Genomic DNA, 56449 nt, shown 5'->3' with positions numbered 1-56449 from the left:
CGGGGCGGCCGGGCGGGCTCGTCGGTCTCGGCGAACACGGCCGGGTCGCGCGGCGAGGACCCGTACACCGCCGCCGACGACCGCACGACGAGCCGCCGCATCGACTCCGCGCGCTGGCACGCGGCGAGGAGCTGCATCGTGCCGATGACGTTCAGTTCCTTGATCGTCGCGCGCGGGCCGGACGGCGCGGTCACGAGGTTCAGGTGGACGACGGTGTCCACCCGCGCCGCCGCGATGATCCCGGCGATCGCCGGGGTGCGCAGGTCGACGCGCACGAACTCCGTGCGGCCGAGCGTCACCGGCGGCGCGACGGTGTCCACGCCGATGACCCGCTCGATGCCCGGATCGGCCTGGAGTGCGGTCGCGACCCGTGCGCCGAGCGAACGCGCGACGCCCGTGACGAGGACGACGCGGGCGGAGGGCCTGGCCTGCACCGTGCGCCCCCTTCGCGGCATGTCGCCTTGCGGGCCTGTCCTACTTCTTGTTGCGACGCTGAATGCGCGTCTTCTTCAGCAGCTTGCGGTGCTTCTTCTTCGCCATCCGCTTACGACGCTTCTTGATGACAGAGCCCACGAGACCTCGCTCGGCAAATCGGGGTGAGAAACGAACAACGGCATGCGGCGGCCGAGGCCGAAAAACCTCAGCGCACATGGTCCGAGGGACAAGGGTACCGCTGACGCGACACGAGTCAGGACGGCGGTGTTCCGCGCACCGTCCCGCCGGTCGTGCGGACGCCGGTCGGTCAGGGTGGTACCGGCCCGCGTTCCGCCGCCCGGGGTCCGGGGGCTGCCCCCCGGGAGAACACTGCGGACGGCGCGAGCCGACCGCAGGCCGGCGCCGTCCCGGGCGGAACCGGTCCGGCGGGGCGCGCCGCCGGGCCTGTTCCGCGTCCGTCGTCGTTCGTCGCTGCGTTGTCTGTCCTGCGGTGTCCGTTCCGCGGTGCCGTCGACCGCCCGTGCGGTCCGTCCGGCTCCGGGGCCGCGTCCGTCAGCCCGCCTCGATGTACGCGTCGCGCAGGTACTCGTGGACGGCCTGTTCGGGGACCCGGAACGAACGGCCCACACGGATCGCGGGCAGTTCGCCGGAGTGGACGAGTCGGTAGACGGTCATCTTGGACACCCGCATCACCGCCGCCACTTCGGCGACGGTCAGGAACCTGACCTCACTCAGAGGCCGCTCGCCTGAGCTCATCGGACGCCCTCTTCCACACGTGCCGCGCACCGGCCCTCCGGGTGACTTTGATCACGCACGTGTACTCCCTCAGCGTAAATCGTGCATCGACAGTCGCAAGAGGGGAGTTCCACCCATTTCCGTCTCCGGACCTGGCGAATCGGTCACAATGCCCTTGCGCCGCCGCACGGCAGGGACGTGACGGAGCGTCACTCATCCCCCGGCCGCGCCATCCGAACCGTCGATGACCTGGGCTTCCATCATGCACAGGCGGACTCGCCCGGGGCGAGCGCATCGGCCGGGTGATCTCGTCACGGACGGTGATGAAACGCCCTCCGCGAGGTGAGGGACGCGCGTCAGGCGCGGGCGGCGCGCTCCAGCAGGTACGCGGTCATCGGCTCGTAGTGCTGCGGGGACACGCCGTCGTCCAGCGGAACGACCACGTCGATCTTGCCCTCGGCCGCGCCGGTGAACAGCGCCGGGTCGTTACAGTCCGCGAACCCGACGGTGTCGATCCCGGCCTGTCCGGCGGCGCCCGCGAAACCGTGGTCGGCGATGGCCAGATCCGGCCAAACACTTCCGTCCGGGCCCGAAACCCCGTTCGCGGACAGCTCGGCGAGCATCGCCTCCATCGCGTCCGGGTCGTGCGAGTGCTGCACGGCGCCCCGCTCGTCCACGAGCATCGCGACGCCGGCGAGCGCGTAGACGAGCCGGCGCGGCTGCCAGGCGCCCCGCCAGTCCTGCACGTCGTAGGTCCAGCCCTCGGCGGGACGCAGCACGCGGCACCCCGACTCGGCCAGGAACCGCGCGATCTCCTCGTACACCGGCGTCAGCGTCGCGGGATGCCCGGTCGCGAGCAGCACGGTCTCGCGCCGCCGCGCAGCCGCCCCGATGCGGTCGCCCATCGCCTCCAGCGCGTCGATCGTGATCTCGGGGTCGATCGTGTCGTCGCCGTACAGGTGCAGCGGGTCCGCGACGACGCCGCAGCGCTCGACCATGACGTCCAGGACGTCGCGTTCGGTCCACGTCCGGTCGAACTTCAGGCCGAGCTGGTAGTACGGGTCGCCGTTGGCGAGGCGGCGGTAGTGCAGCAGGTTGTTCTGCCGCGGCGTCGCGACGTCGCCCGCGATCAGCGTCGCGACCAGGTGCGCGCGCAGCTCCGCGCGGTCGGGGGCCATTCAGATCTCCAGGGGGTCGAGGCCCAGGTCCGGGAAGACGGCGCGGCGCGTCGCGAGGATCGCCTGGTCCACCGGGTTGGCCGGGTCGTAGCCGGAATCGAACGAGCGGAACTCCACCGTCCGGCCGTCGGTCATGCGGCGGGGCGCGATCTCGTCGGTGCGGCCCCGGACCAGCGCGCGCCAGTCGTCCGGGGTGTCGGTCTCGGGCGCGACGGGACGGCCGGACGCCTCCGCGAGCAGGTGCGTCCACGCCCGGGGCACCACCTGCACCAGCTCGTAGCCGCCGCCGCCTGTCGCGATCCAACGTCCGTCCGCGAGTTCGTGGGCGAGGCGGTGCAGCGCGGCGTGGGTGGCGCGCTGACCGTCCACGGTGAGGAGCAGGTGCGCGAGCGGGTCGAGGGCGTGCGCGTCCGCGCCGTGCTGGGTCACGAGGACCTGCGGGCGGAACGCGCGCAGCGCCTGCGGGACGACCGCGTCGAACGCCCGCAGCCACGGGCCGTCGGCGGTGCCCGGCGGAAGCGCGATGTTGACGGCCGTGCCGATCGCGTCCGGTCCACCGGTCTCGGTGGGAAAGCCGGTGCCCGGGAACAGGGAGCGCGGTGACTCGTGGAGGCTGATGGTGAGGACGCGGGGGTCGTTGTAGAACGCGTCCTGTACACCGTCGCCGTGGTGGACGTCGATGTCCACGTACGCAACGCGCTCGGCCCCGTTCTCCAGCAGCCACGCTATGGCGATGGCCGGGTCGTTGTAGACGCAGAACCCGCTGGCGGATCCGGCCAGTGCGTGGTGGAGGCCGCCGGAGACGTTCACCGCGTGCTGTGACTCGCCCGTCCAGACCGCGCGGGCCGCCGCCGCCGACGCGCCCGCGACCAGCGCGGACGCCTCGTGCATCCCGAGGAACACCGGGTTGTCGTCGGTGCCGAGCCCGTACCGCTCCTCGGCGAGCCCGGTCGCGCCCGCGTGCCGGACGGCCGCGATGTACGCCTCGTCGTGGACGAGCCGCAGCAGCGCGTCGTCGGCCGCGTCGAAACCCGTGACGGTCACGTTCCGGGCGTCCAGCACGCCGAGCGCGCGGGCCAGCGCGACCGTCAGCTCCACCCGGACGGGGTTCATGGGGTGGCCGGGGCCGAAGTCGTAGGACGTGAGCCGGTCGTCCCAGAGGACCCGCAGCCCGCACCCCTCGGGGGACGGCTCGGGCGGCAGGCTGCTCATGCCCACACGGTAGCGCCCGGGCCGACCGGGCGGTCAGGTGAGGTGGGTCACCCGTCCGACCTCGGCGGACACACCCGGAAGATCGTTAAACGGAGGACATCGGTAACAAAGATGTGACGTGAGCCACCGGACGGAAACGGGAAGGAAACAATCACGACCGAAATCCACCCCCGAGGAAGGCCGATGGAGACCTTGACCGGGCGTTCCACCGGGGTGACTCCGCTGCCGACGACCGCCGCGGCGAAGCCAGCCCCCTACGAACGCCGTCCGACCCGCCGCAGCCGTCTCATCCACCGCGCGCTGCGCCTCGGCGTCTACCCGGTGATGCACCGCGTCCCGGGCCACGCCGGAAGCCTGCGCACCGCGCGCTCCACGGTGGAGGCGGCGGCGCTGCTGCTGCCCGGCGACGGCCGCGTCCGCGTGCGTCCACTGCGGGACCCCGGCGTCGAGAGCGGCGGCGCGCCGCTGGAGGGCGAGTGGGTCGTCGCGCGGTCCGCGCCCGACGGCCCGGCGCGCGGCGCGATCCTCTACCTGCACGGCGGCGGCTACGTGGTGTGCTCCCCGCGCACGCACCGGCCCATCACGGCGCGGCTCGCGCACGACACCGGGCTGCCCGTGCTCGTCCCCCGCTACCGCCTCGCGCCCGAGCACCCGTTCCCCGCGCCGCTGGAGGACGCCCTCGCCGCCTACCGGTGGCTGCTGGAGCGGGGCGTGCCCGCGTCCGGGATCGTCGTCGCCGGGGACTCGGCGGGCGGGCACCTGGCCGCCGCGCTGACCGCCGAGATCGTCCGGACGGGCCTGCCCAACCCCGCCGGGACCGTCCTGTTCTCCCCCTGGGTCGACCTGAGCTGCGAGCTGTCGGTGCGCGCGCAGCTCGACGCGCGCGATCCCTACATCAGCGCGACCGCGGCCCGCCGCGTCGCGCGCCTGGTCGTGGGGTCCGCCGGCTTCGACGACCCGCGGCTGGCCCTGCTCGCCGCCCCCTGGACCGGCGCCCCGCCGGTGCTGATCCAGGTGGGCGGCGCCGAGGTGCTGCGGCCCGAGGCCGAGGCGCTCGCCGCCGCGATCACCCGCGCCGGCGGACGCTGCGACCTGCAGATCTGGAACGGGCAGATGCACGTCTTCCAGATGCTCAACCGCGTGACGCGCGAGGCGAGCACGGCGATGCGCGAGACGGCGCGCTTCGTCCGCGAGGTCACCGCCGCCCCGCCCCGCCCGAAGACGGCGAAATCCAGGAAGAAGACCACCGCCGTCGCCTGACCCGGACCTGAGGCGTCCCCGCGCGGCTCCGCGACCCCCTGCGCCGGCCCCCCGCGGGGACGCCTCGCCACCTCAGGTCAGGATGACGAGCTGCTGGGTGGCGCGGGTCATGGCCACGTAGCGGTCCACGGCTCCTTCGATGCCTTCGCCGAACGTGTCGGGGTCGATGAGGACGACGAGGTCGAATTCGAGGCCCTTGGAGAGTTCGGGCGTCAGGGAGCGGACGCGGGGGCGCTCGGCGAAGCCCGGGTCGCCGATGACGCATGCGATGCCGTCGGCGTGCTCGTCCAGCCAGGCGTCCAGGATCTCGTCCAGGTCGGACGTGGTGCCGTGGGTGACGGGACGGCCGCCGGTGCGGATGGACGTCGGCACGTTGGCGTCCGGGAGCGCCGCGCGGATGACGGGCTCGGCGGCCGTCATGATCTCCTCGGGCGTCCGGTAGTTGATCGTCAGGGACGACTCCTCGATGCGGTCGAAGCCGACCCGTTCGAGGCGTTCCCGCCACGACTCGGTGAAGCCGTGCCGGGCCTGGGCGCGGTCGCCGACGATCGTGAAGCTGCGGGACGGGCACCGCTGGAGCAGCATCTGCCACTCGGCGTCGGTCAGCTCCTGCGCCTCGTCCACGACGATGTGCGCGAACGGGCCGGCGAGCGGGTCCGGTTCGGTGCCCGGCGGTTCGGTCCTGTCCATCAGGTTCTCTTGCAGGTCCTCGCCGCGCAGCATCGTGATCGCGCCCTCGCCGTCGTCGTCGGCCGCGATCAGGTCCGCCGCGATCTCGGCGCGGTAGGCGCGCTCCTCGGCGGCCGTCGCCTCCCGTTCGCGGTTGCGCCGGGTCGCCTTCGGGTCGCCGAGCCGCTGCCGGGCCGCGTCGAGGATCGGCAGGTCGGCGGTCGTCCAGGCGTGCGGTTCTGGACGCTGCAGGACGCCGATCTCGTCCGGGCTCAGCCAGGGCGCGCACAGCCGCAGGTAGGCGGGCACCGACCACAGGTCGCCGACGAGGTCGTCCGGCTCGATCACCGGCCAGGCGCGGTTGAGGGCCGTGCGCAGCTCGCGGTCCCGGTCCAGGGACGCGCGGATCAGGTCGAGCGGGGCGTCCTCGTCGTGCTTGTCGAGCAGGATGTCGACCAGTTCGTCCCAGATCACGTCCAGCGCCTCGTTGTGCGGGACCGACGGCCCGGCCGCCGCGAACGCCTCCGCCCAGTCGTCCGGCGTCACGCGGACCTCGGACCAGTCGGTGGTCACCTTCATGGCCTTGGCGGGCGGACGCTCGTAGAACCGGACGGCCTTCTCCACCGCCCGCACCATCCCGGCGGACGCCTTCAGCCGGGCCGCCTCGGGGTCCTTCTCGGCCTTCGCCGTCGCGCCCTCCGGGACGAGGTCGCGCAGCGTGCAGGTCTGGACGCCCTCCTCGCCGAGGCTGGGCAGGACGTCGGAGACGTACGCCAGGTACGGCTGGTGCGGGCCGACGAACAGCACGCCGCCGCGCCGGTGCCCCAGCCGGGGGTCGGCGTAGAGCAGGTACGCGGTCCGGTGCAGGGCGACGACGGTCTTGCCGGTGCCGGGGCCGCCGTCCACGACGAGCGCGCCCCGCGAGCCCGCGCGGATGATGGCGTCCTGGTCGGCCTGGATCGTGCCGAGGACGTCGCGCATCCGGGGCGACCGGGTGCCGCCGAGGCTGGCGATGAACGCGGACTGGTCGTCCAGCGCGGCGTGGTCCTCGAAGCCGTCGGCGGTGAAGACCTCGTCCCAGTAGTCGGCGACCCGGCCGTCGGTCCAGCGGTAGCGGCGGCGGCTCGCGAGGCCCATCGGGTTGGCGTGGGTCGCGCCGAAGAACGGCTCGGCCGCCGGGGAGCGCCAGTCGAGCAGCAGGCGGCGGCCGGTGGCGTCGGTGAGCCCGAGACGTCCGACGTAGACGGGTTCGGACTCGTCCGCGCCGACCATGCGGCCGAGGCACAGGTCCAGCCCGAACCGGCGCAGCGTGCGAAGCCGCGCCGTCAGCCGGTGGACTTCGAGGTCCCGTTCCAGCGCCCGCTGGCCCTTGCCGCCGGTCGCCTTGCGCTCGGCGTCCAGCCGGGCGGACAGGTCGGCGATCTGCTGCGCGAGCGTGTCGGCGATGGCGGCGAAGTGCCGCTCGTCGGCGGCGATGAGCTTGGGGTCGGCTTTGGCGGCGAGCCGGTCGGGCAGGGCGAACGCACGGGTGGTCATCTGGCCTCCGGGGTGATCGCGTCGAGCAGGAGCTTGGCGGCGCGGTCCGCGCCGTCGGTGCTGATGGCCGGGGCGACCTCGCGCGCCCGGGCGCGGGCCGCGAGCGCGGTGGCCAGCGCGGACGCCAGGGACGCCGGCGTCATCACCGGCGCGTCGTGGAGCGCTCCGATCCCGAGCGCGGCGACCCGGCCGCCCCAGTACGGCTGGTCCACGACCTGCGGCACGACGACCTGGGGCGCGCCCGCGCGGGCGGCGGCCGTCGTCGTGCCCGCGCCGCCGTGGTGGACGACCGCCGCGACCCGGCCGAACAGTTGCTGCTGGTTGACCTCGCCGATCGCGAGGCAGTCGGCCGCGTCGTCCGGGGCGAGGTCGGCCCAGCCGCGCGCGACGATCACGCGGCGGCCCACGGCGCGTGCTGCCTCGACGGCGGTCCGGGCGACGTCCGGGGCGCCGTGCATCGGCATGCTGCCGAAGCCCACGTAGACCGGGGGCGGTCCGGCCGCGAGGAACGCCTCGACCTCGGGCGGGAGCGGACGGTCGTCCGGCCGGATCCACGCGCCGGTCTGGACGACGTCGAGGTCCGCGGGCTCCTGCCACGGGGCGAGCAGCGGGTCGGCCGCCAGCCACGGCCGGTCGGTGAAGACGTGGTCGCGGACGGCGTCCACCGGCGGCAGCCCCGCCGCCGCGCGGTGCCGGTTGAGCGGGGCGCGGAACAGCGCGTCCACGTTCTCGGCGTCCAGCCGCCACAGCTCCCGGTTGTCCGTCACGTCCGGCGGGAACGGCGTCGGCGGACGCCAGGCCGCCGGATGGTGCGGGGACGGCAGCGTCACCGGCTGGAAGCACACGTAGACGTACGGAATGCCCAGCCTCTCCGCCACCGACCGCGCCCCCGCCGGGACCAGGCCCGTCGCGACCAGCGCGGCGCAGCCCTCCGCCGCCGCGGCGACCGGGCCGAAATGGTCGGCGACCCAGGCCGCCGCGCGCGTGAACGCGTCGTCCGTCGTGGGCGGCGCGTCCCCGCCGACCCACGCGCGCAGCGACCGGCCGAACGGGACCACCGGGATCCCGTCGGCCGCGAGCAGGTCCGCGAACTCCGCGTCCGGCGGCGCGCAGACCCGCGCCTCCACGCCGAGGTCCCGCAGCCGCACGGCCAGCGCCGCCATCGGCTCCACATCGCCGCGCGACCCGTACGTCAGCAGCAGCACTCGCAAATTCGTCCCCCGTTTCCGCAGGTGGTGAGCCTCCGGCGGACGATTGTGAAGCACGACGGGGGTCTTGCCGCAAGCCCCCCTGTGCGCTATATGTTGAGACTGGAGGGGAGCGGACGCTCCCTTTTTTCTTGCCCGGGCACGGCGAAGGCCCCGCCCGGGGGAGTCGGGCGGGGCCTGGCCGGTCCCGGGATCAGCCGCCGATCAGCGGCAGGACCTGGCTGCACGTCGGCTTCGCCTGGTGCGCCGGGTCCAGCGCGTTCAGCATCAGCCGCAGCGCGACGTGGTCGAACGCGATCGCCAGGTGCTCGGTGTAATCCTGGTCGCAGACGTCCTGGACGGTGATGTTGGTGACGTCCGGGCCGGTCAGGAAGGCCGACTCGTACGGGGTCACGACCTCGTCGTATCTGGACGCGATGACGGTGTACTTCACGCCCGGCATCGTGTCCCCGCCCGCGTTGAGCTTGGTGAGGACGGCCGAGCCGGGGGCCTGCTGCGCCCACGCCGGGCCGCCCAGCGCGTCCAGCGGCACCTGGAGGAACGGGAAGATCTTCAGCAGGTCCGCGAACCCGCTGACGCTCGCGCCGTGGTTGCTCGGCGCCAGCCCGACGAGCGAGGCGACCTTGGCGGCGCCGCCGTTGAACTTGAGGTAGTAGCGCGGCGTGATGCCGCCGCCCTGCGAGTGCCCGACGAGGTCGACCTTGTCGGCGCCGGTCGCGGCGAGGACCTTGTCGACGAACGTCGCGAGTTCCCCGGCGGACGTGGGGATGTCGCCGACCGCGGTCAGCGCGCCGTACTTGCCGTAGTTCAGGGCGAAGACGCAGTAGCCGTTGTTCTTCAGCAGCGGGGAGATCGCGTTGAAGTTCAGTGCCATCGTCGCGCTCGTCCCCTCGACCAGGACGACCGGACGCGGGTGCGCGGCGGACGGCTTACAGGAGAAGTCGTTGGCGCCCGGCGGGGGCGCCGAGGAGAACACACCCGGCAGCGCGTCCAGCGAGCTGTACTTCACCGGCAGGGCGGTGTCGGCCTGGGCGGCGGCGGGCAGCGACAGCGCCGCGACCGCGGCGACGGCGGGCGCGAAAACCGCGCGGCGCCAGATTCTCCGAGCTGAACCGAACATGGGGTGGGGGCTCCTCTTCCTCACCTGTGACCAGTGCCACAGGCAAGGGGAATGGAATCAGCACCCCCCGGGCCCGGCTACGCACGCGGCTGCTAAACCGCCCACGCAAAAACACCCCCAGATACGCACCCGTCCCGCCCGCCCGCGCAGAGCGCGGCCGAGCGGGACGACCGAACACCCCTGGTCAGCCCGCCCCGGACCCTCTCGCACCGCGCAAGGGTCAGCACTGCGCGGGGGTTCACACCGCACGAGAGTCCCCACCGCGCGAGGATTCACGCCGCGCGGGGCGGGGTCAGCCGGCGGCGAGGGCGCGGGCTCGGTCGCGGGCGGCTTCCAGGGCCTCGATGACGGCGGCGCGGACGCCGTGGCGCTCCAGTTCGCGGATCGCGGCGATCGTCGTCCCGCCGGGGGACGTCACGGCCTCGCGCAGCAGGACCGGGTGCTCGCCGGTGTCGCGGAGCATCGTCGCCGCGCCCACCGCCGACTGGACCACCATCTCCAGCGCGGCGGCGCGGGGCATGCCGAGCAGGATCCCCGCGTCCACCATCGCCTCGACGAGGAAGTAGAAGTAGGCGGGCGCGCTGCCGGACAGCGCGGTCGCCGCGTCCTGCAAGGACTCGGGGATCCGGGTGACCTTGCCGACCGGGCTCAGCAGTTCCTCGGCGAGCTTCAGGTGGTCCTCGCCGGCGTGCGATCCGGCGGACAGGACGCTCATCGCCTCGTCCACCAGCACGGGCGTGTTCGACATGACGCGGACGACCGGGACACCGCCGGCCAGCCGCTCCTCGATGAACGCGCAGGTGATGCCCGCCGCCATCGAGATCACCAGCGTGCCGGGCGCGACGTGCGGCCCGATCTCGGCCAGCAGCGCGCCCATGTCCTGCGGCTTCACGGCGAGGACGAGCGTGCCCGCCTCCCGGGCCGCGGCGGCGTTCTCGGCCGTCCGGACGCCGTGCCGTTCGCGCAGCTGCGCCGCGCGCTCGGGGCGCCGCGCCGTCGCGACGATCTCGCCCGGCCGCCGCCCGGCCCGCAGGACGCCCGACAGCAGCGCCTCACCCATCTTCCCGGCACCGAGAATCGCGATCATCGTTTCCTCTCAAGCGTGGATGCCCTTGTCTTCAGACAGGGGAGCAAATGCGACACTGTGTCGCACGTTACAGTTCGAGCAAACCAGACGGCATTTCTCGAACATGGGGTATTGTGCGAGCCATGAGCCGGACAGCAAAACGGGCATTCAAATACCGTTTCTACCCCACTCCCGAACAAGCGGCGGAATCGTCGCGTACGTTTGGGTGTGTCCGACTCGTTTACAATCGCGCCCTGCACGCACGGACCCTTGCCCGCCAGCAGGAGAAGCGGCGCATCGGTTACGCGGAGACATCGGCGATGCTGACCGCGTGGAAGCGGGACCCGGAACTGGGCTTCCTGCGCGAGGTGTCGTCGGTCCCGCTCCAGCAGGCGCTGCGGCATTTGCAGGCCGGGTTCGTAAACTTTTTCGCGAAACGCGCCCGGTACCCGGTGTTCAAATCGCGGAAGAAGTCTCGCCAGTCCGCGGAGTACACCCGGTCTGCGTTCCGGTACCGGGACGGTGCGCTGACGCTGGCGAAAATGGTCGCGCCGCTGGACATCCGCTGGTCGCGTCCCCTCCCGGAAGGCGCAGTCCCCTCCACGGTGACCGTGTCGCGGGACCCTGCGGGCCGCTGGTTCGTCTCGATCCTGTGCGAGGACACCATCCGCCGTTTGGACCCGGTCCCGGGCCGGGTGGGCGTCGATGCCGGGATCACGTCGCTGGTGACGTTGTCGACCGGGGCGAAGGTCGCCAACCCGCGGCACGAGCGCCGGGACCGGCGACGGCTCGCCAAGGCGCAGCGGAACCTGTCGCGGAAGGCGAAGGGCTCGGCGAACCGCGCGAAAGCGAGGATGAAGGTCGCCCGCGCCAACGCACGGATCAGTGACCGGCGGCGGGATTTTCTGCACAAGCTGTCGACTCGGCTCGTCCATGACAACCAAGTGGTCGTGATCGAGGACCTCAACGTCCGCAACATGGTCGGCAACCACAGTCTCGCCCGCGCGATCTCCGACGCATCCTGGCGGGAACTGCGGTCGATGCTGGAGTACAAGGCCGGCTGGTACGGGCGGGAACTGATCGTGGTGGACCGTTGGTTCCCCTCGTCGAAGCTGTGCTCGGCGTGCGGGCGCAAAGCGGCGATGATGCCGCTGAACGTCCGCGCCTGGGCGTGCCCGTCCTGCGGGACTCTCCACGACCGGGACGTGAACGCCGCGAAGAACATCCTCGCCGCCGGGCTGGCGGAGAGGTGAAACGCCTGCGGAGGACCGGTGAGACCCGACCCGCGCGAGCGGCGACGGCACGGTCCGGTGAAGCAGGAACCCCGACCTGTGAGGGAAGGAATCCCCGCCCTCAACGGCGGCGGAGGAAGTCAATCGACACACCTTGACGTTCGTTCACGGACCCGTCCAGCCTAGAGCCCGGCCCCGCGCGGTCCGTCGCGCGTCAGTCGCGCGTCACCACGGACCGGACGAAGAACGCCAGGTTCGCCGGACGCTCCGCGAGCCGCCGCAGGAAGTAGCCGTACCACTCGGTGCCGTAGGCGACGTAGACGCGCATCCGGGCGCCCGTCTCGGCGATCCGCTTCTGCTCCTGCGGGCGGATCCCGTAGAGCATCTGGTACTCGAAGGTGTCCGTCCCGCGCTCGTTCAGCACGGCCAGCGCCCCCGCGATGTCGATCAGCCGGGGGTCGTGCGTGGCGACCATCGGGTAGCCCTGCCCGGCCATCAGCGCCTTCAGGCACCGCACGTACGACTTGTCGACGTCGTCGCGGCGCGTGAACGCCACCGACTCCGGCGCCCCGTACGCGCCCTTGCACAGCCGCACCCGCGACCCGGCGTAGGCCATCTCGGCGGAGAACTCCTCCGCGCGGCGCAGGTACGCCTGGACGACGAGCCCGGTGTCGGGGAAGTCGCGGCGCAGCTCGCGCACCGAGTCCAGCGTGGACTCGACGGTCGTGTGATCCTCCATGTCGATCGTCACGGACGTGCCCGCCGCGCGGGCCGCCGCGCACACGCGCCGCGCGTTCTCCAGCGCCGTGTCCGGGTCGAGCGCCTGCCCGACGGCGGTGAGCTTCAGCGACACCTCGGCGCGGTCGGCGAGCTTGGCCTCGGCGAGCCGAGCGAGCAGCGCCTCGTAGTAGGCGACGGTGCGCCCGGCCTGCTCGGCGTCGCGGACGTCCTCGCCGAGGACGTCGAGGCTGACGAGCCGACCGCTGCCGACGATCCCCTCGGTCACGTCCAGCGCCTCGTCCATCGTCTCCCCCGCGATGAACCGGTGGACGACGTCACGTGTCAGCGGTGCCCGCTCGACCAGCGCCTGCGCCCTGGGGCTGGTCGAGACGGCCTGCAATGCCTGACGGAGCACGGCCCCTCCCCCTGTCGGCCGGACCCGTCCGGCCTTCTCCCCCGGCATACCCGGACGGAGCGAGAGATCACGAAACCGTGCCGACGCTGTTCCCGCCACCGTACGTCCGGACGTAGTTCGCCATGTCGGCCGTCTTGATCGCCGTGAACAGCGTCCCGGACCGCTTGCGGTCGAGGAGCACCACGCTCTGCTTGCCCCGCGCCGCGCTGCCCTTGTTCGGGACGGTCAGGAACGTGATGTCCGACGCCCGGATCCCGCGCAGGCTGAGGGCCAGGGACCGGAGCTTGCCCGCGCCGACCTTGTCGTCCACGCTGATCGACTTGGTGAACGCCGACAGGAAGCGGTCGAGCTTGAGCGGGTTGGTGATCGTCCCGCCGTCGGCGGCCTTCTTGGCGAGCGCGCCGAGGAACGCCTGCTGGCGCTTGATCCGGTCGAAGTCGCCGTTCGGGAGGTTGTAGCGCTGCCGGACGAACGTCAGCGCCTGCTCGCCGTCCAGCTTGTGCTTCCCGGCGGACCACTCGACGTGCCGCTTGGGGTCGTAGACGTCGTTCCGCACGTTCACGGTGACGCCGCCGAGCGCGTCGGTCATCGACTTGAAGCCGTTGAAGTCGATCGCGCCGAAGTGGTCGACGCGGATGCCGGTCAGGTGCTCGACGGTCTCGATGAGCAGCGGCGGCCCGCCGTAGGAGAACGCCGCGTTGATCTTCTGGTCGCCGTAGCCGGGGACGTCCACCCACGAGTCGCGCGGGAAGGAGACGACGTACGCCTTCTTCCGGTCGGCGGGCAGGTGCAGCAGCATGATCGTGTCCGAGCGCTGCTGGCCGGTCTTCCAGATCGTCCCGCCGGCGCCGGTCGTCCCGGCCTTCGCGCGCGTGTCGGACCCGACGAGCAGCCAGTTCTCGGTGCCGACCGCGCTCGGCCCGGGCCGGTTCGCGTTGTTCGGCATGACGCCGTGCAGCCGGTCGATGTTGCCGTTGTAGGCGCTCTCGCGCTGCCACACCAGCCCGGCGAGGCCCAGCACGACGATCACGAAGAACACGCCGACGCCGATGAGGACGCGCGGCCAGCGGCGCTTGCGCGGACGCGGGCCGTCGTCGCCGGGCAGGACGGCGTCCAGCCCCTCCTTCGCCGCCTCGGACGGGACGGGCTCGGGGCCGGGCGGCGGAGGAGTGGTCATGGCGCCGGAGATTATCAGCACGAAGGACGACAGATCCGGCACTCGACCCGATCTGACGTGGGATGTCCCGCTCCGGACAGCGTGAGACGCCGGAGCCGCACAGGCGGCACGGCTCCGACGTCTCAGGCTTCAGGGGTAGTGGGGAACGGGACGGCTCCCCGCGCCTATCTCCGTCAGAGGCAGAGGAAGACGCTCGCGTAGCTGAAGCAGAGCAGCAGGCTGATGTAGCTGATCTCGCCGCCGCCGCTGCTGTTCTCCACCTCGGCGGTCTGGAGCTCGAGCAGGCCGTTGTTCTCCATGTTCATCCTTTTCGGTCGTGCCCGCCGGAGCGGGCTCCTCCCGGCACCCGGGCGGGTGTCGGGACGTCGGAACGGCGAGGGGCGGAGAGCGGCGGCAGGAACGGCAGGTGGGCCGTCCCGGGCTGGGTTGCGTGGTGCGCCGCGTGGAGGGCGAGCAGACAGCCCGCGGTGCCGGTGGCGAGGTCCATCGACAGCCGCATGAGCTGCTCGCCGGGGAAGGCGACGTGCCCGGCGTAGGGCAGGGCGTGCCAGGTCAGGGCGTCGATCTGGGTCTCCAGGTCGCCGGGCCGGACGGCGGGGGACGCCGTCCGCGCCAGGTGCAGGAGCATCCCGGCCCGGCCGCGCAACAGGCCGGGTTGGGCGTAGAAGCGGGAGGTGGCGGCGCCGTGCGCGGCGTCGCGGGCGGCGGCGAGCACGGGGTCGGGCCGGTGGACGAGGTAGTCGTCCAGGACCATCGCGATCCCGACGCTGCCCGCGCCCACGTACGGCATGGTCCGGTGGGGCTCCTTGACGAGCAGCACGCCGCCGTCGTCGGTGACGCACCGTTCCAGGTCGAGGCGCAGCGCCCGTTCGGCCAGGTCGAGCAGGGCGGGGTCGCCGGTGCGCTCGTGCAGCCGGACGGCGAGCAGGGCCGCGCCGGACGCGCCGCGCATCAGTCCCGCGTCGGCGAGCGGCGCGGCGAGGCGGTCCGCGACGCGCTGCGCTGCCGCGAGGGCCGCGTCCGCGAAGGCGGGGTCGCCGGTGGTCGCGCCGAGGTGGTCCAGGACGAGGCCGATGCCGGCGAGCCCGTCGTGCAGGCTCGGGCCGAGGTCGAGCCACTGCTCCCGCAGGATCAGGTCGGCGAGGTCCACGGCGGCCTGCCGGTGGCCGAGCAGGTCGAGGACGTAGGCGACGCCCGCGAGCCCGTCGTAGAGCCCGGCGGCGCTGCCGCGCGGCGGGGCGGCGGAGTGGTCGAGGAGCCAGCGCTCGCCTTCGTCCCACCGGTCGTGGCCGGTGGCGTGAAGCGCGTAGAGAACGCCGGCGGCGCCGTGGGCGAGGCCGAGGCCGCCGCCGGGGTTGAACTGGGCGATGTCGCCGGGGACGAGCCGGTCGTCGCGGCCGGGGGTGGCCGCCGCGCGGATCGCCGCGCCGAGCGTCCGGGTCGCGTGCTCGCCGTCGTGGAGGGCCTGGTCGCCGTCCCAGAGCGAGCGGCCGGGACGGGAGGTTTCGGTCGAGGGGTCGGGGCCGGGTAATCCGCCGGGTAACGCGCCCCCGGGTAACGCCCCGCCGGGCGCGACCGCGCCGGACGGAGCCGCGCCGGAGGCGACCGCGCCGGACGGGGCCGCGCCGGACGCGGCGCCGGGGGCCGCCGGTAACGCGCCGCCGGGCGGGACGTCGGGGAGGCCGCGGTGGATCTCGGCGACGGCGGCGTCCAGGAAGGCGGCCGGGACGTCCGGGAACTGCGCGGCGATCGCGTCGGCGAGCCCGCCCGCCTTGCGCCGGTCCAGGCTGAGCACGGTCGTGATCGGCAGGAACAGCGCGAGCGCGACGCAGGCCAGCGCGTAACGGTCCACGTCCGGGCCGGTGCGGTCGGCGGGGGCGACGAAGCCGGGATTGGCGACCGCGCGCGCCGAGCGCGGGGCGTCGACGGGCGTGGCGGCCTCGAAGTCGATGAGGGCGACCGAGCGGTCGTCCGGCCGGACCATGATGTTGAACAGGTGCAGGTCGTTGAACACGATCCCGCGCTCGTGGACGGCGGCGACGGCGGCGGCGACGGACGCGTGGACGTCCAGCGCCCACCGGGTGTACGCGGCGACGTCGTCGGGCTTCGGGTCGGGCCCCATCAGCGGGTGCCGCCGGGCGTAGAGCGCGTTGAGGGCGTCCCCGGTGACGAAGTCCATCACGAGGAAGCGGTGGTCGCCCCAGAGGATCCAGTCGCGGACGCGGGGGGCGACGCCGAGGCCGTCCAGCCGGTCCAGCGCGTCGCGTTCGCGCTCCAGCCGGGCGACCGCGTCGCTGCCGTCGGCGGCCAGGCCCGCGTACGGACGGGCCTCCTTCAGCACGACGCGCTCGCCGGTCCGGGTGTCGCGCCCGAGGTAGACGCCGCCGCCGTTGGAGAAGTGCAGCGCCTTCTCGACCGCGTAGTGCCAGTGCGGGGGCTTGGGGTCGGTGGCGCGCTGGGCGGCGAGGAAGCCCGGCAGCGTCACCCAGGACGGGACGCGGAAGGCGGGCGTGCGCGGGTCGGGGACGAGCCGGCCCTGGTCGTCGGGCAGGGCGAGGACCCGCTCGCCGGACGCGTCCAGGCAGTACCGCTCGGCGAACGCCCCGTACCGGACGTGCAGCGGCCCCTTCTCCCAGCGCAGGTCGCTGAGGATGCGCGGCCCGGCCTCGCCCGCCAGCGCGGCGTCGAGGTCGTGCAGGACGCGGCGCAGCTCGTCCTCGTCACGCGGGTAGAGGGTGGCGAACTTTCCGCTGGACGAGCGGTCGGCGTATTTGGAGTTGCGCAGGAAGAGCGCGGCGCGGCTCTCCACGAATTTGAACGCGAGGCCGCGCGGAACGCAATAGTCCCAGGTCACGGCGGCGATGCGGTCGGCATTGGCCGGGCACGCGGAAATGTGGATCTTCCACCCGGCCGCGGGTAAGGCGACGCCGTCGGGCCATAAGTTCCGCCAGCCGGACGAGCGGCGCTCGCGCCAGCCGTCCGGGACGGGCCGACGCGCGGTCGGGAAGCGCGCCTCGTCGCCCATCACCGCGTCGCGCCGGTCGACGGCGTCGTAGAAGAGCGGATCCGCCAGACAGAAGACCTCATATCTCTTGTCCACATCCGCCCCCAGAAGGTTCCGACCGACGCTTGATTACGTGCCGTAACGCTACAACCCCCATTTGTCACGAGTCAAGGGTACGTCGCAGGATTTATGGACAATAAGTGACGCGCCGAAGTCATACTGTTATCCCCTTGGAGGTAAGTGTCGGGAAAATGAAGCATCTACTTCGATAGCTGGAAATAAACCGACGTCACGGAGGTGCGGCGTGGAACCCCGGTCCTACGGCCAGTACTGCCCGGCGGCCCGCGCGCTCGACCTGGTCGGCGAGCGCTGGACGCTGCTGCTCGTGCGCGAGCTGCTGACCGGCCCCAAGCGCTTCGGCGACCTCCAGGCCGCGCTGCGCGGCCTGGGCACGGGCCTGCTGTCGGCGCGCCTCAAGCATCTCGGCCGCGCCGGGATCGTGGAGCGGACCGTCCTGCCGCCGCGCGTCCCCGCCTACGCGCTGACCGGAGCCGGACGCGAGCTGGAGCCCGTCGTGCTCGCCCTCGCCGACTGGGGGCTGCGCCGGGCGATGGACGGCCGCCGCGCCGGCGAGACGGCCCGCGCGGCGTGGGCGGCGCTCGCGCTGCGGGCCTGCTTCGACCCGGACGCGGCGGCGGGCGACCGCGCCGTCTACGAGTTCCGGACGGGCGACGAGATCGTCCACGCCCGCGTCCAGGGCGGGGCGGTCACGGTGGCGGACGGCCCGGCCGCGGACCCGGACGCGACGCTCACGACGTCGGCCGGCGTCCTCGCCGACCTGGCGGCGGGCGGCCTGACCCTCCGCCGCGCCCTCAGCACCGGCCGCGTCACCGCGAGCGGCGACGAGGCCGCGTTAGAACTCCTGGCGCGATTATTCGGGCCGCCCCGCCGCTAGCCGGTGCGGCGGCGCAGCGTCGCGGCGCCGAGCACGAGCGCCAGCAGCGCGCATCCCCCGACGACCAGCACGTCCCGCAGCAGCAGGCCCGAGAACCCCGGCTCGGTGCTGACGCGTTGCATCGCGTCCACCGCGTAGGAGAGCGGCAGGACGTCCGAGACCGCCTCCAGCCACGGCGCCATCCGGCCGCGCGGCACGATCAGCCCGCACAGCAGGAACTGCGGCAGGACGAACGCGGGCAGGAACTGGACGGCCTGGAACTCCGTCCGCGCGAACGCGCTCGCGAACAGCCCGAGCGCCATGCCGAGCAGCGCGTCCAGGACGGCGACGAGCACCAGCGCCGCGTCCGGCCCGCGCAGCCCGAGGTCCAGCCAGGTCAGCGACACCGCGAGGACGGCCGCGACCTGCGCCAGCGCGAGCAGCCCGAACGCCAGCGCGTAGCCGAGCAGCAGGTCCAGCCGGCCGAGCGGCATCGTCATGAGCCGTTCGAGCGTGCCGCCGGTGCGCTCGCGCAGCGTCCCGACGCTCGCGACCACGAACATGATCACGAAGGGGAAGACGCCGAGCAGCAGCGGCCCGACGCGGTCGAACGTCCGGGGCTCGTCGAACACGTACCGCAGCAGGACCATCAGCAGCGTCGGCACGCCGACCAGCAGGACGATCGTCCGCGGGTCGTGGCGGAGCTGGGCGAGGATCCGCCGCGTCGTCGCGAGGGTCACGGTGACGCTCATCGGTCCTCCTCGGCGATGAGGCGGAGGAAGGCGTCCTCCAGGTCGTCGGCGCCGGTGCGGGCGCGCAGCTCGTCCGGCGGAGCGTCGGCGAGCAACGACCCCTCGCGCATCAACAGCAGCCGATCGGTGCGGCTCGCCTCGTCCATGACGTGGGACGACACCAGCAGCGTCGTCCCCTGGCCCGCCAGCGCGCGGAACAGCTCCCACAGCTCGCGGCGCAGGACGGGGTCGAGCCCGACGGTCGGCTCGTCCAGGACCAGCAGCTCCGGCGACCCGAGCAGGGCCGCCGCCAGGTTGACGCGCCCGCGCTGCCCGCCCGACAGCGTCGCCACGCGCCGACCTCGGGCGTCGCCGAGCCCGACCGCGTCGAGCACCCGCTCCACGTCACCGTGCGGTGCGCCGAGGACCGCCGCGAAGTAAGACAGGTTCTCCCCCACCGAAAGGTCGGCGTACACGGCGGGGCTCTGCGTCGCGTACCCGACGCGCCGCCGCAGCGCCGGGGTCCCGGCGGGCGCGCCGAGGACGGTCACCGTCCCGCCCTGGATCTCCTGCACGCCGACCAGGCACCGCAGCAGCGTCGTCTTCCCGCACCCGCTCGGCCCGAGCAGCCCGACGACCGCGCCGCGCGGGACGTCGAACGAGAGCCCGTGCAGCACGTCGCGTCCGCCGCGCGCGACCCGCAGGTCCCGCACGCCCACCGCCGAGTTCATCACGTGATGAATTTAAGCCCGGGCGCCGGGCGCCCGCAATGCCGTCAGCCGAAATAGCTCTGGAGGACCGGGCCGACCAGGGCGACCAGTTCGTCGGCGTCCGCCGACGCCAGCGGCTCCAGACACAGGACGTGCCGCAGCACCATCAGCCCGAGGAGCTGCGCGGCGGCGGCGTCCAGCCGCAGCGCCGGGACGTCGTGCGCCGCCATCACCGGCCCGAACAGCTCGGCGGACAGGAACTCGCGCACCGACGCCGCGACCCGCTCGTTCGTCATCGCCGACCGCAGCATCGCGACCAGCGGCGCGCGGCGCTCGGGGTCGTCCCAGACGCCGAGCAGCAGCCGCGCCACCGACTCCCCGAGGCGCTCGCGCGGCACCTCGGCGATCTGCGGCACCAGCTCGCCGGGGTCCAGCGGGAACCGCATCGCCGCGACGAACACGCCCTCCTTGCTGCCGAAGAAGTGGTGCAGCAGGGCCGGGTCCACGCCCGCCGCGCGGGCGATGCCGCGCAGCGACGCCCCGTCGTAGCCCTTCTCGGCGAACAGGTCGCGCGCGGCGGCGAGGATCGCGGCGCGCGTCTCGGTCGGGCCGGGACGCCGTCCCGGACGCCGTGCGGTCTCGGTCACCGGCCGTCCCGCCGGGTGATCTCACCGCCCGGCGAGACCTCCCAGACGCGTCCGGCCGCCGCCAGGTGCAGCCGCGCGAACGCCAGCGCCTCGGCGAGGTCGTCCACCCGCTGCTCCCGCGACGACGCGCGCCGGGTGTTCACCTCCAGCACGATGTGGCCGTCGAACGCGCCCTCGGCCAGCCGTTCCAGCATCGGCCCGCACGGCTGGGACCCGCGCCCGGGGACCAGGTGCTCGTCCTTGTTCGGCAGCCCGACGCCGTCCGCAAGGTGGATGTGGCGGAGCCGGTCGCTGAGGCGGTCGGCCATGTCCATCGCGTCCGACCCGGACACCGCCGTGTGCGACAGGTCCAGCGTGACGTACGGGTAGTCCTGGTCGACGGGGTTCCAGTCCGGCAGGTACATCCCGGCCTCGCGCTCGCGGGCCTTCAGCGGGAACATGTTCTCCACGCAGAACTTGACGTCCGTCTCGTCCTGCATCCGGGCGAGGCCCTGCACGAACTCGCGGGCGTACTCGCGCTGCCAGCGGAACGGCGGATGGACCACGACGACGTCCGCGCCCAGCTCCTCGGCGGCCTCCTTGGACCGGACGAGCTTGCCCCACGGGTCCCGCCCCCACACACGCTGCGTGAGCAGCAGGCAGGGCGCGTGGATCGACCGGATCGGCACGCCGTGGTAGTCCGACAGGCGGCGCAGCACGGTGAGGTCCTGGGACGAGGCGTCCGTCGAGACCATCACCTCGACGCCGTCGTAGCCGAGCAGCGCCGCGATCTCGAACGCGCTCGGCGCCTTCTCCGGGTAGACCGACGCCGTGGACAGCGTGATCGGAGCGTCCGGGACGCGGAGGACCGGCGCCGCCGGGCCGTCGTGCTGCGGAGTCAAGGCTCCCTCGCCAGAGGTTCGCGGCCGGAGGGCCGCGGGTAGCGGATCATGGCTTCGTCGAAAGCCTATGCTCATCCTGCCCGGAATGAATCCCTTCCGGTGGGTGATCTGAGATTCGCCCCGCCCGCTCCCGGCTACGCTCGGTGCCCGTGCCCGAGATCGCCCCGGGGGCCGTACCGAGCCCCAACATCTGGAACACGCCGCAGGTCTACGAGATCGAGAACCGCGCGGTCGACCCGGACGGGCTGCTGGCAGCGGCGATGCGGGCCAAGCGGCCGTGGACGGACGCGACCGTCCTCGACGTCGGCTGCGGCACCGGCTTCCACCTGCCGTTCTTCGCCCGCGAGGCGGCCCGGGTGATCGGCGTCGAACCGCACGCGCGGCTCGCGGCGGCGGCGCGGCTGCGGGTCGCGGGGCTGCCGTCGGTGGACGTCCGGGTCGGCGCGGCGCAGGCGCTCCCGCTGCCGGACGCGTCGGTGGACGTCGTCCACGCGCGCTGGGCGTACTTCTTCGGGCCGGGCTGCGAACCGGGCCTCGCCGAACTGGACCGGGTCGTCCGGCGCGGCGGCGCGATCTTCGTCATCGACAACGACGCGACGCGGTCCACGTTCGGCGGCTGGTTCCGGCGCTGGCTGACGTCCTACGACCCGGGCAAGGTGGAGCGGTTCTGGACGCGGCGCGGCTTCTCCCGCGACCCGCTGCTGATCCGGTGGTCGTTCGCGTCCCGGGACGACCTCGCCGCCGTCCTGCGCATCGAGTTCCCCGCCGAACTGGCCGACCGCTTCCTCGCCGAGCACGACGGCCTCGACGTGGACTACGCCGTCAACCTGTGGTGGCGGCACACCTGACCCCGGGGTGGTCGATTACTGACTCGCTATACAACAATGGCCGGAATCCGTGCACTCAGGGAAGGTCGGATCATGGGCCGTGCCGCCAGGACCAGCCGCAACATCCTCGCCGCCACCGCGCTCGGCGCGGGCGCCGCGGGAGCCGGGATCGCCGCGCAGCGCCGCGCGGTGCGCAGGCTCCAGCTCCGACCCGACCCGTTCGCGGGCGAGCCGTTCGGGTCGCTGCGCGGCCGTCCGGTGCCCGTCCGCGCCGAGGACGGCACCCGCCTCTACGCCGAGATCGACGGCGAGGACCGCACCGACCTCGCGGTCGTGTTCTCCCACGGCTGGACGCTCACCCAGGACTCCTGGCACTTCCAGCGCAAGGCCCTGCGCGGCCTCGGCCGGCTCGTGTTCTGGGACCAGCGCGGCCACGGCCGGTCCGAGGGCGGCGCGCGCGACGACTACGGGCTGCCGCGCCTGGCCCACGACCTCGCCGCCGTGATCGACCAGACCGTCCCCGCGGGGACGCCGATCGTGCTGGTCGGGCACTCGATGGGCGGCATGACGATCATGCGGTTCTCCGACGAGTACCCCGAGCTGTTCGGCGACCGGATCGTCGCGGCCGGGCTGGTCAACACCTCGTCCGGGGACCTCGGCGCCGTCACGCTCGGGATGCCCGCCGCGCTCGCCCGCGTCACGCACAAGGTGCTGCCGCGCGCGCTGCGGGCCGTGGGCGCCGGGGCGCCGCTGATCGAGAAGGTCCGCCACCTCGGCCGGGACGGCTCGATGGTCATCGAGGACCTGATCGCGTTCGGTCCCGAGGCCAGCCCCGCCGCCGTCGCGTTCGCCGAGCGGATGATGGCCGACACGCGCATGGACGCGCTGGTCGACTTCTTCCACTCGATGATCACCCACGACGTGATCAGCGACTGCTCGGTGCTGGACCGGATCGACACGCTCGTCATCGGCGGCGAGAACGACCTGCTCACGCCGGTCGGGCACAGCCTGAAGATCGCGCGGTGCATCCCGTCCGCGCGGCTGGAGGTGCTGCCCCGGACGGGCCATATGTCGATGCTGGAGAAGCCCGGCGCCGTCTCCGACCACCTCGGCGACCTGGTCGGCCGCGCCCTGATGAAGTCGTCCGCCTGACACGGGGAAGGACCCCCTCGTAACCGGTTCACGCCGAACGAGGGGGTTGCCGTGGGCGGCCACAAGGAACGGATGCTCGCCGGGGAGCCGTTCACGACCGACGATCCGGAACTCGCCGCCGACGCGCTGCGCGCCGCGCGGCTGTGCGAGCGGTTCAACGGCTGGCCCGCCGCCGACCCGCCCGGCCGCCGCGCGATCCTCGCCGACCTGCTCGGCTCCCTCGGCGAGGGCGCCTACGTCGCGCCGCCGCTGCGCGTGGACTACGGGTACCGGGTGACGCTCGGGCACGGCGCGTTCGTCAACTTCGGGGCGGTCCTCCTGGACGCGGCAGGGATCACGATCGGCGCGGACGTGCAGATCGGGCCTTATGTCCAGCTTCTGACGCCGTCCCATCCCGTCGAGTCCGGGCCGCGCCGGAACAAGTGGCAGACGGCCCGTCCCATCGAGATCGGCGACAACGCGTGGCTGGGCGGCGGCGTGATCGTCTGCCCCGGCGTCACGATCGGCCCGGACGCGGTCGTCGGCGCGGGCTCGGTGGTCACCCGGGACGTCCCGCGCGCCGTCGTCGTGGCCGGGAATCCGGCGCGTGTCGTCCGCGAACTGTGAAGTGTCGGTGCGGGGCCGTAGCGTTCCGTTCCATGGCGAAGGCGAAGACCGTGCGGCAGGCGTCCTACCGCTGCTCCGAGTGCGGCTGGCAGACGTCCAAGTGGGTCGGGCGGTGCGGCGAGTGCCAGGCGTGGGGCACCGTGCAGGAGGCCGCCGCCGCGACGCCCGCGCGGGTCGTCGCGGCCGGGGCCGTCAGCGCGCCCGCCCGGCCGATCGGGCAGGTGGACGTCCGGTCCGCGCGGACCCGCCCCACCGGCCTGGACGAGCTGGACCGCGTCCTCGGCGGCGGCATCGTCCCCGGCGCCGTCCTGCTGCTCGCCGGGGAGCCCGGCATCGGCAAGTCCACGCTGCTGCTGGAGGTCGCGGCGCTGGCGTCGGGGGCGGGCGAGGGCGCGGAGGCGCGGCCCGTCCTGTACGTGACGGGCGAGGAGTCCGCCGAGCAGGTCCGGCTGCGCGCCGACCGCATCGGCGCGGTCACCGACACGCTGTACCTGGCCGCCGAGACCGAGCTGTCGGCCGTCCTCGGGCACGTCGACACGGTCGCGCCCGCGCTGCTCGTCGTCGACTCCATCCAGACCATCGGGACGGCCGAGGCCGACGGCGCGCCCGGCGGCGTCACCCAGATCCGCGAGGTCGCCGCCAACCTCATCCGGGTGGCCAAGGAGCGCGGCATCCCCGTCGTGCTCGTCGGGCACGTCACCAAGGAGGGCGCGATCGCCGGGCCGCGCCTGCTGGAGCACCTGGTCGACGTCGTCCTGTACTTCGAGGGCGACCGGCACAGCCGGCTGCGCATGATCCGCGCCGTGAAGAACCGCTACGGCCCGACGGACGAGCTGGGCTGCTTCGACCTGTCCGAGGTCGGGATCGTCGGGGTGGCCGACCCGAGCGGGCTGTTCCTGACGCGGCGCGAGGAGCCCGTCCCCGGCACCTGCGTCACGGTCACGCTGGAGGGACGGCGCCCGCTCGTCGCCGAGGTGCAGGCCCTGGTCGCCAAGTCGCACCTGCCCGCGCCGCGCCGCGCGTCGTCGGGCCTGGAGACGTCCCGGGTCGCGATGGTGCTGGCGGTCCTCGCCCAACGCTGCAAGATCTCCATGCACGAGCAGGACGTCTACGTCTCCACGGTCGGCGGGGTGCGGCTCGCCGAGACGTCGGTGGACCTCGCGCTCGCGCTCGCCGTCGCGGGCTCCACGGTCGAGCAGGCCCTGTCGGGCGGGCTGATCGCGGTCGGGGAGGTCGGGCTGGCGGGCGAGGTCCGGGTCGTCCCGGGGGTGCGGCGGCGGCTGGCCGAGGCGGCGCGGCTCGGGTTCAAGTACGCGGTCGTCCCGCGCGGCTCCCTGGACCTCGGCGACGGATCCCCGCTGAAACGGGCGGATCCACAGCTCAGCGACCATGAGGGTATGAAGGTGATGGAGGTGGACAGTCTTACCCAAGCACTCCAGGTAGCCTTCACCGCGCCCTGATCATCCGCAGGTTCCTGAAGACTGGCGACCAGGGCACGAACCGGTCAGCGTGCCCGCTCGGTAAACTGACGCTCGTCCAGCGAACTCCGGGGGCCAGGTGCCAGCACACGACAAGGGCCATGACGAACGACGCCGAGCCACGCTCGCCGCGGTCGCCCCGGGCACCCAGATCCGCGACGGTCTCGAACGCATCCTGCGGGGCCACACCGGCGGGTTGATCGTGCTCGGCTACGACGACCTGGTGGAGCAGATCTGCTCGGGCGGGTTCGAGCTAGACGTCGAGTTCTCCGCCACGCGGCTGCGGGAACTCGCGAAGATGGACGGGGCGATCGTCCTCGACGGGGACCGGATGCGCATCAAGCGGGCGGCGGTCCACCTCGTCCCCGACTCCGCCATCCCGACCGAGGAGTCCGGCACGCGGCACCGCACCGCCGAGCGCGTGGCCCGGCAGACCGGCCATCCGGTCATCTCGGTCAGCCAGTCGATGCGGATCATCGCGCTGTACCTGGACGGGATCCGCTACGTCCTGGAGGACTCGGCGGCCATCCTGTCCAAGGCCAACCAGGCCCTCGCGACGCTCGAACGCTACAAGCTGCGGCTGGACGAGGTGTCCGGGACGCTGTCGGCGCTGGAGATCGAGGACCTCGTCACCGTCCGGGACGTCAGCGCGGTCGTGCAGCGGCTGGAGATGGTCCGCCGGATCGCCGACGAGATCGAGGGCTACGTGGTCGAGCTGGGCACCGACGGCCGGCTGCTGTCGCTCCAGCTCGACGAGCTGGTCTCCGGCGTCGACGTGGACCGCGAGCTGATCGTGCGGGACTACCCGTCGTCGGACCCTTCGCACGGCGTCGAGACGGTGCTCGCGGCGCTGGACCTGCTGTCGGCGAACGAACTCCTGGACCTGACGACGGTCGCCGAGGTGATGGGCTTCTCCGGGCCGGACGCGCTCGACCTGCCCGTCAGCCCGAAGGGGTTCCGGCTGCTGGCCAAGGTGCCGCGGCTGCCGAACCTCGTCCTGGAACGGCTGGTCGAGCAGTTCGGCGGCCTCCAGAAGCTCCTGGCCGCGACCATCGACGACCTCCAGGCCGTCGGCGGCGTCGGCGAGGCGCGGGCCCGCAGCGTGCGCGAGGGGCTGTCGCGGCTCGCCGAGTCGTCCATCCTCGAACGCTACGTCTGACCCGTTCCGGGCCCGTCGCGTGGTGATCGTCACGCTCGTGGCGGCGTGCGGCCGTGCGGCGCGGTGCACGATGATGGGACGGCGTCCGCGCCGGGCGACGGCACGGCGCGGATGGTCGGCATCGGGACACCCCCGGGCGACGGCTCGCCGGTGTTGACTTTCGTTCAGGAAGTGCCAGCATCGGACGAGAAGTCCAACGACGCGGGGGTTTCGGGATGCGGGTCGACCCGGGGGCGTCCGGCGGCAGCCATGGCCGGCTGGACGGCCGGACCGTCGTCGTGACCGGAGCGGGCGGCGGGGTCGGGCGCCTGGCCGCGCTGACGTTCGCCGCGCGCGGCGCGCAGGTGGTGGCCGCCGACATCGACCTGGAGGCGGCGATCCGCACGGCCGCGCTCGCCGAGACGTTCGGCCCGGACGCCTTCCCCGTGACGGTCGACATCGGCGACGCCCGCTCGATGGCCGCGTTCGCGGGCGAGATCGAGGACCTGACCGGCCCGCCGGACGTCGTCGTCAACAACACCGCGATCGGCCTGACGTCCGCCGACTGGACGGCCCGCGCCCGCCGCAACCTGGCCGGCGCCGCGCTCGGCTGCCGGCTGTTCGGCGCGCAGATGGCCGAGCTGGGCACCGGCGGGATGATCGTGAACCTGGCGCCCGTCCCGGCGTTCCCGACGCCCGCGACGTCGCCCGCCACCGCGCTGTGGGCCGCCGTGGCCGCGCTGACCCGCCGCGCGGCGACCGAGCTGGCCGGGCAGGGCGTGGCCGTCCTCGCGCTCAGCTCCGCCCACGCCGCGCCCAAGCCCCGGCCGACCGTCTAGCGCAGCGCGAAGACCTGGCGCTTCGCCTTGAGGCCCGGGGCGACCAGCTCGGCCACGTAGGTGCCCGGGCGCGCCGCCGGACGCGAGCCGCCGCAGCGGCCGGACGAGCGGCGCCGGTCCCAGGTCAGCGTGCGGACGTACGGGATGCCCCGGCGCAGCAGGCGCGGGCTCGCGTCCCCGCGCGCGCACCAGGACGCCGTCCAGACGCGGTCGGACCCGGACGAGATCCGGACGTCCAGCGCCTTCGGCCCCGTGGCGAACCGGCACGCGGCGGCGCCGGTGTTCACGGCGGTGAGCCGCAGCTCCGGCCGGTCCTTGCGCCCGTAGACGGTCCGCGACACGGCCAGGTCGACCACGACGTCCTTGCGGTCGCAGGCGTCGCCGGCGCGACGGCGGGGCGCGGCGGTCCGGGTGACCTGCGCGGTGACGGTCACCGTCGGTAGCGCCGTCGGGGCCGCCGGGGACGCGGAGGCGAGCGCGGCGGCGTCCCGCACGGGCCGGTCCGGGCCCGTCCCGGCCGAGCAGCCCCAGGCCAGCAGCCCGACGGCGGCGAGCATCCCGCCGAGCACGACGGCGCGCCGCTTCCAGTACTCGTCCGGCGTCTTGTCACTGTCAGTGTCCGTGGACATGCATGCAGTATGCATTCGGGTGGATCTTCGAGGGGCGGCGGCGCGCCGTGCCACAATGACTCCCCGATGGACACCCCCGCTCATCTGATCACCGCGCCGATCCTCGACTGGTACGCGGCGAACGCCCGGGACCTCCCGTGGCGGACGGCGGACGCGACGCCGTGGGGCGTGCTGGTCAGCGAGATCATGTTGCAGCAGACGCCGGTGAAGCGCGTCCTGCCCGTCTGGCACGAGTGGCTGCGGCGCTGGCCCACCCCCGCCGCGCTGGCCGCCGAACCGTCCGGCGAGGCCGTGCGGGCGTGGGGACGGCTCGGCTACCCCCGCCGCGCGCTGCGGCTGCACGCCGCCGCGCAGGCGATCGTGGAGCGGCACGGCGGCGAGGTCCCCGACGTCCACGCGGAGCTGCTCGCGCTGCCCGGCATCGGCGCGTACACGGCGGCGGCCGTGGCGAGCTTCGCCTACCGGCAGCGGCACGCGGTGCTGGACACCAACGTCCGGCGCGTCCTCGCGCGGATGCGGACGGGCGTGGAGTACCCGCCCAAGGCGCAGACGCGCGCGGAGGTCGCCCTCGCCGAGGCGCTGCTGCCGGTCGATCCGCCGACGGCCGCGCGCTGGTCGGTCGCGGTGATGGAGCTGGGCGCGCTGGTCTGCACGGCCCGGTCGCCGCGCTGCGTGGACTGCCCCGTCCTGGACCGCTGCGCCTGGCAGGCGGCGGGACGTCCGGCCTACGACGGTCCGCCCCGCGTCGGCCAGACCTACGCGGGCACCGACCGGCAGTGCCGGGGGCGGCTGCTCGCCGTGCTCCGCGACGCGCCCGCGCCGGTGGAGAAGGGCGCGCTGGACATCGTCTGGGCGGACCCCGTGCAACGCGAACGCGCCCTAGACGGCCTCATCGCCGACGGCCTCGTCGACCCGCTCGACGACGGCCGCTACGCCCTGCCCGTCTGAGCCCTCCCGCCCCCGACGCGACCAAGGTCGCGCCGCCGGTAGACCTTCGGCCGATGATCTCCGGGCCCGCCCCGCCGGAGACTGGTCCTGTCGTACCCGGATGCGAACCTGTGTTCGCACACGCTCCCCACGAAAGGCCCGCCGTGTCTCGACGCACGACAGCACGAGCCCTGCCCTTACTTCTCGTCGCGCTGCTGGCGTTCTTCCCCGCCCCGGCCCGCGCGGACGCGCGCAATCCCGTCCTCGTGATCGGCGGCTACGCAGCCGACACGACGAAGCTGGAGGGCCTGCGGTCCTGGCTGGCGTCCCAGGGCTTCACCGCGTACTCGATGGTCCTGCTCGGCAACCCGAGCGGAACCGCCGCCATCCCCGACTCCGCGCAGGCCGTCGCCGACAAGGTCACGCAGATCCGCCAGGAGACCGGCGCCGCGCGGGTCGACCTGGTCGGGCACTCGATGGGCGGGCTCGCCGAGCGGCACTACGTCAAGTTCCTCGGCGGCCTCGGCCAGGTCGGCACTTACGTGGACGTCGGCACGCCCGAGGAGGGCGACTGGGCCGGGACGCTCTGCTCCCTCTACCAGGGCTGCCGCGACATGACGCCGGGCTCGGCGTTCCTGACCCAGCTCAACACGGCCCCCGCCGTCCCGGCCGGGCTGCCCGCCTACCACCTGTACACCGACAGCGGCACGGGCGAGAAGACCGCCCTGCCCGGCGCGACGAACGCGAGCATCCAGTCGTTCTGCCCGGGCCGCTCGGTGAGCCACGCCGACGAGCCGGTCGACGGCGCGACGCAGCAGCTCATCGCGTCCGCCCTGGACGGCGGCCCCCTCGCCACGACCTGCCCCTGAAAGCCCGCCCGCGTCCGTCGACCGCCCCGACGGACGCGGGCGTTCCGGCGTCCGCCCGCCCGGGCTGACGCGCGCGTTCCGGCGCCCGGCCGCCGAGGCTGACGCGGGCGTTCAGTGGTCCGTCCCGGACGGACGCGGGCGCCCGCGGTCAGGCGGGCGTCGTCGCCTTGACCTCCAGGCCCCGGTCGGACGCGGCGACCGTCACGTGCTGGCCGGGTTCCAGTTCGCCCGACAGCAGCAGGTCCGACAGGCGGTCGTCCACCTCGCGCTGGATCGTCCGGCGGAGCGGACGCGCGCCGAAGTCGGGCTGGTAGCCGCGTTCGGAGAGCCAGTCGACCGCCTCGGGCGTGAACTCGATCGTGAGGTCCTGGCCCCGCAGGCGGCGGCGCGTCTCTTCGAGCAGCAGGTCGGTGATCTGCCGCAGCTCCTCGGCGCCGAGCCGCTGGAAGACGATGATGTCGTCGATGCGGTTCAGGAACTCGGGCCGGAACTCCTCGCGCAGCCGCCGCATGACCTGGTCGCGCATCGACTCCCCGGCGTCGTCCCCGCCGACCGCGCCGAACCCGGGCGCCTGCCGGCCGGTGATGATCTCCGAGCCGAGGTTGCTCGTCATGATCACGACGGTGTTGCGGAAGTCGACGGTGCGGCCCTGCGCGTCGGTGAGGCGGCCGTCGTCCAGGAGCTGGAGCAGGACGTTGAACACGTCCTGGTGCGCCTTCTCGATCTCGTCCAGCAGGATCACCGAGTACGGCCGCCGCCGGACGGCCTCGGTGAGCTGCCCGGCCTCCTCGTACCCGATGTAGCCGGGCGGCGCGCCCATGAGGCGGCTGACGGTGTGCCGCTCCTGGAACTCGCTCATGTCGAACCGGATCATCCGGTCCTCGCTGCCGAACAGCGCCTCGGCGAGCGCCCGCGCCAGCTCGGTCTTGCCGACGCCGGTCGGCCCGAGGAACAGGAACCCGCCGATCGGACGGTCCGGGTCGCCCATCCCCGCCCGCGACCGCCGGACAGCCCGCGCCACCGCCCGGACCGCGTCGTCCTGCCCGATGACGCGCTGGTGCAGGTGCCCTTCGAGGTCCAGCAGCCGGTCGCGCTCCTCGCGGGTGAGCTGCGCGACCGGGACGCCCGAGATCCGCGAGACCACCTCGGCGATGTCCTCGGTCGTCACCTCCGGGACGGCCGCCTCCGGCTCGGTCTCGTCGCTGGTCAGCCGCCGCCGCAGCTCCTGGATCTCGTCGCGGAGCGCGGACGCCTTCTCGTAGTCCTCGTCCGCGACGGCCTGGTCCTTCTCGCGGCGCCGCCGGTCCAGCCGGCGTTCGATGTCGCGCTGGTCGCCGCCGCGCCGTCCGCTGCGCAGCCGGACGCGCGCCCCCGCCTGGTCGATGAGGTCGATGGCCTTGTCCGGCAGGAACCGGTCGGTGAGGTAGCGGCTGGACAGGTCCACGGCCGCGACGAGCGCCTGGTCGGAGAACCGGACCTGGTGGTGCGCCTCGTACCGGTCGCGCAGGCCGCGCAGGATCTCGACGGTGTCGTCGGCGTTCGGCTCGGGCACCAGGATCGGCTGGAACCGGCGCTCCAGCGCGGCGTCCTTCTCGATGTTCTTGCGGTACTCGTCGATGGTCGTGGCGCCGATGACGTGCAGTTCGCCGCGCGCGAGGGCGGGCTTCAGCATGTTCCCGGCGTCCATCGAGCCCTCGCCGCCGCCCGCGCCGACGATCGTGTGCAGCTCGTCGATGAAGACGATCATCTCGCCGGAGTGGGCGCGGATCTCGTCCATGATCTTCTTGACCCGCTCCTCGAAGTCGCCCCGGTAGCGCGTCCCCGCGACGACGCCGCCGAGGTCGAGCTGGACGAGCCGCTTGCCGCGCAGCGTGTCCGGGACCTCGTCGTCGATGATCCGCTGGGCCAGGCCCTCGGCGATGGCGGTCTTGCCGACGCCGGGGTCGCCGATCAGCACCGGGTTGTTCTTCGTCCGGCGCGACAGGACCTCGACGGTCTGCTCGATCTCGGCCTCGCGTCCGATCACCGGGTCGATGCGGCCCTCGTGGGCGAGCGCGGTCAGGTCGCGGCCGTACTCGTCCAGCGTCGGCGTGGTCGAGTCGCGCGGCACGCCGCCGCCGGGCGGGGGCGGGGCCGCCGCGTTCTGCAGCGACTCCGGCGTGATCCGCGCGTTGCCGAGGATCCGGCCGCCCGGCGACTCGGCGTTCAGCGCCAGCGCGAACACCAGGTGCTCGGGGCCGATGTAGGACGACCCGAGCGCCTGCGAGATCTGCCGCGCGTCCAGCAGCACCCGCTTGGCGGACGGCGTCAGCACCGGCGGCGACTCGCTCGGCTCGGCGCGCCGGGACGTCCGCTCCACCTCGGCCGCGAGCGCGTCGGCGTCCGCGCCGGCCCGCTCCAGCCACTGCCGGGTGCCCTGCTGCCGCGTCGCCGCCCACAGCAGGTGGTCGGTGTCGAGGTCGGGGCTGCCCCACTGCGCGGCCTGCGCCGCCGCGTCCCGGACCAGCTCGCGCGCCGGTTCGCTCATCAGCCGCGCGATGTTGACCCGCTCGACCGGCGGACGCGGCGATCCGGCCCCGAAGAACCGCGCGAGCAGCTCCTCGAACGGATCCCGGCCGCCTCCGTACCATCCCGCGGTCATCCGACCTCCCCGGTTGTCGCCTCCCTAACGGCGCGTCCCCGGGGCGTCCTCTCGGAAAACTCCGGCGTCGTCCAAGAACGTCATGGTCTGACCGGGCTCGGGCGGCGGAACAGCCAGTCCAGCCGGGGTTCGACGGCCCACGCCGTGGCGGCTCTGACCGGACGCGTCGACAGCAGCACCGCCAGCGCCAGGCACCCGACGGTGACCAGCACGATCTGCCAGTCCGCGAGCCGGTAGTACCAGTCCTGGTAGGCCATCCACATGATCGGGATGCCGTGCAGCAGGTAGGCGTACATGGTGGCGGCGCCGAACCCGCTGAACCAGGTCGTCCGGGCCGGGACGACCGCGAGGAACGCCGCCGTCAGCGTCACCGCCGCCGCGAGCGCGACCAGCGTGTACCCGGTGCCGAGGGACGCGCCGACGCCGAGCTGCGCGAAGCTGCGCCGCCAGTGGATCCACTCGGGGTCGACGCGTCCGGCGGCGGCGTAGGCGACGACCGCGCCCGCGACGAGCACGGCCGCGCCCGTCCAGCGCGCGGCCCGCCGGCGCAGCACGGCCAGCTTCTCCGGCGTGACGGTCAGGCCGAACACGAAGAACGGCAGGAACGACAGGACCTGCGCGGTGTTGAGGGCCGTCGGGAGCGTGACGAGCCCGGACAGGACGCAGACCGCCGTCGCGACGAGCACCGGGCAGCGGATCTGGAGCCAGAACGGCACCGACAGCCGCCAGATCAGCAGGGCCAGCAGGAACCACGTCAGGTAGAACGGCTCGAACGGGTCCCAGCCCATGCGGTGGCCGTCCAGGAACCCGGCGAGCAGCGTGTAGCCGAGGCTGAACAGCAGGTAGGGGGCGGCGATGCCGGTGACGAGCTTGCGGGTCCTGCCGCGGCCGTCGGGGAAGCCGCGCGAGAAGTAGCCGCAGATGAGGCTGAAGACCGGCAGGTGGAACGCGTAAACGAACAGGTGCGCGGCCTCCAGCGTCCGTCCGCCGAGGCCGGACGTGCGCAGCGGCTCCCACGCGTGGCCGACCACCACGAGGGCGATGGCGAGGAACTTGGCGTTGTCGAAGTAGGGGTCGCGGGACGTCGTCTTCTCGGCCTTCGGGAGAACGGCCGGTCTCGTGAGGAGCACGCCAGGGACACCGATCCTTGAGGCTGGGGGGCGGAACCGGGCCACGGTACCTCCCGAGTCTGAACACTCCCTGACCGCCGGTGGCATGATCGGTTCACGGAAGGGAGAACTGATGAGCGACCTGGACCGGCGGCCCCCGCTGCGCGAGTGCGGCGGACGGGCGGACGTCGCGGCCCGTCCCGTCCGCGAACTGCTGGCGCCCCGGCTGGTGGCGCTCGGCGAGAGCACCCGCGTCCGCCGCCTGCTCCCGAACCTCGGCCGCCGGATGGTCGGCGCGTGGTGCTTCGTGGACCACTACGGCCCCGACGACATCACCGCGCTCCCCGGCATGCAGGTCCCCCCGCACCCGCACATCGGCCTGCAGACCGTGAGCTGGCTGCACGAGGGCGAGGTGCTGCACCGCGACAGCGTGGGGAGCGAACAGCTCGTCCGCCCGCGCGAACTCGGCCTGATGACGGCCGGCCGGGGCATCGCGCACGCCGAACAGTCCCCCGCCGCGCACAGCCCGACGCTGCTGGGCGCTCAACTCTGGGTGGCTCTCCCTGACGCGTCCCGCGCGACGACCCCCGGCTTCGAGCACCACGCCGAACTGCCCACCGTGACCGCGCCCAATCTGCGCGGCACCGTGATCCTCGGCACAGTCGACGGCGCGACGTCCCCCGGCACCGTCCACACCCCGATCGTCGGCCTGGACCTCAGCCTGGACGCCTCTGCCGACGTCCGCCTCCCTCTGGAACCGGACTTCGAGTACGCGGCCCTGACCATGTCCGGCACGACCCACGTGGACGGCGTCGCGCTGGACCCGGGCTCCATGCTCTACCTGGGCTGCGGCCGGTCCGACCTGCACCTGCGCACCGACGACGCCGCGTCCCTGATGCTCCTGGGCGGCGAGCCGTTCGAGGAACGCCTCGTCATGTGGTGGAACTTCGTGGCCCGCACCGGCGAGGAAATAGCCGAGGCCCGAACCGAATGGACGAACGGAACGCCGCGCTTCGGCACCGTCCACAACTATGACGGCCCCGCGCTCCCCGCCCCGCCCCTCCCGTCCACCCCGCTCAAACCCCGGGGCCGCACCCGCTGACGGGGCCGGGCGGCGCGGGGGCGCGCCGCCCGGCGGGCCGTCAGAAGGGGAAGCGGTCGGTGAAGGCGGGGCGGAGGTCGTCCAGCCAAATCGCTGCGGGGTCGTAGCGGGCGAAGAAGGGGCGGCCGACCAGGGACGCGTCGCGGGCCTGGATCAAATGGAGGACGAACGCCCTCTCGCCGTTGATCTCGGTGACGCCGTCCACGCAGACCTTCCCGGGCGTGGCGGACATGGACGGGCCGCGCACGGTGCGGGCGAGGCCGGAGACGTTCGCGTAGGCGTCGCGGAAGATCTCGTGCGCGCGGGCCAGCGGGACGGCGAAGTAGTCGCGCGGTCCGGTGTCGCGTTCGACGAACATGTAGTACGGGACGAGGCCCATCCGCGTCTGCGTGCGCCACATCTCCTCCCACGCGGCGGCGGAGTCGTTGATGGAGCGGATCAGCGGCGCCTGGGTGCGGATGACCGCGCCGGTGTCGCGGATGCGGCGGCACGCCTCGGCCACCATCAGCGGCTCCAGCTCGCGCGGGTGGGTGAAGTGCGCCATGAACGCCAGGTTCTTGCCCGCCGCGACGACCTCCTCGAACAGCCGCAGCATCGCGTCGGCGTCCGGGTCGGTGACGAACTTCTGCGGCCAGTAGGCCAGCGACTTGGTCCCGATCCGAACGGACTCGATCTGGTCGAGGGCGAGCAGCGGCTCGACGTAGCGGCGCAGCACCGGCTCGCCCATGATCATCGCGTCGCCGCCGGTGAACAGGACGCTCGTCACCCGCGGATGCGCGACGAGGTAGGCGACGAGCTGCTCGACGTCGCTCCCGGCCATCTTGAGGTCCGGCTCGCCGACGAACTGCGCCCACCGGAAGCAGTACGTGCAGTACGCGTGACACGTCTGGCCCTGTTTCGGGAAGTACAGCACCGTCTCGTCGTATTTGTGCTGCATCCCGGGGACGCGACCGTCGCCGAAGTTCGGGACGTTCAGCTCCAGCTGCCCCGCCGGATGCGGGTTCAGCCGCATCCGCACCGCGTGCGCGGCGGCCTCGATCTCGGCGCGCGGCGCCTCCCGGCGCAGCAGGTCGGACAGGTGCGCGACGTCGGCCGCGGGGAGCATGTCCGGCTGCGGGAACACCAGCCGGTAGATCGGGTCGTCGGGGGCGGCGGACCAGTCGATCAGCTCGTCCAGGACGTAGGCGTTGGTCCGGAAGGGGAGCACGGTCGCGACCGCCCGTGTCGCGAGCCGTTCATCCGGGGACAGCCCGGCGCGGGCCGTCAGCTCCTCCAGGTGCTGGGCCGTGAAGGCGCGGAACTTGCGACCGGTGGAGCGCGCTGCGGGCACCGCGTCGTTCACCAGAGTCACGTGTCGTTTCTCCTTGCTCTTGGCGGGGAAGATCGCCGGGGCGTCGTCACGGAGCGTGATGGACGAGGCCCAGGTCACACCCATTGAAACTCCCGTCCCCGCCGCCGACGCAACACCTGTCCCGGCGATTTCACGAGAGTGCAGGTCAACGGCCGCACGAGCGGAGCCGCCGCGCACGGACGGGACGACGATTCGGCACCGCCCCGCCGGTCACCCACCGTGAAGGGAGCGGCCCCGGGGCACCGGCACACGCGAGCGGGGACCATACTGATCAGTGAGCGGGACGCAGGGGCGAGGGGGCCGATGTGCGACGCGGGAACGGACCGGGCCGGGCGCCGCTGTTCGTCGCGCTCCTGCTCGGCGCCTCGGCGGTCACCTACGCGAGCTTCGCGCTGGAGACCTGGCTGAGCCCGAAGCTCGACGCGTTCAACGGCTACGCCAGCGAGTTGTCGGCCGTAGACCAACCGTTCCACGCGGTCTACAACGTGGGCGACCTCGTCACCGGCGTCATGGTGATCATCTCGTCGGTGACGGCCCTGCTGACGCTGCGGCGCCGTCCGATCGCGACGGCGGGCTGGATGTTCCTCGGCCTGTTCGGCGTCTCGGCGATCGGCGACGCGTCCTTCCCGCTGGACTGCGCGCCGAGCCTGGAGACCTGGTGCGCCCTGCGGGAGCGCGCGGGCACGCTGTCGTTCGCGCACGACTTCCACGAGGTCACCAGCACCGCCGTCATCACGATGGCGGTCATCGCGCTGTTCCTGCTGGGCCTGGCCGCGCGCCGCTACGACTGGTGGCCGCCGCTCGCGCGGTGGGCGTGGCCGCTGGCGCTGGTCGAGGTGGTCGCGAGCGCGTCGACGCTGGTCGCGATGGTCCTCGGCCGGTGGCTCGGGATCATCCAGCGCGCGCAGATCTCGATCCTGTGCCTGATGCTGCTGCTCGTCGCGTGGACGCTGCTCGCCGACCGGCTGCGGCCCGGCGCGCCGGACGCCGAACGTCCCCGGGAGAAGGCGGGTGCGGCCTCGTGGCCACGCTGCTGGTGAACGTCGCCGGGGAACGCGTGCACGTGGCCGAGACGGGGCGCGCGGGCGCGCCCCCGGTGCTGGTCACGTCCGGGCTCGGCGGCGCGTGGTTCGACTGGCGCGCGGTGGTGGACGAGCTGCGCGGCCGGTTCCGCGTGACGGTCCTGGACCGTCCGGGCCTCGGGCTGAGCCGTCCCGCGCGCCGCCCCCCGACGCTGGACCGCGACGCCGACCTTCTGGAGGCCCTCGCCGAGCGCGCCGGACGCCCCGTGACGCTCGTCGCGCACTCGATGGGCGCGTTCTCCGCCGAGGCGGCGGCGCGGCGGCGCCCCGACCTGGTCGCGGGCGTCGTGCTCGTCGACCCGAGCTACGAGGACGAGAGGCCGGGCGTCGGATGGCGGCTCGCCGCGCGGGCGATCCCGCTGACCCGCCCCCTCGGCGCCGCCCTCGCCGCGACCGGCCTGCCCCTGCTCGCCGCACCGGCGGCGCGGCGCGCGGTGCTCCGGGTCGTCGCCCTGCGGGTGCCGCGCGTCCCGGCGTCGATCGTCCGTTCGGTCTACGCGCGGCCGGCCGTGCTCGGCACGCTCGGCGCCGAATGGCTCGCCTACGCGCCGATGGCCGCGGACCTGCTGGACCTGCGCGCGCGCACCGACTTCCCGCCCGTCCCGCTGGTCGTGCTGACGGCCGCGTCCGGCGAGGACCCCGCCGACGAGCGGACCTGGGCGCGCCGCCACGCCAAGCTCGCCGCGATGAGCCCGCGCGGCGTCCGCGTCGAGCTGGCCGACAGCCGCCACATGGTGATGCTCGACCGGCCGGACGCGATCGCGGCGGCCGTACGGGAGGCCGCCGGATGAAACGGATCGTCGCGCTCGGGCTCCTCGGCGTCGGCGGCTCCCGCGTCGTGCGGATCGTCGTGCTCGGGGTGCTCGTCGCGCTCGGCACGAGCGGCTGCCGCGTCATGCAGCACATCTCCGACGGCGCCTACCGCAACGCCGTCGCCGACGGCACCGTGGACGACCTGCGCGCCCGCGGCATCACGCTGCGCGCCCGGCCGGAGTGCGAGTTCCCCGTCCGGGCGGGCGGCCAGACGCTCACGATCCGCTGCACCGCCCGCGCGGCCGACGGCGCGCCCGTCACCGTGACGGGACGGGCGTCCCGCGTCGACCAGTCCGACCCGCTGGAGGAGTACGTCGTGACGGTCGGGAACCGCGTCGTGCTCCGCCAGGACTGTCTGGGTCTCGGCTGCGTCCACCGCAATCATTGATCATGTAACGGGTCGCCCCCGGATCCGGAAAGCCAGGCTTGGGCGACTCGTCCGCCGGTGACGAACCCCACTGTGAAGATCACCCGTGTGAGAGCCGCGATCATCGGCGTCGTGTCCCTCGCCGTCATCGGCGCCGCGGTCACCGGCGTGCTGCTGGCGACGGCCAAGGAACTCCGCTATCCGACCCAGGCCAAGCTGCGCGGCGCGCTGCCGTCCGCGGCGGCGGCCGAGCTGAAGGCGCGCGGCGTCGGCCTGACCGGCGCGCTGAGCTGCGCCGACCTGCCCGGCTGGACGAAGAAGCGCCTGCGCGTCACCTGCTCGGGCGTGACGACGACCAAGAAGCCCGTGGACGTGATCGGCTCCGGCGACCAGGAGTCGGCGGACCACTACTTCACGATCCTCGTGGGCGGGACGCCGGTCGTGCAGAACGTCCCGTGCCTCGGCCGGGGCTGCCGCGACGGGGGCTGACCGGGGACGGACCGGGCGGACGGACGTCCTACCATGCGGTGAGCCGCCCGACCCGTCCGTCCGCACCCTGGAGCCGCCATGATCCGCGAGGTGGGCGGTCCGCCGCCGGTCGCGGTGGACACGATGGGCGGCGACCACGCGCCCGGCGCGGTGGTGGCGGGCGCGGTGGCGGCGGTCCGCGAGCACGGCGTCCGGCTGGTGCTCGTCGGGCAGGCCCCGCGCATCCGGCGCGAGCTGGACCGGCACGGCGTCGTCGGCGAGATCCCGATCGTCCACGCCGACGAGGCCCTGGACATGGGCGAGGGCGCCCTCGCGAGCTGGCGCAAGCCCCGCTCGTCCGTCGCGATCGCCTGCCACCTGATCAAGCAGGGGCAGGCGTCGGCGCTGGTGTCGGCGGGCAGCACGGCGGGGATCGTCGCGACGTCCCGGCTGCGGCTCAAGGGCCAGCAGGGCGTGCTGCGCCCGGCGATCGCGGTGGAGCTGCCGACGCTGCCGCGCCCGACCGTCCTGCTGGACGCGGGCGCGACCGCCGACGTCAAGCCCGAGACGCTGCTGCAGTTCGCCGCGCTCGGCACCGCGTACGCGCGGATCCGGCTCGGCCTCGCGCGGCCCCGCGTCGGCCTGCTGACGATCGGCGCCGAGCCCGCCAAGGGCGACAAGGTGACGCGCCGCGCGCACGAGCTGCTGGCGTCCGGCCACCACGACATCGAGTTCGCGGGCAACGTTGAGGGCCACGACCTGCTCACCGGCGCGGTGGACGTGATCGTCACCGACGGGTTCACCGGCAACGTCGCGCTGAAGACGATGGAGGGCACCGTCCGGATGGCGTTCGCGGAGCTGCGGTCGGCGATGACCGCGTCCCGGACGGCCCGGGTCGGCGCGCTGCTGCAACGCCGGCGGCTGACCGAGCTGCGCGACCGGCTGGACTCCGACACCTACGGCGGCGGCGTCCTGCTCGGCCTGAACGGCACCGTGGTGATCGCGCACGGCGCGGCGCGGGAACGGGCCATCACGTCGGCGTGCCTGCTGGCGCACGCGCTGGCGGCCGGACGGATCGTGGACCGCGTCCGCGAACAGGTGGCGCTGACCCGGACGTCCCGGTTCGGCCGCCGTCCCCAGCCCGAGCCCGAGCCCGATCCACTGCCCGAGGAACCGCCCGAGCCCGACCCGGCGACCTGAGCGGGCCGTAATGGCCGCACGGCCACGGAACGTCTCCGCCTATCCTGTACGAGTTCCCGTACAGGAGGTTGCAGGCGCACATGGGCGAGCAGGTTCGGTCCCTGGCCGACGAGGTGGAGGCCGCCGTCACGGCGGCGATGGGCGCGGTGCTGCCCCCCGAACTGGCCGGGCAGGACCCGCTGGTGCGCCGTTCCGACCACGCCGACTTCCAGTCCAACGTGGCGCTGCCGCTGGCCAAGAAGACCGGCCGCAAGCCGCGCGACCTGGCCGCCGACCTCGCCGCGCACCTGACCGGGACGTGGCTGGAGTCGGTCGAGGTGTCCGGTCCCGGCTTCCTCAACATCGCGATCTCCGACGCGGGCCTGCTGGACCGGCTGGCCGTCCGGCTGGCGGATCCGCGGCTCGGCGTGCCCGCGTCGCAGGCGGGCGAGACGGTCGTCCTGGACTACTCCGGGCCGAACGTCGCCAAGGAGATGCACGTCGGGCACCTGCGGTCCACGCTGATCGGTGACGCGCTGGCCCGCGTGCTCGGCTTCCTCGGCGCGGACGTCGTCCGGCAGAACCACGTCGGCGACTGGGGCACCCAGTTCGGGATGCTGATCCAGTACATCGTGGAGCACCCCGAGCGGCACTGGCGCGGCGCCGAGCTGGACGAGCAGGCCACCGCCGTGTCCGCGCTGGACGAGCTGTACCGGACGGCCCGCGCCGAGTTCGACGCCGACCCGGCGTTCAAGGAGCGCGCCCAGCGGCGCGTCGTGGCGCTCCAGAGCGGCGACCCCGAGACGGTCGCGGCCTGGAAGGAGATCGTCGCCGAGTCGCAGAAGGCGTTCCAGCAGGTCTACGCGCGGCTCGGCGTGCTGCTGACGCCCGACGACGTCAAGGGCGAGTCCTTCTACAACCCGTGGCTCAACGACGTCGTCGCCGAACTGCGCGGCAACGGGATGCTGGAGGAGAGCCAGGGCGCGCTGGTGGTGTTCTTCGACGACATCAAGGGCCCGGACGACGCGCCCGCGCCGCTGCTCGTCCAAAAGAGCGACGGCGGCTTCGGCTACGCGGCCACCGACCTCGCGACCATCCGGTACAGCGTGGACGAGCTGAAGGGCACCCGGCTGCTGTACGTGGTCGACGCCCGGCAGGCACAGCACTTCGACATGATCTTCAAGGCGGCGCGGCGCGCGGGCTGGCTGCCCGACGGCGTCGAGGCCGTCCACGTGAAGAACGGCACGATCAACGGCCCGGACGGGCGGCCGTTCAAGACGCGCGCGGGCGGCACCGTCCGGCTCGCGGACCTGCTGGACGACGCGCTCGCCCAGGCCCGGCGGGTCATCGCCGAGCGTGACGCCGAGCAGCCCGGCGCCCGGGATCTGTCCCCCGCCGAGCAGGACGAGATCGCCCGGGTGGCTAGCGTCGGCGCGGTGAAGTACGCCGAGCTGTCCACTTCACGCGTCAAGGACTACGCGTTCGACGTCGCGCGGATGGTGTCGTTCAGCGGCCAGACGGGCGTGTACCTCCAGTACACCCACACCCGGATCGCGTCGATCCTGCGGCGGGCCGGCGACGCCAAGGCCCGCTTCGACACGGCGCTGACGCTGGAGCCGGCCGAGCACGCGCTGGCGCTGCAGCTGGACGAGTTCAGCGCCGTCCTGGACGCGGTCGCCGCGACGCTGGAGCCGCACCGGCTGGCGGGCTACCTGTTCGTCCTGGCCAAGGCGTTCACCGAGTTCTACGAGTCGTGCCCGGTCCTGAAGGCCGAGGACGCCGTCCGGGCGAACCGGCTGGCGCTGTGCGACCTGACCCGCGCGACGCTCGCGCGCGGCCTGGACCTGCTCGGCATCGCCGCGCCCGACCGCATGTGAGCAAGGCGTGAGCCCGGGTGAGCGGTCCTCACCCGGGCTCGGCCCGCGGGCCGGTCACTGCAGGTAGCCCTCGACCTCCCCGGCGGGACGCGAGTGCGCCTCGCCCGGGTTCTGCCCGGCGTCCCGGCGCGCCCGCCGCTGCCGCAGCAGGTCCCAGCACTGGTCCAGCTCCTCTTCGAGCCGCCGCATGCGGGCCTGCTCCTCGGTGTTGGACAGTTCGCCCCGCTGATGCCGGGCGCGCAGTTCCTGCTCCTCGGCGACGTAGCCGCCGATGCGGGCCAGGATCTCCTGGTCGTCGTCCATGACACCTCCACGTCGGTTCCGCCGGGCGGCGGGGTCAGCCCCCGCGTCCGGCGAGCCCCGCGACGAGGCTCCCGGCGCCCGGCCGTTGTGCCGAGCCTACGTCGGTCCCCGGGCCGCCGGCCGTCGCGGGCCGTGCGGGCGGGCTCGTGCCCGCGCCGGACGCGGCCGGACGCGTCGTGCTCGCCTTCGGACGCGTCGTGCCCGCCTTGGCCCGGGTCGAGGCCCGGGCCGGCGCCCGTGTCGAGGCCCGTGCCGGACTGCCGCGCGAGGACGAGCCGCGTGTGCCACCGGAGGCGCGGGCGGTCGTGCTCCGCGCCGACGACGACCGGCTGGACGAGCTGCTGCGCGCCCGGCTCGTCGTCGGTTTCTTCGCGGTGGAGCGCGCGGCGGCCGTCTTCGGTTTGGCGGCCGTGCTCCGCGACGCGGACGCGCGCGGCCTGGTGGTCGACGATCCCGTCGAGATCGCCTTGGCGGCGGTGTTCATCGCCTTGGCGGCGTCGGCCATCGCCTTGGTCGCGCTGGTCATGGCCTTGGTCATGGCGGTCATCGCCTTGACCGAGCCGTTGGTCTTGCTCGCGACCGACTTCATCTGCGTCGCGGCGGCCTTCGCCTGCGTCGCCGCGGCCGTGACCTTGGTCGCGGCGGCGGAGCCCGCTCGGCTCGTCGTGGTCTTCTTCGCCGCGGGCCGCGTGGTGCGGGCCGAGACCGTGGACCTCGACGTGCTTCCCGCCGCGCTGGTCCGCTTGGACGGCGCCCGCTTCCTCGCGCTGGGCTTCGTCGTGCGGTTCGTGCTCTTGCTGCGGCTGTTCGTCCTGGTAGCCACTGATCTACCCCCCGTGTTGATCAGTTACGGGTGGTTGATTCCACGTCACGCGCCGCTTTAATCCCGTTTCGCCAGAACTCGGGTTAGACGCCGACCGGATGCCAGACCGTCTTGATCTCCAGAAACGCCTGCATTCTGGCGGTTCCGGGGTCCTCGGCGTCCGCCCGGACGGGGTCGCGGAAAACCCGTTTGAGATTGCCCGCGGCGGCCTCGGCGAGCGGTTTGACGTCCGTCTCGGCGACGCCGGTGAGGTCGAGCGCGTTGACGTCCATGTGCCCGGCGAGCCACGGCGCCAGCTCCGCGCGGCGGCCGGTGAGCAGGTTCACGACGCCGCCCGGCAGGTCGGACGTCGCCAGCACCTCCGCGAACGTGATCGCCGGGAGCGGCGCGGGCTCGGACGCCACGACGACCGCCGTGTTGCCCGACACGATCACCGGGGCCAGCGCGGACACGAGGTCGAGCAGCGGCCCGTCCGGCGCCACCGACCCGACGACGCCGGTGGGCTCGGGCGTCGAGAACGTGAAGAACGGCCCGGCGACGGGGTTGGCGTTGCCCGCGACGGCGGCGAGCTTGTCCGCCCAGCCCGCGTACCAGACCCAGCGGTCGACGGCCGCGTCCACCTCGGCGCCCGCCGCGCCCTTGCCCAGGCCCGCGTCGCGCAGCTCGGCGACGAACTGCGCCCGCCGCCCCTCCAGCATCTCGGCGATCCGGTACAGGATCTGCCCCCGGTTGTACGGGGTGCGCGCCGACCAGCCCGGGAACGCCTTGCGCGCGGCGACGACGGCGTCCCGAACGTCCTTGCGCGACGCCCGCGCCGCGTTCGCCAGGAACCCGCCCTCGGCGCCGGTCACCGGATACGACCGGCCCGACTCCGACCGGGGGAACGCGCCCCCGATGAACAGCTTGTACGTCTTGCGCACGTCCACCCGCTGATCAGATGTCAAGGTAAGCCTCCAGGCCGTGCCGGCCGCCCTCCCGGCCGTGGCCGGACTCCTTGTAGCCGCCGAACGGCGCGGCGGGATCGAACTTGTTGAACGTGTTGGCCCAGACGACGCCCGCGCGCAGCCGCTCGGCGACCCACAGCGTCCGCGAGCCCTTCTCCGACCAGACGCCCGCCGACAGCCCGTACGGCGTGTTGTTCGCCTTCTCCACGGCCTCCTGCGGGGTGCGGAACGTCAGCGCCGACAGGACGGGCCCGAAGATCTCCTCCCGCGCGATCCGGTGCGACTGCGCGACGCCGGTGAACAGCGTCGGCGCGAACCAGTAGCCGCGTCCGGGCAGGTCGCAGGGCGGCGACCAGCGCTCGGCGCCCTCCCGCTCGCCCGCCTCGGCGAGGTCGGCGATCCGGGCGAGCTGCGCGGCCGAGTTGATCGCGCCGACGTCGGTGTTCTTGTCGAGCGGGTCCCCGACGCGCAGCGTGGCCATGCGCGCCTTCAGCCGCTCCAGGAACTCGTCCGCCACCGTCTCCTGGACGAGCAGGCGCGACCCCGCGCAGCACACGTGCCCCTGGTTGAAGAAGATCCCGTTCACGACGCCCTCGACGGCCTGGTCGAGCGGCGCGTCGTCGAACACGATGTTCGCGGCCTTGCCGCCGAGTTCGAGCGTGAGGCGCCTGCGCGTCCCGGCGACGGTCCGCGCGATCTCGCGGCCGACGTCGGTGGAGCCGGTGAACGCGACCTTGTCGACGCCGTCGTGCGCGACGAGCAGCCGTCCGGTCTCCCCCGCGCCGGTGATGATGTTGACCACACCGGGCGGCAGGTCGGCCTGGCGGCAGACGTCCGCGAACGCCAGCGCGGTCAGCGGCGTCGTCTCGGCGGGCTTGAGGACGACCGTGTTCCCGCACGCGAGCGCCGGAGCGATCTTCCACGCCAGCATGAGCAGCGGGAAGTTCCACGGGATGACCTGCGCGGCGACGCCCAGCGGACGCGGGTCCGCGCCGAACCCCGCGTGCCCGAGTTTGTCCGCCCAGCCCGCGTGGTAGAAGAAGTGCGCGGCGACGAGGGGCAGGTCCACGTCGCGGGACTCGCGGATCGGCTTGCCGTTGTCGATCGACTCCAGCACCGCCAGTTCGCGCGACCGTTCCTGGAGGATCCGCGCGATCCGGAACAGATACTTGGCCCGGTCGCGACCGGACATCGGACCCCAGACCGTCTCATACGCCCGGCGGGCTGCGGCGACGGCGCGGTCCACGTCGGCCGCGTCGGCGGACGCGACCTCGGCCAGCGCCTCGCCGGTCGCGGGCTCGACGGTCTTGAACGGTTCGCCGCCGCCGTCGGTGAACGCGCCGTCCACGAACAGCCCGTAGGACGGCCGGATGTCCACGACGTCCCGGGACTCGGGCGCGGGCGCGTACGCGAAGAGGTCCATGATCAGTCCAGCGTGAAGTGGTCGGGGCCGGAGTAGACGCCGGTCGTGAGCTTGCGGCGCTGCATCAGCAGGTCGTTGAGCAGGCTGGACGCGCCCAGCCTGAACAGGTCGGGGGTGAGCCAGTCCGGCCCGGCGGTCTCGTTGACCAGCACCAGGTACTTCAGCGCGTCCTTGGTGGTGCGGATGCCGCCCGCCGGTTTCACGCCGACGGTCCGTCCGGTGGCCGCGCGGTAGTCCCGGACGGCCTCCAGCATCACGAGCGTCACCGGCAGCGTCGCGGCCGGGGACACCTTGCCGGTGGACGTCTTGATGAAGTCGGCGCCCGCGTCCATCGCCAGCCAGGACGCGCGCCGCACGTTGTCGTAGGTGACCAGCTCGCCGGTCTCCAGGATGACCTTGAGGTGGGCGTCGCCGCACGCCTCCCGGACGGCCCGGATCTCGGCGTCCACCGTCGCGTAGTCGCCGGCGAGGAACGCGCCCCGGTCGATCACCATGTCGATCTCGGCGGCGCCCGCCGCGACGGCCGCGCGGACGTCGGCGAGCTTGGCCGCCAGCGGCGCGCGCCCGGACGGGAACGCCGTCGCGACGCTGGCCACGCCGATGCCGGTGCCGTCCAGCGCCTCGACCGCCACGCCGACCAGGTCGGAGTAGACGCACACGGCCGCGACCGGCGGGACGCTGCGGTCCTCCGGATCGGGCCGCGCCGCCTTCGCGCACAGCGCCCGCACCTTGCCGGGCGTGTCCGCGCCCTCCAGCGTCGTGAGGTCGACCATCGCGATCGCGAGGTCGATCGCCTGCGCCTTGGCGGTCGTCTTGATCGAGCGCGTGGCGAGCCGCGCGGCCCGCTCGTCGGCGCCGACCCGGTCGACGCCGGGCAGGCCGTGCAGGAACGCGCGCAGCCCGGCGGCGCCCCGTCCCGGGGGAACTGTCTCCGTTGACACCTCCTCAGTATGGCCCCGCCCGCGTCCCGCCGTCCGCGCCGGGACGGTGCCGAAAAAGAATCACGATGCCGTCCGTAAACGCGGATACGGCAGTGCGACAGCGCTTTCCGCATTCGCCGGACGCCCGGGCGGCGGCTCGTCCGCATATCGGGCGTTGCCCTGAACGATCAGGCGCCCGTGACTACACTGGTGATCATCAAGCGGTGACCGGAACAGCGGTCCGCCGGGCGCGCCACCGCGACGCCGGGCGGCCGGGAAGGCCCGCCACGGACGGGAGAACCCGCACTGTGGAGGGCTGTCCAGCCGGTCCGGGCCATCGCTCGGAAAGGTGACGTTCACCTGACCCTTTCCTGCGGCCCCCGGCCGCCACAGTGAAAATTTCAGCGTTCAACGAAATAGGTTTCCGGTTTTCCACATGATCGGAAACCGGAAATCCGACGGCCCCCGTCCGTTGCTCCCCGTGATCGTCCCCCGACCGTCCGACACCCGCATGCCCGACGGAGTCCCATGCCCCCTCGCACGACCTCCCGCACCGCCCCCCGGACGCGGCCGTGACCGTCGACCGGCGCGCCCCCGAACGGCCGGCCGCCCCGCCCACCGACGCCCCGCGCCGCCGGGACGTCTGGGGACCGGCGTCGATCGCGGCGGCGGTCGTGCTGGCCCTGCTGATGCTCACCGCGCTGCTGCTCCTCGCGACCGGCGCGGGCGTCGGCTGGCCGGTCCCGTTCGCGGCGACGGCCCTCGCGGCGGCGCTCGTCGTCGCGCTCGTCCTGCGCGACCAGCGGGACCGGGACGAGCGGCACCGGCTGCGCGCCGAGGCCGTCCGCCGCGCCGCCGAGCTGGCCGCCGAGACCGACCGCGCCCGCGCCGCCGCGCTACGGCTCGGCGAGTGGGAGACCTACGCCGACGCGCTCCGCCAGCGCGCGCAGGGCCTGGAGGAGCTGACCCGCCGGATCCTGCTCGCCTACCTCCCCGCCGTCGTCGACGGCGACCACCTGCCCCGCGTCGGACCCGAGGCCGCCGACCTGCTCGGCCCCGAGCTGGCCGACGCGCTCCGCGACGCGCTGCGCTCGGTCCTGGAGCTGCGCCGCGACCTCGCCGACCGCGAGGACTCCTACCAGCAGGTCATGGTCGCGCTCGCGCAGCGCGTCCAGTCCGCGAGCCACCGGATGCAGCTCGCCGCCGAGCGCATCGCCGAGGACAACCGGCTGCTGCCCGACGTCTACCGCGCCGGGCAGGCCATGGACCACGCCGCGTCGCAGGCCGCGCGCGTCGCGCAGAGCGTCGCGATCCTGTCCGGCTCGTGGGAGGGGCAGCAGTGGACGCGGGGGCTGCGGCTCGCCGAGATCGTCCAGGCCGCGTCGGCGCGCATCGAGGACTACGGGCGCGTCCGGATCGAGGGCGACCCGGACGTCGGCGTCGACCCCGTCACGCTGGAACCCGTCATCCATGTGATCGCCGAGCTGCTGGCCAACGCCACCGAGGCCTCGCCGACCGCCACCGACGTGATCGTCAAGGTGACGGCGGCGGCGTCCGGCGCGGTGTTCCGCATCGACGACCACGGCACCGGGCTGGAGGAGCCGCGCCTGTCGCACGCCCGCGACGTCGTCGCCGGCCGCGTCGTCCCGAGCCTCGCCGACCTCGGCGAGGTGCCGCGCACGGGCCTCGCGGTCGTCGGCCGGTACGCCGCCGAGCACCGGCTGAAGGTGACGCTGGACGAGTCCCCGTACGGCGGGCTCCAGGCGGTCGTGCTCGTCCCGTCCGGCCGGACGATCCGCGTCGAGCCGCGCGGCGCCCGCGCCACCGCGCCGCTTCCCCGCCCGTCCCTGGACCGCTCCGAACCCCCCGCCACGCGAACCCCGCCCACCGGCACGGCAACGCCGCCCGCCGGGCGGCCCGCAGGGGCGCCGTCGGCCACGCCGCCCACCGGGACGGCAGCGCCGTCCGCCGGGCCGGCCGCGGGAACGCCGTCTCCCGCGTCGTCCGCCGGGACGCCGTCTTCCGCGCAGCCTGCCGGGCCGTCGTCCGGCAGGCTCGGCGCGCAGCCCGCAGCGCAGCCGCGCGGCGCTGAGCCCGCGCCGTCCGCAGGGGCGCCGGGGACCCCGTCAGGGGCGTCCGGCACGTCTGGGTCGCACTCGGCGCCCGGTGGGGCGGCGGACGACGGGTCGCACGACGCGTCCGGCACCGGGTCGCACGCCCTGCCCTCGTCCGGGGCGGCGGGCACGCCGCCCTTCGGGTCGGCCGCGCCGGACGCCGGGGCGCCGGGGGGCGGGCTGCCGCAACGGCGCAACCGGCGGCGCACCGCCGTCCCGCCGCCGAGCACCGCGCCCGCCGTCGCGCCGCCCGACCAGACGCCCGAGGACGCCGCGTCCTTCATGGCGGGCGTGTTCGGCGACGCGTCCCCCGTCCCCGACCCGCCCGACGACGACCCTGGAGAACCCCGTGAGTGACTGGACCGTTGAGCACATGGCGCGCGTACCGGGCGTCCGGCACGTCGTCCTCTGCACCACCGACGGGCTCCTCAAGGCCCGCTCCGGCGGCCTCGCCCGGGACGACGCCGAGCGCCTGGCCGCCCGCTGCACCGCGATGCTGTCCCTCGGCCGCGACCAGGCCGCGAGCCACGGCACCGGCGAGCCGGTCGTCCGCCAGGTGATGGTGCAGCACGACGGCGGCTGCCTGTTCCTGCGCGGCGCGGCGGCCGGGACGGCGCTCGCGGTCATCACCGGCGAGGACATCAACCCGGGCCTCATCGCGCAGGAGATGCAGCTCATGGTGCTCCGGCTCGGCGAGGCCACGCTCAGCACCCCGTCGCGCGGCGCGGGCGGGGTGGGGTAGGTGCGGCTCCCCGACGACACCGGCGAGCCCGCCGCCCCCCGCGACGACGACGCGGCGCTGCGCCCGTTCGTGCTGACGTCCGGCCGCGCCGCGCACGGCGACCTCGCGCTCGACACGCTGCTGCGCGCCGACCCGACCGGCGCCCCGCTGACCGTCGCCGCCGCGCCGCAGGCCCGCGCGCTGCTGCGGCTGTGCCGGGGCGGGACGCTGTCGGTCGCCGAGGCCGCCGCGCATCTGGAGCTGCCGGTCAGCGTCGTGCTCGTGCTCGCCGACGACCTCGTCGCGTCCCACCATCTGCGGGCGCGCAGCGAACCGCCCCCCACCGCGCCGGGAACCGACCTCCTGCAAAGGGTGCTCGATGGACTCAACGCCCTCTGACGGCCCGGTCGGGCGGCACCGCGTCAGCTACGTCGCCGACAGCGTCACCGAGACCGCCAAGATCCTCGTCGTCGGGGACTTCGGCGTCGGCAAGACGACGTTCGTCGGGACGGTCAGCGAGATCGAGCCGCTGCGGACCGAGGAGACGATGACCGAGGCCAGCGTCGGCGTGGACGACCTCGCCGGGCTGGACGGCAAGACCACCACGACCGTCGCGCTGGACTTCGGCCGCATCACGCTCGGCGGCAGCCTCGTCCTGTACGTGTTCGGGACGCCCGGCCAGCGCCGCTACTGGGACATGTGGGCGGGCCTCGCGCAGGGCGCCGTCGGGGTCCTCGTCCTCGCCGACACGCGGCGCCTGGAAGGGACGTTCGACGTCCTCGGCGAACTGGAGGAGCACGGGCTCGGGCCGATCGCGGTCGCGGTGAACGAGTTCCCCGACACCGTCCGCCATCCCGAGCCCGACCTGCGCCGCGCGATGGACCTGCTGCCCGGCACGCCGCTGATCACCTGCGACGCGCGGGACCGGACGTCGTCGCTCGCCGCGCTGACCGCCCTGACCCGCCACGCCCTCACCACCGGAAGGCCCACCGCGTGACCATGCCCGTCCCGGAACTGGACCAGCTCGCGGCGTCCGGCGCGCCCCCGCTGGACGCGACGACCGCCGATCCCGACGGCGCGTTCGAGAAGCTGTGGCGCGGTTACGGCCCGGTCGCGCCGGTGGAGCTGACGCCGGGCGTCCACGCCTGGCTGGTGATGGGCTACGACGAGCTGCGCACGATCACCCGCGACGAGCACCTGTTCTCCCGGGACGGCCGGCGCTGGCGGCTGTTCCAGGACGGAACGGTCCCGCCCGACTCGCCCCTCGGCCCGATGATGTTCTTCCGCGACAACGTGATCGGCCACGACGGCGAGGAGCACCGGCGGCTGCGGCGGCCCCTGCAAGAGGCCATCGCGGGCGTCGACCACCGGCGGCTGCGCCGGACCGTCGAGCGGCTGTGCACCGGGCTGATCGCGCAGGTCGCGCCGCGCGGCACGGCGGACCTCGTCGCGGACTACGCGGCGGCGGTGCCGCTGCTGACGATCGGCGAGCTGATCGGGCTGGACGCGGCGCAGTCGGCGGAGCTGCTGGCGGCGATGCACCTGCTGTTCTCGTCCGGGGAGCAGGCGCAGGAGGGCAACGCGCGGTTCGAGGCGCTGCTCGGCGGGCTGCTCGCGGCGAAGTCGGCCGCGCCGGGACCGGACGTCACGAGCGCCCTGCTCCGCCATCCGGACCTGCGCAGCGACGCCGAGGTGCTCCAGACGCTCGTCGTGCTGGTCTCGGCGGGCAACCACACCCTGATCAGCTGGATCGCGCAGTCGCTGCGGCTGACGCTGACCGATCCGCGCTTCGCGAGCCGGGTGCGCGGCGGACGCCTGTCGGTGGACGACGCGCTGGACGAGGTCCTCGCCCGCCAGCCCCCCATGATCAACATGCCCGCCCGGTACGCGCTCGCGGACGTCGAGCTGGGCGGCCGGCGGATCGCGCGGGGGGACGCGCTGATCCTCGGCCTCGCCGCCGCGTCCCGCGACACGCGCGCCCACACGCCGGGCTGGTGGACGCACGGCAACCGCGCGTCCCTGGCCTGGTCGGCGGGGCCGCACGCGTGCCCGGCCCGCGATCCCGCCCGCACGATCGCCCGGACGGCCGTCGGCGCCGCCGGGCACCTGCTGCGCGACATGCGCGTCACCGAGGACCCGGACGCGATCGGCAACGAGCCGAGCCCGTGGACCCGGATCCCGCGCCGGCTGCCCGTCGCGTTCACGCCCGCGTCGATCGACCCCGTCCTCGTCTGAGTCCCCTCTTCTTCTCGGAGCCGTGTGATGCCCAGCCCGTCCAGTCCGAAATATGCCGATATTCCAGTCATCACGCTGGACCCGTCCGGGGCCGACCACCAGGGCGAGGCGGCCCGGCTGCGCGCCGCCGGGGAGGCGACCGGCGGGCTCGTCCGCGTCGGGCTGCCCGGCGGGCTCGTCGTGTGGGCGGTGACGACGCACGAGCTGGTGGAGCAGGTCGTCCGCAGCCCGGACATGAGCAAGAACTACAAGACCTGGACCGCCTACAAGACCGGCGAGCTGACCCCCGACAACCCCATCATCGGGATGATCGCCGTGGACAACCTCGTCACGGCGGACGGCGAGGACCACCGGCGGCTGCGCCGTCCCATCACGACGACGTTCACCGGCCGCCGCGTCGAGGCGCTGCTGCCGAGCGTCACCGCGACGGTCGACGCCCTGCTGGACGCCCTGCCCGGCCATGCGGACGCCGACGGCGTCGTGGACCTGCGCGCCCACTACTGCGCGCCGCTGCCGCTGCGGGTGATCTGCGAGCTGCTCGGCGTCCCCGAGGCGGAGTGGCCCCGGCTGCGGCACCTGGTCGACTCGATCTTCCGGACGGACACGACGCCCGAGCAGGTCGCCGCCGTCATGGCCGACATCCCGCGCTTCCTCGGCGAGCTGATCGCCGTCCGGGCCGCCGAGCCGGGCGAGGACCTGACGAGCGCGCTCATCGCCGCGCGCACCGAGGGCACGACGACGATGAGCGACCGGGAACTCGCCGACACTCTGTGGGTGCTGCTGACGGCCGGTCACGAAACGACGATCGGGCTCATCGGCAACACGATCCGCGCTTTGCTGAGCCACCCGGACCAGCTCGCCCTGGCTTTGGCCGAAGACCGTTTCGCCGACGCGGTGACCGAGACGCTGCGCTGGGATTCCTCGATCGGCAATTTCCTGGCGCGCTATCCCGTCCGGGACGTGGAGATCGCCGGGGTCACCATTCCGGCCGGGGACGCCATCATGGCGCCCTACACGGCGGTGGGCCGCGATCCGCACCACCACGGCGCGACGGCCGAGGTCTTCGACCTGACGCGGGACCAGCGTCCGCATCTGGCGTTCGGCGCGGGCCGGCACATCTGCCCGGGCTCGCATCTGGCCCAGCAGCAGGCGACTCTTGCCGTGAAGTCCCTCTTCACCCGCTATCCGGATATGGTGCTCGCCTTCTCCGGCGATCCCAAGCCCGTTCCAAGCCTTTTCACGAACGCGCTGACGGAGATTCCCGTCCGGCTGACCGGACGCGTGGAACAAGGCTGATCTCGACCTCCTGGCGGGGTCGCAGCGTCATTCCGAGTTTCGGGCGGGCCGTCGGATCGCCGTGGACCTCGACCCGGAACCGGCTGAGCAGCGCGGCGAGGATGAGCTGCATCTCGGCGGTGAAGAAAGGACGTCCGACGCATCCGTGCGGCCCCGCGCCGAAGGTCAGATAGGCCAGCCGGTGCCGGGGCTCGTGCCCCGGGCGGAAGCGGTCCGGGTCGAAGCGCGTCGGCTCGGGCCACACGTCGGGCAGCCGGTGCGTGAGGTACGGGCTGACGACGATGAGCCCGCCGCCGTCGATCCGGACGCCGTCGATCACGTCGTCCCGGTAGATCACGCGCGGCAGCATCCAGCCCGGCGGGTACAGCCGCAGCGTCTCCAGCGCGACCTGCTTGGTGTAGGTGAGGTGCCGCAGGTGGGAGCCGTTGAGCGGGCCTTCCCCCACCACCCGGTCGATCTCTTCGGTCAGCCGTTCCTGGACGTCCGTGCGGCGGCCGAGGACGACCCAGAGGAACGTCAGCGCGATCACCGTCGTCTCGGTGCCGCCCACGTAGAGCGAGACGAGGCCGTCGCGGAGCTGGCGGAGGGTGAAGCGGTCGCCGTCCGCCGTCGTGGCGCGCAGCAGCCGCGAGACGACGTCGTGCCCCTCCGGGCGGTCGCCGCGCTCCTGCGCCCGGCGGACGATCGGCAGGACGAGTTCGTCGATCTCTCTGAGCGCCCGCGCGAACGTCCGGTCGCCGAAGAAAGGCACTTCATTGGGCACGAAAGGGGCCAGCAGCCGGGGACGCAATGCCGCCGACGCGACGGTCACCGCCCGGCCGAGCCGCAACGTCTGCTCGGTCGTCACCATGTCGCCGACGAGCACGCGCGTGATGGCCCGGAAGACGACGCGCGACATTTCCCGCCGGGCGATCAGCCGCGTCCCGCCGGCGCCGCGGTCCGCCATCTCGTCCACCGCCTGGACGATCGTGACGGCCATCTCGTCGGCGAACCGGTCGATGCTCGGACCCGACACGAGTTCCTGGAGAACCGCCCGCCGCGCCCACCACAGTTTGCCCGCCGGTTCGCCGACGAGACGGCTCAGCGGATTCCACAGCCACCCTTCCCGCTCGTAGTTGGCCGCATTGTCGCTGAGCACGTGCGCCACATGTTCGGGCCGGGTCACGAGATACGGACTCATCGCGCCGAGACGCAGCCGCACGATGTCGCCGCCCGCCCGCGCGCCGATCCGCTCGACGGCGGCGAGCGGGTCCCGGACGAAGGTCGGAGCGATGTCCCGGAACGGAATCTCCCTGGCCTGACGGCCGACCGTGCTGGTCATCGACACCGCCGGCCTCCTTTGCGGAAAAAGGATGTCAAGGACGATCACATCGTCAGTGTCCGCTCCCCGGCGCTGCAAGAAATGATCGGCTTACGGAGGGGTGAGAGAGATATGACCTCAATCAGTGAACATCCGGTTACAGAAAACTCACCGGGGTCTGCGGCGGCGTCCTCTAGACTCGCGTCTCCCGGAAAGGACCCGATGCCCGAATACTCCGAGATCGTGACGCGGCTGCGCGCCGCGGGCTGCGTCTTCGCCGAGGACGAGGCCCGTCTCATCCTCGCAACGGCCGCCCCGGACGAGCGCGCCGCGATGGTCGAGCGCCGCGCCGCCGGGCTGCCGCTGGAGCACGTCCTCGGCTGGGCGGCGTTCGGCGGCCTGCGGATCCAGGTGGACCCGGGCGTGTTCGTCCCGCGCCGCCGCACCGAGTTCCTGCTGGCGCAGGCGCTCGCGCACCCGGCCCCGCGCCCGCTCGTCGTGGACCTGTGCTGCGGGACGGGCGCGCTCGGCGCCGCGTTCGCCGCCGCCCGTCCCGGCGCCGACGTGTACGCCGCCGACGTCGATCCGGCCGCCGTCGCGTGCGCACGCCGCAACCTGCCGCCCGAGCGCTGCTTCACCGGCGACCTCTTCGCCCCGCTGCCCGCCGGCCTGCGCGGACGCGTGGACGTCCTGCTGTCGAACGTCCCCTACGTCCCGACCGGCGACATCGGGCTGCTGCCGTCCGAGGCCCGCGACCACGAGGCGCGCGTGGCCCTGGACGGCGGCGGCGACGGCCTGGACCTGCTGCGCCGCGTCGCCGCCGAGGCGCCCGCGTGGCTGGCGCCCGGCGGCCTCCTGCTGTTCGAGACGACCGAGCGCCAGGCCCCCGACGCGTCCTCGGCGGTGGCCGCGCACGGCCTGGCCCCGCGCGTCGCGAGCTGCGACTACGCGACGGTCATCGCCGCCGCGCGTCCCGCGGCCTAGCCGCCGAGGCCGTTGACGGCGGTGTCCAGCGCCTCGGCCAGGCGGCGCAGCGTGTCCGGGGCCGGCTCGCCGTCGCCGATCTGCGTCACGACGTCCTGCCGGTCGGTGACGAACACGCCGTCGGTCGCGTGCGCGGACGACACGACCTCGGGGCTCCCGTCGACCACGATGAGCGCGGCCTCCGGGTCCTCGGCGTGCAGCAGCCGTTCCACGTGCTCCACAGTGATCATGATGGTCTCCTGGACGTCTCGGCGGACCGGCCCCCTACCCGTCCGCCCCGGGACGAACCCCGGACGTGCGGGGGGCGGGCCGCACCGCCCCCCGCCCTTGCTCACGGCGTCAGGACGACCTTGCCGCGCAGCCGTCCGGCGGCGGCCTCGTCGTGGACGGCGGCCAGGTCGGCCAGGGGCCGCCGCTCCGCCACGTCGATCGTCAGCTCGCCCGCGTTGACCCGCGCGACCAGCTCGGCGAGCTGCGCGGCATCGCTCCGCGAGTACACCTGGACGGTCCGGACGCCTCGCCCCGCATCCTGCGGCACCGGCGACGTCGCGCTGAGGAACACGCCGCCGTCGGCCACCAGCTCCGCCAGGGCCGCGGTCTCCTCCGGGCTCGTCGGCGCGAGGTTCAGCACCACGTCGAACCGCTCCCCGGCGACCGCCTCGACGAGCGGCGTCGCCGTGTAGTCGACGACCCGGTCGGCCTTGTGGGAGCGCAGGCGCTCGGCGCTCCGCGCGCTGCCGGTCGCGGTGACGACGGCGCCCGCGCCCTTGGCGAGCTGCACCGCGTAACCGCCGACGGCCCCGCCCGCCCCGTTGATCAGGACGTGCTGCCCCGGCGCGACGCCGGCGTGCTCCACCAGCGCCTGCCAGGCTGTCAGCCCGGTGGCGGGCAGCGCCGCCGCGTCGGCCAGCGAGCCGGTGCTCGGCGCCGCCGCCAGCAGCTCGGCCGGGACGACCGCGAACTCGGCCGCCGCCCCGGACGCCGCGATCGGGATGTACGCGACGACCGCCGCCCCGACCGCCCAGCCGGTGACGTCCGCGCCGACCTCCGCGACCGTCCCCGCCAGGTCGACGTTCGGGACGTGCGGCAGCTCCAGCGGGAAGACCTCCTGCAGCGCGCCCGCGCGAAGCCCGACGTCCACGGGGTTGAACGAGGTGCCGGCGACCCGCACCACGACCTCTCCGGGCCCCGCCTGCGGACGGTCGACGTCCTCGTGGACCAGGACGCTGCTGTCGCCGTACGAGTGGAAACGGACTGCCTTCATGATCTCTCCCGTATGCTTTGAGTTGGAAGCAGTACGGGGCACAACGTGCTTCGACTTCGAAGCAATCCCGGCGCCGTCCGTGACGGTGGTCACATTGCTAAGAATTCGAAGCAGGTGGTGGAACGGATGACCGACCCCGTCGAGCGGCTCGGCCCGCAGGAGCTGGGGACGTACTTCGTCCTACTGGAGGCTCTGAGCCTGCTCCAGCACCAGGTCGAGCAGCAGGTCCAGGCGGACGGCGGCCTCAGCTACATCCAGTTCCAGCTCCTCGGCCGGCTCGTCGGCGCAGAGGGGCCGCTGACGATGACGCAGCTCGCCGACGGCGTCGTCTACAGCCGCAGCGGCCTCACCTACCAGGCGGGCCTGCTGGAGAAGGCCGGCCTGATCACACGCGCCCCGAGCCCGGACGACGAACGCGCCACCCTGGTCAGCATCACCGACGCGGGACGCGAACTCTTCCACCGCGTCCTGCCCGGCCACGTCGAGGTCACCCGCCGCATGCTGTTCGACAGCCTGACCGCCGACGACCTCGACCACCTCGGCGACATCATGACCCGCGTACGCGACCACATGCGCGCCCAGCCGCCCCGCTCGGCCGCCCCCCGCAAACGCCGCCCGAAGAACAACTAATGGCCCAACGCAAAAGGGGCTTCGCCGATGGCGAAGCCCCGAGAAATGCGTTGAGGGCCACCCCGTGACGGGATGGCCCTCAACCACTGTGAGTCCGGCGGTGTCCTACTCTCCCACACAGTCTCCCATGCAGTACCATCGGCGCTGAAAGGCTTAACTTCCGGGTTC

General features: G+C 73.6%; 54 protein-coding genes, 1 rRNA gene and 1 pseudogene (1 of these 56 cut by a window edge). 27 read left to right on the top strand and 29 right to left on the bottom strand.

The window, feature by feature from the left end; all coding sequences use genetic code 11:
• The 5 genes from GQ466_RS00280 to GQ466_RS00260 form a co-directional block, all read right to left on the bottom strand.
• A protein-coding gene (locus GQ466_RS00280; RefSeq protein ID WP_161100775.1) for an NAD-dependent epimerase/dehydratase family protein crosses the window boundary here: on the bottom strand, positions 1-455 show its beginning. 583 nt of this gene lie to the left of the window's left edge; 455 of the gene's 1038 nt are visible here — the first part of the coding sequence; the start codon lies at positions 453-455; its stop codon lies beyond the left edge, outside the window.
• 19 nt (positions 456-474) lie between these two features.
• Positions 475-573 (bottom strand): 30S ribosomal protein bS22, encoded by a 99-nt coding sequence (locus GQ466_RS00275; RefSeq protein WP_018654693.1) that lies wholly within the window; start codon positions 571-573, stop codon positions 475-477.
• Between the two features lie 414 nt (positions 574-987).
• Positions 988-1191 carry a helix-turn-helix domain-containing protein gene (locus GQ466_RS00270; protein WP_026341537.1) on the bottom strand — a complete coding sequence of 68 codons (204 nt, stop codon included), beginning with the start codon at positions 1189-1191 and terminating at the stop codon, positions 988-990.
• A gap of 335 nt (positions 1192-1526) precedes the next feature.
• Positions 1527-2348, bottom strand: a complete 822-nt coding sequence (locus GQ466_RS00265) for a phosphatase (protein ID WP_161100774.1) — start codon at positions 2346-2348, stop codon at positions 1527-1529.
• On the bottom strand, positions 2349-3560 hold the full coding sequence (locus GQ466_RS00260; RefSeq protein ID WP_161100773.1) for an acetoin utilization protein AcuC: 1212 nt from the start codon (positions 3558-3560) through the stop codon (positions 2349-2351). It abuts the gene before it with no gap.
• Positions 3561-3743: 183 nt separating this feature from the next.
• On the opposite strand from GQ466_RS00260, the gene GQ466_RS00255 reads away from it, so the two are divergent.
• The gene (locus GQ466_RS00255) at positions 3744-4820 is read left to right on the top strand and encodes an alpha/beta hydrolase (RefSeq protein WP_161100772.1); all 1077 of its coding nucleotides are present in this window, start codon (positions 3744-3746) and stop codon (positions 4818-4820) included.
• A gap of 72 nt (positions 4821-4892) precedes the next feature.
• Here the strand turns inward: GQ466_RS00255 and helR are convergent, their stop codons facing one another.
• The 4 genes from helR to proC all read right to left on the bottom strand — a co-directional run bounded on the left by helR (position 4893) and on the right by proC (position 10440).
• Positions 4893-7025: an RNA polymerase recycling motor ATPase HelR gene (helR, locus tag GQ466_RS00250; RefSeq protein ID WP_161100771.1), complete on the bottom strand. Its 2133-nt coding sequence runs from the start codon at positions 7023-7025 to the stop codon at positions 4893-4895.
• Entirely contained in the window at positions 7022-8230 is a 1209-nt protein-coding gene (locus tag GQ466_RS00245) for a glycosyltransferase (RefSeq protein WP_337193253.1), read from the bottom strand. Before GQ466_RS00245 ends, helR begins: the two co-directional genes overlap by 4 nt.
• Before the next feature lie 196 nt (positions 8231-8426).
• Positions 8427-9353 carry a lipase family alpha/beta hydrolase gene (locus GQ466_RS00240; protein WP_161100769.1) on the bottom strand — a complete coding sequence of 309 codons (927 nt, stop codon included), beginning with the start codon at positions 9351-9353 and terminating at the stop codon, positions 8427-8429.
• 292 nt (positions 9354-9645) lie between these two features.
• Positions 9646-10440 carry a pyrroline-5-carboxylate reductase gene (proC, locus tag GQ466_RS00235; protein ID WP_161100768.1) on the bottom strand — a complete coding sequence of 265 codons (795 nt, stop codon included), beginning with the start codon at positions 10438-10440 and terminating at the stop codon, positions 9646-9648.
• Positions 10441-10562: 122 nt separating this feature from the next.
• Here proC and GQ466_RS00230 point away from each other — a divergent pair.
• Positions 10563-11837: pseudogene (locus GQ466_RS00230) on the top strand (RNA-guided endonuclease TnpB family protein).
• Positions 11838-11865: 28 nt separating this feature from the next.
• Here GQ466_RS00230 and GQ466_RS00225 read toward each other — a convergent pair.
• The 4 genes from GQ466_RS00225 to lanKC all read right to left on the bottom strand — a co-directional run bounded on the left by GQ466_RS00225 (position 11866) and on the right by lanKC (position 17063).
• Positions 11866-12786, bottom strand: a complete 921-nt coding sequence (locus GQ466_RS00225; protein ID WP_337193252.1) for a proline dehydrogenase family protein — start codon at positions 12784-12786, stop codon at positions 11866-11868.
• A gap of 67 nt (positions 12787-12853) precedes the next feature.
• Positions 12854-13963 (bottom strand): LCP family protein, encoded by a 1110-nt coding sequence (locus GQ466_RS00220; RefSeq protein ID WP_161100765.1) that lies wholly within the window; start codon positions 13961-13963, stop codon positions 12854-12856.
• Positions 13964-14136: 173 nt separating this feature from the next.
• Positions 14137-14268: a SapB/AmfS family lanthipeptide gene (locus GQ466_RS00215; protein WP_161100764.1), complete on the bottom strand. Its 132-nt coding sequence runs from the start codon at positions 14266-14268 to the stop codon at positions 14137-14139.
• A complete protein-coding gene (gene lanKC, locus GQ466_RS00210) occupies positions 14265-17063 on the bottom strand; it encodes a class III lanthionine synthetase LanKC (protein ID WP_161100763.1) in 2799 nt (932 codons plus the stop codon). The genes GQ466_RS00215 and lanKC overlap by 4 nt, the downstream gene beginning before the upstream one ends.
• Positions 17064-17271: 208 nt before the next feature.
• Here lanKC and GQ466_RS00205 point away from each other — a divergent pair, with 208 nt between their 5' ends.
• A complete protein-coding gene (locus GQ466_RS00205) occupies positions 17272-17922 on the top strand; it encodes a winged helix-turn-helix transcriptional regulator (RefSeq protein WP_161100762.1) in 651 nt (216 codons plus the stop codon).
• On the opposite strand, the gene GQ466_RS00200 is transcribed toward GQ466_RS00205, so the two are convergent.
• Genes GQ466_RS00200 through GQ466_RS00185 form a run of 4 tightly spaced genes read right to left on the bottom strand, consistent with a single transcriptional unit; the run spans position 17919 to position 20870 of the window.
• Positions 17919-18653, bottom strand: a complete 735-nt coding sequence (locus GQ466_RS00200) for an ABC transporter permease (RefSeq protein ID WP_161100761.1) — start codon at positions 18651-18653, stop codon at positions 17919-17921. The two genes, GQ466_RS00205 and GQ466_RS00200, sit on opposite strands and share 4 nt — an antisense overlap.
• Positions 18650-19363: an ABC transporter ATP-binding protein gene (locus GQ466_RS00195; RefSeq protein ID WP_161102297.1), complete on the bottom strand. Its 714-nt coding sequence runs from the start codon at positions 19361-19363 to the stop codon at positions 18650-18652. The genes GQ466_RS00200 and GQ466_RS00195 overlap by 4 nt, the downstream gene beginning before the upstream one ends.
• Positions 19364-19407: 44 nt before the next feature.
• Entirely contained in the window at positions 19408-19989 is a 582-nt protein-coding gene (locus GQ466_RS00190; RefSeq protein ID WP_161100760.1) for a TetR/AcrR family transcriptional regulator, read from the bottom strand.
• Positions 19986-20870 carry a sugar phosphate isomerase/epimerase family protein gene (locus GQ466_RS00185; RefSeq protein WP_161100759.1) on the bottom strand — a complete coding sequence of 295 codons (885 nt, stop codon included), beginning with the start codon at positions 20868-20870 and terminating at the stop codon, positions 19986-19988. The genes GQ466_RS00190 and GQ466_RS00185 overlap by 4 nt, the downstream gene beginning before the upstream one ends.
• A gap of 149 nt (positions 20871-21019) precedes the next feature.
• On the opposite strand from GQ466_RS00185, the gene GQ466_RS00180 reads away from it, so the two are divergent.
• From GQ466_RS00180 to GQ466_RS00155, 6 genes are all read left to right on the top strand, one after another.
• Positions 21020-21718 (top strand): methyltransferase domain-containing protein, encoded by a 699-nt coding sequence (locus GQ466_RS00180; RefSeq protein ID WP_161100758.1) that lies wholly within the window; start codon positions 21020-21022, stop codon positions 21716-21718.
• A gap of 72 nt (positions 21719-21790) precedes the next feature.
• Entirely contained in the window at positions 21791-22849 is a 1059-nt protein-coding gene (locus GQ466_RS00175; protein WP_161100757.1) for an alpha/beta fold hydrolase, read from the top strand.
• Positions 22850-22900: 51 nt separating this feature from the next.
• Positions 22901-23455, top strand: coding sequence for a sugar O-acetyltransferase (locus GQ466_RS00170; RefSeq protein ID WP_337193251.1), 555 nt, complete (start codon positions 22901-22903; stop codon positions 23453-23455).
• Positions 23456-23487: 32 nt separating this feature from the next.
• Entirely contained in the window at positions 23488-24915 is a 1428-nt protein-coding gene (radA, locus tag GQ466_RS00165) for a DNA repair protein RadA (RefSeq protein WP_161100756.1), read from the top strand.
• Between the two features lie 97 nt (positions 24916-25012).
• Positions 25013-26092, top strand: coding sequence for a DNA integrity scanning diadenylate cyclase DisA (disA, locus tag GQ466_RS00160; protein WP_161100755.1), 1080 nt, complete (start codon positions 25013-25015; stop codon positions 26090-26092).
• A 215-nt stretch (positions 26093-26307) separates the two neighbouring features.
• Positions 26308-26910: an SDR family NAD(P)-dependent oxidoreductase gene (locus GQ466_RS00155; RefSeq protein ID WP_161100754.1), complete on the top strand. Its 603-nt coding sequence runs from the start codon at positions 26308-26310 to the stop codon at positions 26908-26910.
• Here GQ466_RS00155 and GQ466_RS00150 read toward each other — a convergent pair.
• Entirely contained in the window at positions 26907-27539 is a 633-nt protein-coding gene (locus GQ466_RS00150; protein ID WP_161100753.1) for a hypothetical protein, read from the bottom strand. The genes GQ466_RS00155 and GQ466_RS00150 overlap by 4 nt on opposite strands.
• A 66-nt stretch (positions 27540-27605) precedes the next feature.
• Here GQ466_RS00150 and GQ466_RS00145 point away from each other — a divergent pair, with 66 nt between their 5' ends.
• Complete coding sequence (locus GQ466_RS00145) at positions 27606-28487, top strand: HhH-GPD family protein (RefSeq protein ID WP_161100752.1); 882 nt, start codon at positions 27606-27608, stop codon at positions 28485-28487.
• Positions 28488-28630: 143 nt separating this feature from the next.
• Positions 28631-29335 carry a lipase family alpha/beta hydrolase gene (locus GQ466_RS00140; protein WP_337193250.1) on the top strand — a complete coding sequence of 235 codons (705 nt, stop codon included), beginning with the start codon at positions 28631-28633 and terminating at the stop codon, positions 29333-29335.
• A gap of 148 nt (positions 29336-29483) precedes the next feature.
• On the opposite strand, the gene GQ466_RS00135 is transcribed toward GQ466_RS00140, so the two are convergent.
• Positions 29484-31976, bottom strand: a complete 2493-nt coding sequence (locus tag GQ466_RS00135) for an ATP-dependent Clp protease ATP-binding subunit (protein ID WP_161100751.1) — start codon at positions 31974-31976, stop codon at positions 29484-29486.
• A gap of 80 nt (positions 31977-32056) precedes the next feature.
• On the bottom strand, positions 32057-33106 hold the full coding sequence (locus GQ466_RS00130) for an acyltransferase family protein (protein WP_161100750.1): 1050 nt from the start codon (positions 33104-33106) through the stop codon (positions 32057-32059).
• Between the two features lie 112 nt (positions 33107-33218).
• Between GQ466_RS00130 and GQ466_RS00125 the strand changes: the two genes are divergently transcribed.
• Positions 33219-34187, top strand: a complete 969-nt coding sequence (locus tag GQ466_RS00125; protein WP_161100749.1) for a pirin family protein — start codon at positions 33219-33221, stop codon at positions 34185-34187.
• Positions 34188-34227: 40 nt separating this feature from the next.
• On the opposite strand, the gene GQ466_RS00120 is transcribed toward GQ466_RS00125, so the two are convergent.
• Positions 34228-35538, bottom strand: a complete 1311-nt coding sequence (locus tag GQ466_RS00120; protein ID WP_161100748.1) for a lysine 2,3-aminomutase — start codon at positions 35536-35538, stop codon at positions 34228-34230.
• A gap of 305 nt (positions 35539-35843) precedes the next feature.
• On the opposite strand from GQ466_RS00120, the gene GQ466_RS00115 reads away from it, so the two are divergent.
• The 6 genes from GQ466_RS00115 (at position 35844) to argS (ending at position 41324) form a co-directional block, all read left to right on the top strand.
• Positions 35844-36578: a DUF998 domain-containing protein gene (locus GQ466_RS00115; RefSeq protein ID WP_161100747.1), complete on the top strand. Its 735-nt coding sequence runs from the start codon at positions 35844-35846 to the stop codon at positions 36576-36578.
• Positions 36560-37411: an alpha/beta fold hydrolase gene (locus GQ466_RS00110; protein ID WP_161100746.1), complete on the top strand. Its 852-nt coding sequence runs from the start codon at positions 36560-36562 to the stop codon at positions 37409-37411. Before GQ466_RS00115 ends, GQ466_RS00110 begins: the two co-directional genes overlap by 19 nt.
• Positions 37408-37821: a hypothetical protein gene (locus tag GQ466_RS00105; RefSeq protein ID WP_202419907.1), complete on the top strand. Its 414-nt coding sequence runs from the start codon at positions 37408-37410 to the stop codon at positions 37819-37821. Before GQ466_RS00110 ends, GQ466_RS00105 begins: the two co-directional genes overlap by 4 nt.
• Before the next feature lie 87 nt (positions 37822-37908).
• Positions 37909-38289, top strand: coding sequence for a hypothetical protein (locus GQ466_RS00100; RefSeq protein WP_161100745.1), 381 nt, complete (start codon positions 37909-37911; stop codon positions 38287-38289).
• Positions 38290-38367: 78 nt separating this feature from the next.
• A complete protein-coding gene (gene plsX, locus GQ466_RS00095) occupies positions 38368-39468 on the top strand; it encodes a phosphate acyltransferase PlsX (RefSeq protein WP_237417562.1) in 1101 nt (366 codons plus the stop codon).
• A gap of 80 nt (positions 39469-39548) precedes the next feature.
• Positions 39549-41324, top strand: coding sequence for an arginine--tRNA ligase (argS, locus tag GQ466_RS00090; protein ID WP_161100744.1), 1776 nt, complete (start codon positions 39549-39551; stop codon positions 41322-41324).
• A gap of 54 nt (positions 41325-41378) precedes the next feature.
• On the opposite strand, the gene GQ466_RS00085 is transcribed toward argS, so the two are convergent.
• Entirely contained in the window at positions 41379-41627 is a 249-nt protein-coding gene (locus tag GQ466_RS00085) for a DUF2630 family protein (protein WP_103564561.1), read from the bottom strand.
• A gap of 146 nt (positions 41628-41773) precedes the next feature.
• Here GQ466_RS00085 and GQ466_RS00080 point away from each other — a divergent pair, with 146 nt between their 5' ends.
• The gene (locus GQ466_RS00080; protein ID WP_161100743.1) at positions 41774-42511 is read left to right on the top strand and encodes a hypothetical protein; all 738 of its coding nucleotides are present in this window, start codon (positions 41774-41776) and stop codon (positions 42509-42511) included.
• Between the two features lie 22 nt (positions 42512-42533).
• Here the strand turns inward: GQ466_RS00080 and GQ466_RS00075 are convergent, their stop codons facing one another.
• From GQ466_RS00075 to deoC, 3 genes are read right to left on the bottom strand one after another with little or no spacing between them, the layout of a single operon-like run.
• Positions 42534-43376, bottom strand: coding sequence for an aldehyde dehydrogenase family protein (locus tag GQ466_RS00075; protein ID WP_378186586.1), 843 nt, complete (start codon positions 43374-43376; stop codon positions 42534-42536).
• 7 nt (positions 43377-43383) lie between these two features.
• The gene (locus tag GQ466_RS00070) at positions 43384-44817 is read right to left on the bottom strand and encodes an aldehyde dehydrogenase family protein (RefSeq protein WP_161100741.1); all 1434 of its coding nucleotides are present in this window, start codon (positions 44815-44817) and stop codon (positions 43384-43386) included.
• Between the two features lie 2 nt (positions 44818-44819).
• The gene (gene deoC, locus GQ466_RS00065) at positions 44820-45758 is read right to left on the bottom strand and encodes a deoxyribose-phosphate aldolase (RefSeq protein WP_161100740.1); all 939 of its coding nucleotides are present in this window, start codon (positions 45756-45758) and stop codon (positions 44820-44822) included.
• A 551-nt stretch (positions 45759-46309) separates the two neighbouring features.
• Between deoC and GQ466_RS00060 the strand changes: the two genes are divergently transcribed.
• Genes GQ466_RS00060 through GQ466_RS00035 form a run of 6 tightly spaced genes read left to right on the top strand, consistent with a single transcriptional unit; the run spans position 46310 to position 52103 of the window.
• Positions 46310-48208, top strand: coding sequence for an ATP-binding protein (locus GQ466_RS00060; RefSeq protein ID WP_161100739.1), 1899 nt, complete (start codon positions 46310-46312; stop codon positions 48206-48208).
• The gene (locus GQ466_RS00055) at positions 48201-48593 is read left to right on the top strand and encodes a roadblock/LC7 domain-containing protein (protein WP_202419906.1); all 393 of its coding nucleotides are present in this window, start codon (positions 48201-48203) and stop codon (positions 48591-48593) included. Before GQ466_RS00060 ends, GQ466_RS00055 begins: the two co-directional genes overlap by 8 nt.
• Entirely contained in the window at positions 48594-48971 is a 378-nt protein-coding gene (locus GQ466_RS00050) for a DUF742 domain-containing protein (RefSeq protein WP_161100738.1), read from the top strand.
• Positions 48952-49569 (top strand): GTP-binding protein, encoded by a 618-nt coding sequence (locus tag GQ466_RS00045; RefSeq protein WP_161100737.1) that lies wholly within the window; start codon positions 48952-48954, stop codon positions 49567-49569. The genes GQ466_RS00050 and GQ466_RS00045 overlap by 20 nt, the downstream gene beginning before the upstream one ends.
• Positions 49570-49571: 2 nt before the next feature.
• Positions 49572-50807 carry a cytochrome P450 gene (locus GQ466_RS00040; RefSeq protein WP_161102292.1) on the top strand — a complete coding sequence of 412 codons (1236 nt, stop codon included), beginning with the start codon at positions 49572-49574 and terminating at the stop codon, positions 50805-50807.
• Between the two features lie 27 nt (positions 50808-50834).
• Positions 50835-52103 carry a cytochrome P450 family protein gene (locus GQ466_RS00035; protein WP_161100736.1) on the top strand — a complete coding sequence of 423 codons (1269 nt, stop codon included), beginning with the start codon at positions 50835-50837 and terminating at the stop codon, positions 52101-52103.
• On the opposite strand, the gene GQ466_RS00030 is transcribed toward GQ466_RS00035, so the two are convergent.
• On the bottom strand, positions 52045-53424 hold the full coding sequence (locus tag GQ466_RS00030; protein ID WP_237417628.1) for a cytochrome P450: 1380 nt from the start codon (positions 53422-53424) through the stop codon (positions 52045-52047). The two genes, GQ466_RS00035 and GQ466_RS00030, sit on opposite strands and share 59 nt — an antisense overlap.
• Positions 53425-53625: 201 nt before the next feature.
• Between GQ466_RS00030 and GQ466_RS00025 the strand changes: the two genes are divergently transcribed.
• Positions 53626-54387 carry a putative protein N(5)-glutamine methyltransferase gene (locus GQ466_RS00025; RefSeq protein ID WP_161100734.1) on the top strand — a complete coding sequence of 254 codons (762 nt, stop codon included), beginning with the start codon at positions 53626-53628 and terminating at the stop codon, positions 54385-54387.
• On the opposite strand, the gene GQ466_RS00020 is transcribed toward GQ466_RS00025, so the two are convergent.
• Positions 54384-54617, bottom strand: coding sequence for a hypothetical protein (locus GQ466_RS00020; RefSeq protein ID WP_202419905.1), 234 nt, complete (start codon positions 54615-54617; stop codon positions 54384-54386). The two genes, GQ466_RS00025 and GQ466_RS00020, sit on opposite strands and share 4 nt — an antisense overlap.
• Positions 54618-54718: 101 nt before the next feature.
• Positions 54719-55651 (bottom strand): NADP-dependent oxidoreductase, encoded by a 933-nt coding sequence (locus tag GQ466_RS00015; RefSeq protein ID WP_161100733.1) that lies wholly within the window; start codon positions 55649-55651, stop codon positions 54719-54721.
• A 126-nt stretch (positions 55652-55777) separates the two neighbouring features.
• Here GQ466_RS00015 and GQ466_RS00010 point away from each other — a divergent pair, with 126 nt between their 5' ends.
• Entirely contained in the window at positions 55778-56281 is a 504-nt protein-coding gene (locus GQ466_RS00010; RefSeq protein WP_161100732.1) for a MarR family winged helix-turn-helix transcriptional regulator, read from the top strand.
• 92 nt (positions 56282-56373) lie between these two features.
• Here the strand turns inward: GQ466_RS00010 and rrf are convergent.
• A 5S ribosomal RNA gene (rrf, locus tag GQ466_RS00005) occupies positions 56374-56449 on the bottom strand; the annotation flags it as partial.

Origin of the sequence: Actinomadura rayongensis (genome assembly GCF_009831215.1) — a bacterium.
Lineage (GTDB): Bacteria > Actinomycetota > Actinomycetes > Streptosporangiales > Streptosporangiaceae > Spirillospora > Spirillospora rayongensis.
Note: the sequence above shows the minus strand (reverse complement) of the source record. Positions and strands in the feature narration are given on the sequence as shown.

Bases quoted from the DNA above. Each gene is read 5' to 3' on its own strand.
- GQ466_RS00270 (WP_026341537.1), bottom strand. From the start codon at position 1,191: ATGAGCTCAGGCGAGCGGCCTCTGAGTGAGGTCAGGTTCCTGACCGTC.
- GQ466_RS00265 (WP_161100774.1), bottom strand. From the start codon at position 2,348: ATGGCCCCCGACCGCGCGGAGCTGCGCGCGCACCTGGTCGCGACGCTG.
- GQ466_RS00260 (WP_161100773.1), bottom strand. From the start codon at position 3,560: ATGAGCAGCCTGCCGCCCGAGCCGTCCCCCGAGGGGTGCGGGCTGCGG.
- GQ466_RS00255 (WP_161100772.1), top strand. From the start codon at position 3,744: ATGGAGACCTTGACCGGGCGTTCCACCGGGGTGACTCCGCTGCCGACG.
- helR (WP_161100771.1), bottom strand. From the start codon at position 7,025: ATGACCACCCGTGCGTTCGCCCTGCCCGACCGGCTCGCCGCCAAAGCC.
- GQ466_RS00240 (WP_161100769.1), bottom strand. From the start codon at position 9,353: ATGTTCGGTTCAGCTCGGAGAATCTGGCGCCGCGCGGTTTTCGCGCCC.
- proC (WP_161100768.1), bottom strand. From the start codon at position 10,440: ATGATCGCGATTCTCGGTGCCGGGAAGATGGGTGAGGCGCTGCTGTCG.
- GQ466_RS00220 (WP_161100765.1), bottom strand. From the start codon at position 13,963: ATGACCACTCCTCCGCCGCCCGGCCCCGAGCCCGTCCCGTCCGAGGCG.
- GQ466_RS00215 (WP_161100764.1), bottom strand. From the start codon at position 14,268: ATGAACATGGAGAACAACGGCCTGCTCGAGCTCCAGACCGCCGAGGTG.
- GQ466_RS00200 (WP_161100761.1), bottom strand. From the start codon at position 18,653: ATGAGCGTCACCGTGACCCTCGCGACGACGCGGCGGATCCTCGCCCAG.
- GQ466_RS00195 (WP_161102297.1), bottom strand. From the start codon at position 19,363: ATGAACTCGGCGGTGGGCGTGCGGGACCTGCGGGTCGCGCGCGGCGGA.
- GQ466_RS00175 (WP_161100757.1), top strand. From the start codon at position 21,791: ATGGGCCGTGCCGCCAGGACCAGCCGCAACATCCTCGCCGCCACCGCG.
- radA (WP_161100756.1), top strand. From the start codon at position 23,488: ATGGCGAAGGCGAAGACCGTGCGGCAGGCGTCCTACCGCTGCTCCGAG.
- GQ466_RS00155 (WP_161100754.1), top strand. From the start codon at position 26,308: ATGCGGGTCGACCCGGGGGCGTCCGGCGGCAGCCATGGCCGGCTGGAC.
- GQ466_RS00150 (WP_161100753.1), bottom strand. From the start codon at position 27,539: ATGTCCACGGACACTGACAGTGACAAGACGCCGGACGAGTACTGGAAG.
- GQ466_RS00145 (WP_161100752.1), top strand. From the start codon at position 27,606: ATGGACACCCCCGCTCATCTGATCACCGCGCCGATCCTCGACTGGTAC.
- GQ466_RS00135 (WP_161100751.1), bottom strand. From the start codon at position 31,976: ATGACCGCGGGATGGTACGGAGGCGGCCGGGATCCGTTCGAGGAGCTG.
- GQ466_RS00125 (WP_161100749.1), top strand. From the start codon at position 33,219: ATGAGCGACCTGGACCGGCGGCCCCCGCTGCGCGAGTGCGGCGGACGG.
- GQ466_RS00105 (WP_202419907.1), top strand. From the start codon at position 37,408: ATGAAACGGATCGTCGCGCTCGGGCTCCTCGGCGTCGGCGGCTCCCGC.
- plsX (WP_237417562.1), top strand. From the start codon at position 38,368: ATGATCCGCGAGGTGGGCGGTCCGCCGCCGGTCGCGGTGGACACGATG.
- argS (WP_161100744.1), top strand. From the start codon at position 39,549: ATGGGCGAGCAGGTTCGGTCCCTGGCCGACGAGGTGGAGGCCGCCGTC.
- GQ466_RS00085 (WP_103564561.1), bottom strand. From the start codon at position 41,627: ATGGACGACGACCAGGAGATCCTGGCCCGCATCGGCGGCTACGTCGCC.
- GQ466_RS00070 (WP_161100741.1), bottom strand. From the start codon at position 44,817: ATGGACCTCTTCGCGTACGCGCCCGCGCCCGAGTCCCGGGACGTCGTG.
- GQ466_RS00045 (WP_161100737.1), top strand. From the start codon at position 48,952: ATGGACTCAACGCCCTCTGACGGCCCGGTCGGGCGGCACCGCGTCAGC.
- GQ466_RS00040 (WP_161102292.1), top strand. From the start codon at position 49,572: ATGCCCGTCCCGGAACTGGACCAGCTCGCGGCGTCCGGCGCGCCCCCG.
- GQ466_RS00035 (WP_161100736.1), top strand. From the start codon at position 50,835: ATGCCCAGCCCGTCCAGTCCGAAATATGCCGATATTCCAGTCATCACG.
- GQ466_RS00030 (WP_237417628.1), bottom strand. From the start codon at position 53,424: ATGACCAGCACGGTCGGCCGTCAGGCCAGGGAGATTCCGTTCCGGGAC.
- GQ466_RS00025 (WP_161100734.1), top strand. From the start codon at position 53,626: ATGCCCGAATACTCCGAGATCGTGACGCGGCTGCGCGCCGCGGGCTGC.
- GQ466_RS00020 (WP_202419905.1), bottom strand. From the start codon at position 54,617: ATGATCACTGTGGAGCACGTGGAACGGCTGCTGCACGCCGAGGACCCG.
- GQ466_RS00015 (WP_161100733.1), bottom strand. From the start codon at position 55,651: ATGAAGGCAGTCCGTTTCCACTCGTACGGCGACAGCAGCGTCCTGGTC.
- GQ466_RS00010 (WP_161100732.1), top strand. From the start codon at position 55,778: ATGACCGACCCCGTCGAGCGGCTCGGCCCGCAGGAGCTGGGGACGTAC.